56 protein-coding genes and 1 tRNA gene (1 of these 57 only partly in view) are annotated in these 56,516 nt (G+C 72.2%); 33 read left to right on the plus strand and 24 right to left on the minus strand.

Going from position 1 to position 56,516, the window contains the following annotated elements; all coding sequences use genetic code 11:
* Positions 1-9 precede the first annotated feature (9 nt).
* The gene (locus AB0K00_RS10645; RefSeq protein WP_363518442.1) at positions 10-939 is read right to left on the minus strand and encodes a trypsin-like peptidase domain-containing protein; all 930 of its coding nucleotides are present in this window, start codon (positions 937-939) and stop codon (positions 10-12) included.
* A gap of 38 nt (positions 940-977) precedes the next feature.
* Positions 978-2,651, minus strand: coding sequence for an aminotransferase class V-fold PLP-dependent enzyme (locus tag AB0K00_RS10650; RefSeq protein ID WP_363518444.1), 1,674 nt, complete (start codon positions 2,649-2,651; stop codon positions 978-980).
* Between the two features lie 152 nt (positions 2,652-2,803).
* On the opposite strand from AB0K00_RS10650, the gene AB0K00_RS10655 reads away from it, so the two are divergent.
* Entirely contained in the window at positions 2,804-3,127 is a 324-nt protein-coding gene (locus AB0K00_RS10655) for a hypothetical protein (RefSeq protein WP_363518446.1), read from the plus strand.
* 307 nt (positions 3,128-3,434) lie between these two features.
* Complete coding sequence (locus AB0K00_RS10660; protein ID WP_363518448.1) at positions 3,435-5,222, plus strand: substrate-binding domain-containing protein; 1,788 nt, start codon at positions 3,435-3,437, stop codon at positions 5,220-5,222.
* A gap of 481 nt (positions 5,223-5,703) precedes the next feature.
* Here the strand turns inward: AB0K00_RS10660 and msrA are convergent, their stop codons facing one another.
* Together msrA and AB0K00_RS10670 are read right to left on the minus strand one after the other, a co-directional pair.
* Complete coding sequence (gene msrA / locus AB0K00_RS10665; protein ID WP_363518972.1) at positions 5,704-6,306, minus strand: peptide-methionine (S)-S-oxide reductase MsrA; 603 nt, start codon at positions 6,304-6,306, stop codon at positions 5,704-5,706.
* Between the two features lie 136 nt (positions 6,307-6,442).
* Positions 6,443-6,859: an HIT family protein gene (locus AB0K00_RS10670; RefSeq protein WP_363518450.1), complete on the minus strand. Its 417-nt coding sequence runs from the start codon at positions 6,857-6,859 to the stop codon at positions 6,443-6,445.
* A 33-nt stretch (positions 6,860-6,892) separates the two neighbouring features.
* Here AB0K00_RS10670 and AB0K00_RS10675 point away from each other — a divergent pair, with 33 nt between their 5' ends.
* From AB0K00_RS10675 to AB0K00_RS10695, 5 genes are read left to right on the plus strand one after another with little or no spacing between them, the layout of a single operon-like run.
* Entirely contained in the window at positions 6,893-8,035 is a 1,143-nt protein-coding gene (locus AB0K00_RS10675; protein WP_363518452.1) for a cystathionine gamma-synthase, read from the plus strand.
* Between the two features lie 35 nt (positions 8,036-8,070).
* Positions 8,071-9,456, plus strand: coding sequence for an amidase family protein (locus AB0K00_RS10680; RefSeq protein WP_363518454.1), 1,386 nt, complete (start codon positions 8,071-8,073; stop codon positions 9,454-9,456).
* 2 nt (positions 9,457-9,458) lie between these two features.
* Entirely contained in the window at positions 9,459-10,172 is a 714-nt protein-coding gene (locus AB0K00_RS10685) for a hypothetical protein (protein ID WP_363518456.1), read from the plus strand.
* On the plus strand, positions 10,169-11,395 hold the full coding sequence (gene ilvA / locus AB0K00_RS10690) for a threonine ammonia-lyase (RefSeq protein ID WP_363518458.1): 1,227 nt from the start codon (positions 10,169-10,171) through the stop codon (positions 11,393-11,395). The genes AB0K00_RS10685 and ilvA overlap by 4 nt, the downstream gene beginning before the upstream one ends.
* A gap of 9 nt (positions 11,396-11,404) precedes the next feature.
* The gene (locus AB0K00_RS10695; protein ID WP_363518460.1) at positions 11,405-12,544 is read left to right on the plus strand and encodes a M48 family metallopeptidase; all 1,140 of its coding nucleotides are present in this window, start codon (positions 11,405-11,407) and stop codon (positions 12,542-12,544) included.
* 3 nt (positions 12,545-12,547) lie between these two features.
* Here the strand turns inward: AB0K00_RS10695 and greA are convergent, their stop codons facing one another.
* On the minus strand, positions 12,548-13,048 hold the full coding sequence (gene greA / locus AB0K00_RS10700; RefSeq protein WP_363518462.1) for a transcription elongation factor GreA: 501 nt from the start codon (positions 13,046-13,048) through the stop codon (positions 12,548-12,550).
* 86 nt (positions 13,049-13,134) lie between these two features.
* Positions 13,135-13,551: a DUF4307 domain-containing protein gene (locus AB0K00_RS10705; RefSeq protein ID WP_363518464.1), complete on the minus strand. Its 417-nt coding sequence runs from the start codon at positions 13,549-13,551 to the stop codon at positions 13,135-13,137.
* A gap of 102 nt (positions 13,552-13,653) precedes the next feature.
* Here AB0K00_RS10705 and mca point away from each other — a divergent pair, with 102 nt between their 5' ends.
* From mca to AB0K00_RS10745, 8 genes are all read left to right on the plus strand, one after another.
* Complete coding sequence (gene mca, locus AB0K00_RS10710; protein WP_363518465.1) at positions 13,654-14,517, plus strand: mycothiol conjugate amidase Mca; 864 nt, start codon at positions 13,654-13,656, stop codon at positions 14,515-14,517.
* Between the two features lie 4 nt (positions 14,518-14,521).
* Positions 14,522-14,761, plus strand: coding sequence for a hypothetical protein (locus AB0K00_RS10715; protein WP_363518467.1), 240 nt, complete (start codon positions 14,522-14,524; stop codon positions 14,759-14,761).
* A gap of 186 nt (positions 14,762-14,947) precedes the next feature.
* Positions 14,948-17,380 carry a bifunctional diguanylate cyclase/phosphodiesterase gene (locus tag AB0K00_RS10720; RefSeq protein WP_363518469.1) on the plus strand — a complete coding sequence of 811 codons (2,433 nt, stop codon included), beginning with the start codon at positions 14,948-14,950 and terminating at the stop codon, positions 17,378-17,380.
* Between the two features lie 74 nt (positions 17,381-17,454).
* Positions 17,455-18,420 carry an ABC transporter ATP-binding protein gene (locus AB0K00_RS10725; protein WP_363518471.1) on the plus strand — a complete coding sequence of 322 codons (966 nt, stop codon included), beginning with the start codon at positions 17,455-17,457 and terminating at the stop codon, positions 18,418-18,420.
* Complete coding sequence (locus AB0K00_RS10730) at positions 18,417-19,190, plus strand: ABC transporter permease (RefSeq protein ID WP_363518473.1); 774 nt, start codon at positions 18,417-18,419, stop codon at positions 19,188-19,190. The genes AB0K00_RS10725 and AB0K00_RS10730 overlap by 4 nt, the downstream gene beginning before the upstream one ends.
* Positions 19,187-19,972: an ABC transporter permease gene (locus AB0K00_RS10735; RefSeq protein WP_363518475.1), complete on the plus strand. Its 786-nt coding sequence runs from the start codon at positions 19,187-19,189 to the stop codon at positions 19,970-19,972. The genes AB0K00_RS10730 and AB0K00_RS10735 overlap by 4 nt, the downstream gene beginning before the upstream one ends.
* Positions 19,973-20,179: 207 nt before the next feature.
* Complete coding sequence (locus tag AB0K00_RS10740; protein WP_363518477.1) at positions 20,180-20,659, plus strand: TIGR03086 family protein; 480 nt, start codon at positions 20,180-20,182, stop codon at positions 20,657-20,659.
* A 52-nt stretch (positions 20,660-20,711) separates the two neighbouring features.
* On the plus strand, positions 20,712-21,374 hold the full coding sequence (locus AB0K00_RS10745) for a hypothetical protein (protein ID WP_363518478.1): 663 nt from the start codon (positions 20,712-20,714) through the stop codon (positions 21,372-21,374).
* 125 nt (positions 21,375-21,499) lie between these two features.
* On the opposite strand, the gene AB0K00_RS10750 is transcribed toward AB0K00_RS10745, so the two are convergent.
* Genes AB0K00_RS10750 through trpB form a run of 3 tightly spaced genes read right to left on the minus strand, consistent with a single transcriptional unit; the run spans position 21,500 to position 24,130 of the window.
* Positions 21,500-22,234: a GntR family transcriptional regulator gene (locus tag AB0K00_RS10750; RefSeq protein ID WP_363518975.1), complete on the minus strand. Its 735-nt coding sequence runs from the start codon at positions 22,232-22,234 to the stop codon at positions 21,500-21,502.
* Between the two features lie 4 nt (positions 22,235-22,238).
* Positions 22,239-22,976, minus strand: a complete 738-nt coding sequence (gene trpA, locus AB0K00_RS10755) for a tryptophan synthase subunit alpha (RefSeq protein WP_363518480.1) — start codon at positions 22,974-22,976, stop codon at positions 22,239-22,241.
* Positions 22,973-24,130: a tryptophan synthase subunit beta gene (gene trpB / locus AB0K00_RS10760; RefSeq protein ID WP_363518482.1), complete on the minus strand. Its 1,158-nt coding sequence runs from the start codon at positions 24,128-24,130 to the stop codon at positions 22,973-22,975. Before trpB ends, trpA begins: the two co-directional genes overlap by 4 nt.
* Positions 24,131-24,362: 232 nt before the next feature.
* Here trpB and AB0K00_RS10765 point away from each other — a divergent pair, with 232 nt between their 5' ends.
* The 8 genes from AB0K00_RS10765 to AB0K00_RS10800 all read left to right on the plus strand — a co-directional run bounded on the left by AB0K00_RS10765 (position 24,363) and on the right by AB0K00_RS10800 (position 32,983).
* Positions 24,363-25,745: a hypothetical protein gene (locus tag AB0K00_RS10765; protein WP_363518484.1), complete on the plus strand. Its 1,383-nt coding sequence runs from the start codon at positions 24,363-24,365 to the stop codon at positions 25,743-25,745.
* Positions 25,746-25,838: 93 nt separating this feature from the next.
* Positions 25,839-27,806 carry a thioredoxin domain-containing protein gene (locus AB0K00_RS10770; protein WP_363518486.1) on the plus strand — a complete coding sequence of 656 codons (1,968 nt, stop codon included), beginning with the start codon at positions 25,839-25,841 and terminating at the stop codon, positions 27,804-27,806.
* 127 nt (positions 27,807-27,933) lie between these two features.
* Entirely contained in the window at positions 27,934-28,482 is a 549-nt protein-coding gene (locus AB0K00_RS10775) for a hypothetical protein (RefSeq protein WP_327008285.1), read from the plus strand.
* A gap of 65 nt (positions 28,483-28,547) precedes the next feature.
* Positions 28,548-29,678: a 5-(carboxyamino)imidazole ribonucleotide synthase gene (locus AB0K00_RS10780; protein WP_363518488.1), complete on the plus strand. Its 1,131-nt coding sequence runs from the start codon at positions 28,548-28,550 to the stop codon at positions 29,676-29,678.
* On the plus strand, positions 29,675-30,169 hold the full coding sequence (gene purE / locus AB0K00_RS10785; protein ID WP_363518490.1) for a 5-(carboxyamino)imidazole ribonucleotide mutase: 495 nt from the start codon (positions 29,675-29,677) through the stop codon (positions 30,167-30,169). The genes AB0K00_RS10780 and purE overlap by 4 nt, the downstream gene beginning before the upstream one ends.
* 301 nt (positions 30,170-30,470) lie before the next feature.
* Positions 30,471-31,619 (plus strand): glycosyltransferase, encoded by a 1,149-nt coding sequence (locus tag AB0K00_RS10790; RefSeq protein ID WP_363518492.1) that lies wholly within the window; start codon positions 30,471-30,473, stop codon positions 31,617-31,619.
* Positions 31,620-31,754: 135 nt separating this feature from the next.
* On the plus strand, positions 31,755-32,561 hold the full coding sequence (locus AB0K00_RS10795) for a sigma-70 family RNA polymerase sigma factor (RefSeq protein WP_363518493.1): 807 nt from the start codon (positions 31,755-31,757) through the stop codon (positions 32,559-32,561).
* A gap of 32 nt (positions 32,562-32,593) precedes the next feature.
* Positions 32,594-32,983, plus strand: a complete 390-nt coding sequence (locus tag AB0K00_RS10800; protein WP_363518495.1) for an SRPBCC family protein — start codon at positions 32,594-32,596, stop codon at positions 32,981-32,983.
* On the opposite strand, the gene AB0K00_RS10805 is transcribed toward AB0K00_RS10800, so the two are convergent.
* The 4 genes from AB0K00_RS10805 to AB0K00_RS10820 are packed head-to-tail and all read right to left on the minus strand — an operon-like array spanning position 32,980 to position 37,065.
* On the minus strand, positions 32,980-33,996 hold the full coding sequence (locus AB0K00_RS10805; protein ID WP_363518497.1) for a LacI family DNA-binding transcriptional regulator: 1,017 nt from the start codon (positions 33,994-33,996) through the stop codon (positions 32,980-32,982). The two genes, AB0K00_RS10800 and AB0K00_RS10805, sit on opposite strands and share 4 nt — an antisense overlap.
* Before the next feature lie 20 nt (positions 33,997-34,016).
* Positions 34,017-34,853, minus strand: a complete 837-nt coding sequence (locus tag AB0K00_RS10810; protein WP_363518499.1) for a carbohydrate ABC transporter permease — start codon at positions 34,851-34,853, stop codon at positions 34,017-34,019.
* Positions 34,850-35,767, minus strand: coding sequence for a sugar ABC transporter permease (locus tag AB0K00_RS10815; RefSeq protein WP_363518501.1), 918 nt, complete (start codon positions 35,765-35,767; stop codon positions 34,850-34,852). Before AB0K00_RS10815 ends, AB0K00_RS10810 begins: the two co-directional genes overlap by 4 nt.
* On the minus strand, positions 35,764-37,065 hold the full coding sequence (locus AB0K00_RS10820; protein ID WP_363518503.1) for an extracellular solute-binding protein: 1,302 nt from the start codon (positions 37,063-37,065) through the stop codon (positions 35,764-35,766). Before AB0K00_RS10820 ends, AB0K00_RS10815 begins: the two co-directional genes overlap by 4 nt.
* Before the next feature lie 177 nt (positions 37,066-37,242).
* On the opposite strand from AB0K00_RS10820, the gene AB0K00_RS10825 reads away from it, so the two are divergent.
* Positions 37,243-39,210, plus strand: coding sequence for a beta-galactosidase (locus AB0K00_RS10825; protein ID WP_363518505.1), 1,968 nt, complete (start codon positions 37,243-37,245; stop codon positions 39,208-39,210).
* Between the two features lies 1 nt (position 39,211).
* A complete protein-coding gene (locus tag AB0K00_RS10830; protein ID WP_363518506.1) occupies positions 39,212-39,940 on the plus strand; it encodes a DeoR family transcriptional regulator in 729 nt (242 codons plus the stop codon).
* On the opposite strand, the gene AB0K00_RS10835 is transcribed toward AB0K00_RS10830, so the two are convergent.
* Together AB0K00_RS10835 and AB0K00_RS10840 are read right to left on the minus strand one after the other, a co-directional pair.
* Positions 39,912-40,997, minus strand: coding sequence for a glycosyl hydrolase 53 family protein (locus tag AB0K00_RS10835; protein WP_363518977.1), 1,086 nt, complete (start codon positions 40,995-40,997; stop codon positions 39,912-39,914). The two genes, AB0K00_RS10830 and AB0K00_RS10835, sit on opposite strands and share 29 nt — an antisense overlap.
* A gap of 194 nt (positions 40,998-41,191) precedes the next feature.
* On the minus strand, positions 41,192-42,319 hold the full coding sequence (locus tag AB0K00_RS10840; protein ID WP_363518508.1) for a glycosyltransferase: 1,128 nt from the start codon (positions 42,317-42,319) through the stop codon (positions 41,192-41,194).
* Between the two features lie 310 nt (positions 42,320-42,629).
* Between AB0K00_RS10840 and AB0K00_RS10845 the strand changes: the two genes are divergently transcribed.
* Complete coding sequence (locus tag AB0K00_RS10845; RefSeq protein ID WP_327008300.1) at positions 42,630-42,833, plus strand: cold-shock protein; 204 nt, start codon at positions 42,630-42,632, stop codon at positions 42,831-42,833.
* Positions 42,834-42,985: 152 nt separating this feature from the next.
* On the opposite strand, the gene AB0K00_RS10850 is transcribed toward AB0K00_RS10845, so the two are convergent.
* Positions 42,986-43,059, minus strand: a tRNA-Met gene (locus tag AB0K00_RS10850).
* A gap of 101 nt (positions 43,060-43,160) precedes the next feature.
* Here AB0K00_RS10850 and AB0K00_RS10855 point away from each other — a divergent pair.
* Entirely contained in the window at positions 43,161-43,685 is a 525-nt protein-coding gene (locus tag AB0K00_RS10855; protein ID WP_363518510.1) for a SigE family RNA polymerase sigma factor, read from the plus strand.
* Positions 43,682-44,560: a hypothetical protein gene (locus AB0K00_RS10860; RefSeq protein WP_363518512.1), complete on the plus strand. Its 879-nt coding sequence runs from the start codon at positions 43,682-43,684 to the stop codon at positions 44,558-44,560. The genes AB0K00_RS10855 and AB0K00_RS10860 overlap by 4 nt, the downstream gene beginning before the upstream one ends.
* 100 nt (positions 44,561-44,660) lie before the next feature.
* Here AB0K00_RS10860 and AB0K00_RS10865 read toward each other — a convergent pair whose 3' ends face one another.
* The gene (locus AB0K00_RS10865) at positions 44,661-45,035 is read right to left on the minus strand and encodes a helix-turn-helix domain-containing protein (RefSeq protein ID WP_363518980.1); all 375 of its coding nucleotides are present in this window, start codon (positions 45,033-45,035) and stop codon (positions 44,661-44,663) included.
* A gap of 105 nt (positions 45,036-45,140) precedes the next feature.
* Between AB0K00_RS10865 and AB0K00_RS10870 the strand changes: the two genes are divergently transcribed.
* Together AB0K00_RS10870 and AB0K00_RS10875 are read left to right on the plus strand one after the other, a co-directional pair.
* On the plus strand, positions 45,141-45,959 hold the full coding sequence (locus tag AB0K00_RS10870) for an SDR family NAD(P)-dependent oxidoreductase (protein WP_363518514.1): 819 nt from the start codon (positions 45,141-45,143) through the stop codon (positions 45,957-45,959).
* 43 nt (positions 45,960-46,002) lie between these two features.
* On the plus strand, positions 46,003-46,776 hold the full coding sequence (locus AB0K00_RS10875; protein ID WP_363518516.1) for a hypothetical protein: 774 nt from the start codon (positions 46,003-46,005) through the stop codon (positions 46,774-46,776).
* Between the two features lie 60 nt (positions 46,777-46,836).
* Here AB0K00_RS10875 and AB0K00_RS10880 read toward each other — a convergent pair whose 3' ends face one another.
* Both AB0K00_RS10880 and AB0K00_RS10885 read right to left on the minus strand, forming a co-directional pair.
* Positions 46,837-47,490 (minus strand): response regulator transcription factor, encoded by a 654-nt coding sequence (locus AB0K00_RS10880; protein ID WP_363518518.1) that lies wholly within the window; start codon positions 47,488-47,490, stop codon positions 46,837-46,839.
* Complete coding sequence (locus tag AB0K00_RS10885) at positions 47,487-48,623, minus strand: histidine kinase (RefSeq protein WP_363518520.1); 1,137 nt, start codon at positions 48,621-48,623, stop codon at positions 47,487-47,489. Before AB0K00_RS10885 ends, AB0K00_RS10880 begins: the two co-directional genes overlap by 4 nt.
* Before the next feature lie 144 nt (positions 48,624-48,767).
* Here AB0K00_RS10885 and AB0K00_RS10890 point away from each other — a divergent pair, with 144 nt between their 5' ends.
* Positions 48,768-49,472, plus strand: a complete 705-nt coding sequence (locus AB0K00_RS10890) for a hypothetical protein (RefSeq protein WP_363518522.1) — start codon at positions 48,768-48,770, stop codon at positions 49,470-49,472.
* A gap of 93 nt (positions 49,473-49,565) precedes the next feature.
* On the opposite strand, the gene AB0K00_RS10895 is transcribed toward AB0K00_RS10890, so the two are convergent.
* The 5 genes from AB0K00_RS10895 to AB0K00_RS10915 all read right to left on the minus strand — a co-directional run bounded on the left by AB0K00_RS10895 (position 49,566) and on the right by AB0K00_RS10915 (position 53,515).
* Positions 49,566-50,318 carry a hypothetical protein gene (locus AB0K00_RS10895; protein WP_363518524.1) on the minus strand — a complete coding sequence of 251 codons (753 nt, stop codon included), beginning with the start codon at positions 50,316-50,318 and terminating at the stop codon, positions 49,566-49,568.
* A gap of 2 nt (positions 50,319-50,320) precedes the next feature.
* Positions 50,321-50,809: a SigE family RNA polymerase sigma factor gene (locus AB0K00_RS10900; RefSeq protein ID WP_363518526.1), complete on the minus strand. Its 489-nt coding sequence runs from the start codon at positions 50,807-50,809 to the stop codon at positions 50,321-50,323.
* A 128-nt stretch (positions 50,810-50,937) separates the two neighbouring features.
* Entirely contained in the window at positions 50,938-51,351 is a 414-nt protein-coding gene (locus AB0K00_RS10905; protein WP_363518528.1) for a hypothetical protein, read from the minus strand.
* A 247-nt stretch (positions 51,352-51,598) separates the two neighbouring features.
* The gene (locus tag AB0K00_RS10910; protein ID WP_363518530.1) at positions 51,599-52,159 is read right to left on the minus strand and encodes a Uma2 family endonuclease; all 561 of its coding nucleotides are present in this window, start codon (positions 52,157-52,159) and stop codon (positions 51,599-51,601) included.
* Positions 52,160-52,366: 207 nt separating this feature from the next.
* The gene (locus AB0K00_RS10915; RefSeq protein ID WP_363518532.1) at positions 52,367-53,515 is read right to left on the minus strand and encodes an acyl-CoA dehydrogenase family protein; all 1,149 of its coding nucleotides are present in this window, start codon (positions 53,513-53,515) and stop codon (positions 52,367-52,369) included.
* 205 nt (positions 53,516-53,720) lie between these two features.
* On the opposite strand from AB0K00_RS10915, the gene AB0K00_RS10920 reads away from it, so the two are divergent.
* A complete protein-coding gene (locus AB0K00_RS10920) occupies positions 53,721-55,142 on the plus strand; it encodes a UDP-glucose/GDP-mannose dehydrogenase family protein (RefSeq protein WP_363518534.1) in 1,422 nt (473 codons plus the stop codon).
* 135 nt (positions 55,143-55,277) lie between these two features.
* On the plus strand, positions 55,278-56,516 hold the 5' portion of the coding sequence (locus tag AB0K00_RS10925) for a hypothetical protein (protein WP_363518536.1). Its footprint extends 4,035 nt past the window's final position; 1,239 of the gene's 5,274 nt are visible here — the first part of the coding sequence; its start codon is at positions 55,278-55,280; its stop codon lies off the right edge, out of view.

Raw genomic sequence — 56,516 nt, forward strand, 5'->3', positions numbered from 1 at the left:
CGGGACCCCTTACGACAGGGGTTCCGGCACGGCCACGACGTCCACCAGGGCCGCCTTGCGCAGCACCGTGATCGGCAGGCGCCGACCGATGGCCGGGCCGAGCATGAGGCGCTGGACGTCCTGCACGCCGACCGTCGGGCGGCCGCCCGCGGTGAGCATCACGTCGCCGACGTAGAGGCCGGCCTGCCCGGCGGGGCTGCCCGGCACGACCTCGACCAGCCGCAGGCCCTTGCGCTGCCCGACCCGGTCCGCGACGGGCGGGGGGAGCGTGACCGGGGTGCCGGCGACACCGAGCCAAGCGCGGCGGACCTTCCCGGTCGACATGAGCTCCGACATGATCAGCCGGGTCGTGCTGTTGATCGGGACGGCGAGCCCGAGCCCGATGCCGGCGACCGCGGTGTTGATCCCGACGACCCTGCCGGTCGAGTCCGCGAGGGCGCCGCCGGAGTTGCCGGGGTTGAGCGCGGCGTCGGTCTGTACCACGTCGTCGATCAGCCGCACGTGCCGGCCGTCGCGGACCGGCAGTGACCGGCCGAGGGCGCTGACGACGCCGGCGGTGACGGAGCCGGCCAGGCCGAGCGGGTTGCCGACGGCCACGACCAGCTGGCCGATGCGCAGGTCGTCGGCGTTGCCGAGGGTCGCCGGCGGTACCCCCGTCTCGTGGATGCGCAGCACCGCCAGGTCCGCCAGGGGGTCGGCGCCGACGACGTCGAAGCGGCTGGAGGTGCCGTTGGTGAATTCGGCCACACCGCCGCCGGCGCCCGCCACCACGTGGGCGCTGGTGAGCACGAAGCCGTCCGGGGTGTAGACGACGGCCGAGCCGGCGCCCTCGCCGCGGGGGCCGCGCACGGTCAGGCTGGCGACGCTGGGCAGCAGGGTCGCCGCCACGCTGGTGACGACCCGGCTGTACGCGTCGAGCGCGTCAATTTCGGGGTCCATGTCGCTGCCAACGCCGCCCCCGCGACATTCATACCCGATTATGCCGACAGCGATATCGCCGGCAGGTCGAACCAACGCAGGGCCTCGAAGTTCACGGAGACCACGCCGTCGGGCTGTTCGTGCTGCTCGATCGCCTCGACGATGGCGACCGCCTCGCGCAGGTACTCCGCCAGGGCCGACTCCGGTGCCCGCTCGTGGCGCGACGGCCACCGCAGCTCGCCGTCGGCGTCGTAGTGCAGCTCCGACAGCCGCAGCGGCGGTTCGACCAGGCCGTCGCGGTGCTTCCAGAGCCCGGTGTACGGGTCGAAGCGGTACTGCGGCAGCAACGACCAGCCGTGGGTGGCCACGAAGTGCACGGCGTCGACGATGTAGCGCAGCACCGCGTCGGAGATGAAGTAGTTGAAGCTCACCCGCACCCAGCCGGGCTTGATCCCCTCGCAGCCGGCGACGATCTCCCGCTCGAACTGCTGCGAGCGTTCGATGTCGATGCCGAGCAGCCGGTGCCCGTACGGCCCGGCGCACGAGCAGCCGCCCCGCGACTGGATCCCGAACAGGTCGTTGAGCAGCGACACCACGAAGTTGTGATGCAGGTACCGGCCGCCGGGCTTCTTGATTACGAACGACACGATGGACAGGCGGGGCGCGTCCAGGTTGCCGAGGATCTCGATGTTGGGGTTCGTCTTCCACGAGGTGATCGCCTCGCGCAGGAACCACTCCTCGAGCTTCCGGATCGTCTCGGTGCCGACCGCCTGCTTGAGCTGGAACACCAGGCCGGCCCGGATCGACTCGACGATCGCCGGCGTGCCGCCCTCCTCGCGGTGCGCGGCGTCGGCGATGTAATGGTGGTCGGTCGGGTTGACGTAGTCGACGGTGCCGCCGCCGGGCACGGTGGGGACGCGGTTGCGCAGCACCTCGCGCCGCACGACCAGGACCCCCGGCGTCCCCGGCCCGCCGACGAACTTGTGCGGCGAGATGAAGACCGCGTCCTTGTGCTGGCCCGGCCCCGGCCCGTACATCGCCACGTCCACATACGGCGCGGCGGCGGCGAAGTCCCAGAACGACAGCGCGCCGTGCTCGTGCAGCAGCGCCGAGATCGCGTGCGTGTCGCTGACGATCCCGGTCACGTTGGAGGCCGCGGAGAACGACCCGATCTTCAGCGGCCGGTCGGCGTGCCGCGCGAGCTCCGCCCGCAGGCGCGACAGGTCGATGTGACCGTTGTGATCCTCCGGGATGACGACGACATCCGCGATGGACTCCCGCCACGGCAACTCGTTGGAGTGATGCTCGAACGGCCCGATGAACACGACCGGGCGGTCGGCGGGCGGGATGTGCGCCGACAGGCCGTACCGGTCGTCGAGCTCGGCGGGCACCCGCAGCCCCAGGATGTGCACCATCTTGTCGATCGCCGCGGTCGAGCCCGACCCGGTGAAGATGACCACCGTCTCCGCGTCGCCGCCGACCGCGTCGTTGACGATCTGGCGGGCGTCCTCCCGCAGCCGGGTCGTCTGCAGCCCCGTGCCGGAGGACTCGGTGTGGGTGTTGGCGTACCGCGGCAGCACCTCGTCACGGATGAACCGTTCGATGAAGTCCAACGCCCGTCCTGACGCCGTGTAGTCGGCGTATGTCACGCGACGCGCGCCGTACGGCCCCCACATCACCTGGTCGTCACCGATGACGGCGTCGCGGATCCGCTGCAGCAGGGGGCTCTCCATGGCGCCATTATCCGCGCCGCCACTTTCGGGTGGTCAAACCGGAATCGCACAGGCTGTCCGCCCACGCGTACACCCCAATTGTTTAACGTTTCGTCCGAAGGTTCTCAGCGGGCCTTCTCAGCAGACCATGCAGAGTTTGGGGGTAGGGGAAGTTGGTCAGTATTGACCAGTCCGAGCCAACAGACGTCGTCGATCGTCTGCTGTGGCGTGACGCCACCCAGATCCTGAGCCGGCACAACGAGTCGGACGGTGACGGCCAGTGCATCTGGTGTGGGCGGGAGTGGCCGTGCGCGCCGCGCCGCCTCGCTGAGAACGCCGAAGCCGCCTCCCGGCGGCCGTGGAACGAGGCCTGGACCGCCCGGCACGACCTCTACAGCCTGAGGACGATGCCCGACTGGCGGATCGACCTCGGCGCCGCGCAGCGGTCCAGGGGCGGCTGGCATCGCGCCGGCGGCAACCGGGGAACCTTTCTCTAGCACGATCGTTGATCTCAGCGGTGACCCCGGCGCGCCCGCCACGCTCCCCGGTCACCGCGACACAAAGACCCGCCCGGGCACGGTTGTCGGCATGCCTCCGCCGACTCCGAACGCCTCCGGCCAGGCGTCCTCCCCAGGGATCGGGCGGGTCTACACGGCAGGCGAGGGCACACGTTCGTGGTTCCCCCGCATATCGCGATGGTGTGCCCTCGCCTGCCAAAACCCCGGGACCTGATCTCCCACCTCGTGTCCGTCGGACGCCGGCGGTTTCCGCCCGGTTCACCCGGCCACGATCGGATCGTTCCTCATGCGGGGGAAGAGCATCATCGCGTCATGCCTGGCGGCCGCACTGATCGCGGCGGCCGTCCCGGGCACCGCCCGGGCAGCCGTGCCGCACCAGCGCATCGCCGGCACTGGATCGTCGTACGCGGCCAACGCCATCAATGCCTGGGTCGCCCAGGGGCAGCTGCGGGGCCTGCAGGCCGACTACACGCCGACCGGCTCGGCCTCCGGACGCAAGGACTTCGCCGTACAGGTGACCGACTTCGGCGTCTCCGACCTGCCGTTCCGCGGCGTCGACCCGATGACGGGCCAGCGTGACGACGCGCAGGGCCGGCCGTACGCTTACGCGCCGCTGGTCGCGGGTGCGGTCACCTTCCCGTACCAGCTGCGGGTGGGCGGCCAGCTGGTGCGCGACGTGCGGCTGTCGGGCCTGACCCTGGCGAAGATCTTCCTCGGTCAGATCACGAACTGGAACGATCCGCTGATCACCGCCGACAACGGGCGGCAGCTGCCGTGGCTGCCCATCATCGTCGTCGTGCACGCGGAGGCCTCCGGCGTGACGGCCCAGCTCACCGCGTACATCGCGAAGCAGTTCCCGAGCCTGTGGCAGGAGTACAGCGGCACGTCGGTGTACACCGAGTACTTCCCGACCACGCCGAGGACCGGTACCCGCCCGCGGCCCCTCGCCGTCAGCGGCTCCGACGGCGTGATGAACACGGTCAGGGCCGGCTCCAGCAACGGCGCCATCGGCTACGACGAGTACACCTACGCGCTCGCCGCCGGCTCCCCGGTCGCGAAGGTCGGCAACGCGGCCGGCTACTTCATCGCGCCGGACCCGCTGAACGTCAGCCTCTCGCTGACCCGGGCGACCCTGAACCCGGACCTGACTGCGAACCTCGACGCCGTCTACGCCTTCGACGACCCCCGGGTGTACCCGTTGTCCGGGTACACGTACCTGATCCTGCCCACCGGCGCCGACGACGCGCGGATGACCACCGCCAAGCGGCAGACGCTCGTCGACTTCTTCGCCTACACGGCGTGCGCCGGGCAGGCCGGCATCAGCCCGCTGGGCTACGCGCCGCTGCCGCTGAACCTGGTCCGGGCCCAGTTCGACCAGCTCAGAAAGCTGCACGACGCCGACCCGGCGGTCGACGTGAGCACCCTGGACCCGGCGAACTGCGCCAACCCGACCTTCATCCCGGGCGACCTCACCCGTGACCTGCTCGGCGAGATCGTCCCGATGCCGCAGGGCGGCCCGGCCCTGCCGCCCGGCACGGTGCCGGTGGAGGCACAGAACGACACCGCGCCCTACGCGGGCAGCGTCGGCATCAGCGTGGCACTCGGCACGCGGGTGTCGCTGACCCAGGTCGACCCGGCGGCCCCGGGCGGGCACCCGGCGCAGGCCACCGACCCGACCGGCCACCGCCACGCGTGGGTCTTCGAGGGCGCCCTCGACGGCGTCGCGGTCCTCGACACCCGCCCGCCGCAGCCCGGCTGGACGGTGACCGGCCAGGCCACCGACATGGTCAACGGCGCCACGACGGTGGCCGCCCGCAACGTCGGCTGGTCGCCCACCCTGGTCACGACCGGCAGTGACGCGGAGGGCACAGTCGCCCCCGGTGCGACGGTGCCCCCGGCCCTGCAGGACGCGACGAGCCCGGGCCTGTCGGAGGCGGGCGTCCTGGCCAGGGCCGCCCCGGGCACGGGCCTCGGCGTCCAGCAGGTCGGCGCCACAATGCGCCTGTGGATGCCCGACACCTCCCCGAAGGGCCACTACACCGGCATGCTGACCCTGACCCTCATCAGCGCCTGACCCGGAGTGTTCAGTCGGTGGGGCGGGACACGTACGCGGTCCAGGCGTCGACGGCCTCCTGGAGGTCCACCGTGCCAGCTCGGATGCGACAGCGGCGTTTGTGCAGGCCGGGTACCGTCGCGGCCGTGCCGGATCACGCAGACCTTCCTGAGTTGCCGCAAAACGCAGCCCTCCTTGAGCATCTGCGTCCCAACGCGAGCCCCGCAAAGGGTCCATGGGCGCTCGGGGCGTGGAACTTGCGTGCGCACCCTGACCTGCTGGAGCGGTTGGAGAACCTGGCGCCAGGCCAAACGGTGCACTCGGCATATGTCCGGACCCGAGAGGGCGCGCCGTCTGTCGGAACTCATCCGAGTCGCGCTCGACCACGTCAGCTCGCTCGCGCCGTAGTCGATGATCGCCAAGAGCATCCCGCACGGCCCGCTCAATGAACTGGCCCCGGCAGCAGGAAGCCCTGCGGTCGAGGCCAGATCGTTGTCGGAGGCTACTGGGCGGTCGAGGGCATGGAGCCGACGCCGATGGGGCAGGTCATGCCGTTGGGGCCGTGGTTGCAGTAGCCGTACGGGTTCTTGACGTCCGACAGGTACTGCTGGTGGTAGTCCTCGGCGTAGTAGAACGGGCCCGCCGGGGCGATCTCGGTGGTGATCTCGCCCTTGCCGGCGGCGCGGACGACCGGGGCGAACGCCTCCCTGGACGCGGCGGCCGTGGTCGCCTGGGCCGGGGTGGTCGTGTAGATCGCCGAGCGGTACTGGGTGCCGACGTCGTTGCCCTGGGCCATGCCCTGGGTCGGGTCGTGGTTCTCCCAGAACGCCTTGAGCAGGGTCTCGTAGGAGACCTTCAGCGGGTCGTAGACGACCTGGACGGCCTCGGTGTGGCCGGTCCTGCCGGAGCAGGTCTCCTCATACGTCGGGTTGGTGGTGAAGCCGCCCTGGTAGCCGACGGCGGTGGAGTGGACGCCGGGGATGCGCCAGAAGATGCGCTCCGCGCCCCAGAAACAGCCCATCCCGAAATACGCGACCTCCAGGCCGGCCGGCCAGGGTCCGCGCAGCGGGGTGCCGAGGACGGTGTGGGTCGCGGCGACCGGCATCTCGATGTCGCGGCCGGCCAGGGCGGTCTCGGCGGTGGGCAGGTCGAGCGGCTTGCGGGACCACGGGAACACGATCAGCTCCTATACAACTTGAGGTGCTTGGGCTCAAGTCTGCCTCGGAAAATGCCCGGCGGCCTTATGAAGACATTACGGCCGCGATCCGGGTCGCGAAGTCCTTCGCCTCGTCGTCGGAGTCGTACTTCGTGCGGGGCCAGAAGAAGCCGCGCAGGCCGTCGCCCTTGGTCCGGGGCACGACGTGCGTGTGCAGGTGCGGCACGCTCTGCGACACCTTGTTGTTGATCGCCACGAAGGTCCCGCCGGCGCCCAGCCCGGTCTCGACCGCGCCGGCGAGGAGGCGGACAAAGGAGAAATATCCGGCAACGTCGTCGACGGGCAGATCGGTCAGCGTCACCACGTGGGTGCGCGGCACCACCAGCACGTGACCCTTGAAGACCGGACGGATGTCCAGGAAGGCAACCGTCGAGGGTGTGGACGCGACCACGAACCCCGGCGCCTCACCCGACGCGATCGTGCAGAAAAGACAGCCCGCCACCCGGCTCACGATATCCCCCACTATGGTCGGTCCATGACGCACGGCTTCGAGACCCTCGCCATCCACGCCGGCCAGGAGCCGGACCCCGCCACCGGCGCGGTGGTCCCGCCGATCTTCCAGACCAGCACGTACGCGCAGGACGCGGTGGGCCACCCCCGCCGCGGCTACGAGTACAGCAGGACCACCAACCCGACCCGCGACGCGCTGCAGGAGTGCCTCGCCGCGATCGAGGGCGGCCGCAAGGCCCTGGCCTTCGCCTCCGGGCTCGCCGCCGAGGACACGCTGCTGCGCACGGTGTGCCAGCCGGGCGACCACGTGGTCATCCCCGACGACGCCTACGGCGGCACCTACCGGCTGTTCTCGAAGGTCGCCCAGCGCTGGGGCCTGGAGTTCACGCCGGCGTCGATCCACAGCGTCGACGCGGTCCGGGACGCGATGACGGACCGCACGAAGATCGTGTGGCTGGAGACGCCGACCAACCCGCTGCTCGGCATCGCCGACATCGCCGCGCTCGCGCAGGTCGCCCACGACCGGGGCGCGCTGCTGGTGGTCGACAACACGTTCGCCTCGCCCTACCTGCAGCAGCCGCTGCACCTGGGCGCCGACGTGGTGGTGCACTCGACCACGAAGTACATCGGCGGGCACTCCGACGTCGTCGGCGGCGCGCTGGTCGGCATCGACGACGAGCTGCTGGGGCGGCTCGCGTTCCACCAGAACGCGATGGGCGCGATCTGCGGCCCGTTCGACGCGTGGCTGACGATGCGCGGCATCAAGACCCTCGGCGTGCGCATGGACCGGCACTGCGACAACGCCGAGAAGGTCGTGGAGTTCCTGTCCAGGAACAAGGCCGTGCGCCAGGTGCTGTACCCGGGCCTGCCCGAACACCACGGGCACGAGATCGCGGCGAAGCAGATGAAGCGCTTCGGCGGCATGGTGAGCTTCCGGGCCGCCGGCGGCGAGGAGGCGGCCGTGGACATCTGCAACCGGGCGAAGCTGTTCGTCCTCGGCGAGTCCCTCGGCGGCGTCGAGTCGCTGATCGAGCACCCGGGCCGGATGACCCACGCGAGCGCCGCCGGCTCGCCGCTGGAGGTCCCCGGCGACCTCGTCCGGTTGTCCGTCGGTATCGAGACGATCGACGATCTTCTCGCCGATCTGGAGCAGGCCCTCGCTCGTTGAGACACTGAACGCCCATCGGCCGGAAGGTGTTTCAGATGCTGCACCGCTCCACCACCTGGGTCGGCACCACCGCGCGGGAGATCGCCCGCGCGGTGCGCCGCGGTGACACGTCCGCCACTGAGGTCGTCGCCGACCACCTCGACTCGATCCGCGCGTATGACCGGGTCGTCGGCGCGTTCCGGCAGGTGCGCGCCGGTGAGGCGATCGCCGAGGCGGAGATCGTCGACGACCAGCCGGAGCTGCGCAACCTGCCCCTGGCCGGGGTGCCGATCGCGGTCAAGGAGAACATCGCGGTCACCGGCCTGCCGACCTGGAACGGCTCGGCGGCCGCCCGCGGGCCCGTGGCCGAGCACGACCACGAGGTCGTGCGGCGGCTGCGCGGCGCGGGCGCGATCGTCGTCGGCGTGACGAAGATGCCGGAGCTGGGCATCTGGGCGCTCACCGACGACGCCGACGGGATCACCCGCAACCCGTGGCGCACGGACCGGACCCCCGGCGGCTCGTCGGGCGGTTCCGCCGCCGCGGTCGCCGCCGGGCTGGTGCCGATCGCGCACGGCAACGACGGGCTCGGCTCGATCCGGATCCCCGCCGCCTGCTGCGGGCTCGTCGGGCTGAAGCCGGGCCGGGGCGTGGTCCCCGCCGGGATCGGCGCCAACGACTGGCACGGCCTGGCCGAGAACGGCATCCTCGCCACCACCGTCGGCGACGCGTCGCTGGGCTTCTCGGTGCTCGCCGGCCGTACCCCGGAAGCCCTGAAAACCCCGGGCAGGCTGCGGATCGCGGTGTCCTCGCGCAGCCCGGCCGCCGGCGTGTTCCCCGACGCGGGCGCACGCAAGGGACTCAGCGACGCCGGCCGCCTGCTGCTCGGCCTCGGCCACGACGCGGTGCGGGCCGACCCGGCCTATCCGCCGGTGCTCGCCGCGAAGGTCCTCGCCACCTGGTTCGCCGGCGCCCACGTCGACGCCGCCGACCTCGACGTGTCCCGGCTGCAGCCGCGCACCCGCCGCCACGCGCAGCTCGGCGAGCGGGCCCTCCGGCGCGGCCTGGTCAAGGCCGCCGACCGCGACGAGTGGCGGGAACGCTGCCACAACTGGTTCCTCGGCCGCGGCTTCGACGTGCTCGTCACCCCGGCCCTCGCCACCGCGCCGCCGCGTGCCGGGCGCTGGTCGGAGCGCTCCTGGTCGGCCAACATGCTGGTCAACGCCCGATACGCGCCCTACAGCGCGCCGTGGAACTTCGCCGGCTTCCCCGCGATCGTGGTCCCGGTCGGGGTCCGCGCCGACGGCCTGCCGGTCGCGGTCCAGTTCGTCGGGCCGCCCGGCACCGAGCTGCTGCTGCTCGCGCTCGCCGGGCAGGTCGAGCAGGCCGCGCCGTGGCGCCGGCACGCGCCCGGCTGGCCGCGCATGGCCGCCCGGCGGTAGCGGTGCGGCAGATCAGGGCGATCTCGAGCTGGGCGACCGCGGCGATGCTGACCGTCGCCGCGGCGGCCCTCACCCACCTGTGCACGGCGTTCCTGCCCCTGGTGGACATCTGGGCCGCGCACCGCCCGGGCAGTGACGTGGGTGCCGTGCGGCTCACCGGGTGGGTCGTGCTCGCCACCACGGTGCTCATCGCGTGGGCGGTGTTCACCGGCTGGGCCCGCCGGGCACGGTCGAACCTGGTCGCGTTCGGCATCCGTACCACATCCGCAATGCCGCTCATGGACGTCGCGGTCGGCAGCGTCGGCCGCGCACCGGCCCTGCGTCGCAGCATGCGGGTGCTCACGTGGCTGTGGTGGCTGAGCCTGCTGGCCGCGCTGGCCGCCGTGGCGCTCGGCGTGCTCGCCGGCCTGGACAACCTGCGCGAGATCGCCGACGTGCGCGACCGGGTCGCCGCCGGGGGGACCGTCGACGGGGCGCTGGTGTCGCACCTGTTCGGCCGGCAGCTGCTGCTGCGCCTGCCGGGGGCGGCGCTGAGCGTCGTCGCGGCCGTGTTCGCGCTGGTGCTGATCGCCAGGGTGACCAGCGCGCAGTACGGCCGCGTCGCCCGCATCCGGGGCGCCGCCGTGACCCGGGCGACCCTGCCGGCATTGCGCGCAGGCGATGAGGACTGGACGGTGGTGCTGCCGGTCGCGGTGGGTGGCACGATCAGGGAATGACTGAACTCGCGTCTGGGCTCGTGACGCTCGCTGACATCGAAGCGGCACGTGACCTGCTCTCCGGCGTGATCCGCCGGACGCCGGTCGAGCCCAACCGGCCCCTCACCGCGAAGCTCGGCGGCCCAGCCTGGCTCAAGTGCGAAAACCTGCAGCGTGCCGGGTCGTTCAAGGTCCGCGGCGCCTACGTGCGGATCTCCCGCCTCAGCGACGACGAACGGCGCCGGGGCGTGGTCGCGGCCAGCGCCGGCAACCACGCGCAGGGTGTCGCCCTCGCCGCCGGCCTGCTCGGCACCACCAGCACCGTCTTCATGCCGGTCGGCGCGCCACTGCCCAAGATCGCCGCCACGAAGGGCTACGGCGCCACGGTCCAGTTCGCCGGATCGTCGGTCGACGAGGCCCTCGTCGCCGCGCACCAGTTCGCGGAGCAGACCGGGGCGGTGCTGATCCACCCCTTCGACCACCTCGACATCATCGCCGGCCAGGGCACCCTCGGCCTGGAGCTGATCGAGCAGCTGCCCGACGTGCGGACCATCGTCACCGGCATGGGCGGCGGCGGCCTCATCTCCGGGCTGGCCGTCGCGGTCAAGGCGCTGCGTCCCGACGTGCGGATCATCGGGGTGCAGGCGGCCGGCGCCGCCGCCTTCCCGGAGTCGCTGCGCGCCGGGCGCCCGGTCCGGCTCGCCGCGCTGGGCACGATCGCCGACGGCATCGCGGTCGGCCGCCCCGGCGACCTGACGTTCGCGCACGTCAGCAAGCTCGTCGACGAGGTCGTCACGGTCACCGACGAGGACATCTCCCGGGCGCTGCTGATGCTGCTCGAGCGCGGCAAGACCGTCGTCGAGCCGGCCGGCAGCGTCGGCGTCGCGGCACTGCTCGCCGGTGTCGTCCAGGTCGAGACGCCGGTCGCGGCGGTGCTGTCCGGCGGCAACATCGACCCGATGCTCATGCTGCGGGTGATCGAGCACGGCCTCGCCGCCGCCGGCCGCTACCTGGCCTTCACCGTCCGCTGCGGCGACCGCCCCGGGCACCTGGCGAAGATCCTCGCGCAGATCGCCGAGCACGGCGCCAACGTCGTCGACGTCGCGCACCGCCGGCAGGACCCGCGGCTGCAGCTCGGCGAGGTCGAGATCCACCTGTCGGTGGAGACACGCGGCTCCGAACACTCCGACCGTCTCGTCAACGCGCTCCGTTCGGCTGGATACACGGTGACGTTCGGCGCGTAGAAGATCAATGTGACCTTCGGCCTCGGTTGGCTCGACCGCATCGCGCACCGCTCCGCCCGCCGCCACACCCTCGCCACCTTCGAGGCTTTCAGCGGCGGCGCCCATCGCACCGGGACGGCCGGCGCCGGCGTGCTGTTGGTCTCGTCGCTCCTGTTGTACGGCCTGATGCTGGCCCTGCTCGCCACCGGGATCTGGCTGTGCACGATCTCGGTCCCCGGCGTCGTTGCCGGCCTGCTGGTGATCGGTATCGCGGTCCTGCTGCGCCCCCGGTTCGGCCGGGTGCCGAAGTACGCGACCGAGGTCACCGCGTCGGCGGCGCCGCAGTTGCACGCGCTGGTCCGGGAGGCGGCCACGGCGGTCGGCGCGCCGGTGCCGCGGATCTACGTGGAAGGCGACGCGTTCGACGCGGCGGCCGGCATGGTCGGCCTGCGCCGGCGTCCGGTCCTGGTGCTGGGCCTGCCGTTGTGGAACGCGCTGCCGCGGCAGTCGCGGATGGCGTTGCTGGGCCACGAGCTCGGCCACTTCGTCAACGGCGACCCGCGCCGCCGCCTGCTGACCCAGCCGTCGCTGACCAGCCTGGCCGAGCTCGACGCCCTGCTGGAGCCCGAGTCCGCCCGGGAGACCGCCGGCTGGACGGAGGGGTTCCTCGTCATGTGGGTCGTCCGGCCGCTGCTGAACCTGGTCAAGCTGCTGCTGCGGGCCCTGCTCTGGGCGCCCAGGACCGCGCTTGCCGTGCTGGTGCTGCGGGAAGGGCAGCGGGCGGAATACCGGGCCGACCTGGTCGCGGCGCGGATGGCCGGTCGCGCGGCGGCCGTCGATCTGTTCGACACGCTCGTGGTCATGGACAGCCTGGCGATGCTGATCATGCGGGACGCCAGGGCCGGTCGGCCGGTCGCCGAATGGCCGCAGACCACCCTGCAGCTGCTCGCGGAGGTCCGTCCGCAGCTGGCCGTGCGGCGCGAGGCCGCGACGCTCCGCGAGACCACGCTGTTCGCCAGCCACCCGCCGTCGGGGCTGCGGGCGCGGCTGATCGAGGCGACCGCCGGCGAGTCGGCGGCGGTGGTGCTCGACCCGGCGCGCAACGAACGGATCGACGCCGAGCTGGCGAAGTACAGTGCCAGCTCGGCGCGGACCCTCAGGGCGTTGTGAGCCTCAGCCGCCGAACGGCTCGAACTTGATGATCTTCACCTTGATCTGAGCGCCGTTCGGGGCGGTGTACTTCACCTGGTCACCCTTTTTCGCGCCGAGGATCGCCTTGCCCAACGCGGACTCGGGGCTGTAGACGGTGAGATCCGTCGTCGCCGCGATCTCCCGGGAACCCAGCAGGAACGTCTCGCTGTCGTCCTCGTCGTCGTCGAACTGGATCGTCACGACGGTGCCGGGCGCGACCTTGTTGCTCGTCGGCGCCTCGCCGACGACCGCCTTGCGCAGGAACTCCTTCAGGTACAGGATGCGGCCCTCGGCCTTGCCCTGCTCCTCGCGGGCGGCGTGGTAGCCGCCGTTCTCGCGCAGGTCGCCCTCTTCGCGGCGTGCGTTGATCTCCGCGGCGATCGCCGGCCGGTTGGCGATGTGCTCGTCCAGCTCGGCCTGCAGCCGGTCATATGCTTCCTGCGACAGCCAGGTTGTCCCCTGGTCGCCGTCGGTCGTCGACACTGAAGATCTCCTTAACGGGCACGCTCGGTCAAACCACCAACGTACCAGTGAGCCGCATCACCACCGGTATGGAAAATGCCGGGTGCTCAGCGGCTTCGGTGCGGGCCGCACGCCGGGACCTCCACGGTGACCGGCCGGTCGCTGGTCGCCAGGCGGTAGGTGACCAGCGCCTCGGGGCCTTTCGGGACGTCGACCTCGGCCAGCCCGACCTCCTCGCCGCTGGCCGAGCGGGCCCGGACCCGGCAGGTGGCCTCCTTGTCGGCGTCCTTGCGGACCACGAAGTCGACGGTGATGCCGTCGTCGCTGATCGCGTAGAAGCGCTGGACCTGAGGCTCGTACTCCTGCGGCCCGTACTGCTGGAACAGCTTGACCGCGATGAGGAGCCCGGCGACCGCTGCGACGGCGGCGACGAGGGCGACCAGCCAGGTGCGGCGCGGCCGGGGCTCCCGGCGGCGGCCGTAGCGGCCCGGCGGGTACTTGGCTGTGGCGTGCGTCTCGGTCACGGGAAGGTGGTCCTCGTCGTTTCGTCGGAGGTACCGACCACAATAGGGTCGTAACCCGGGGCGCCCCGGCAGCGGGGTTGACGGACACCTTGAGGAGAGCTCGTGAGCGAGCAACTGCGATTGATGGCGGTGCACGCGCATCCCGACGACGAGTCGAGCAAGGGCGCGGCCGCGACGGCGCGCTATGCCGCGGAGGGCGTCGAGGTGCTGGTCGTCACGTGCACCGGCGGCGAGCGCGGCAGCGTGCTCAACCCGAAGCTGGACCGGCCCGATGTCTGGGAGAACATCGCGACCATCCGCCGCGCCGAGATGGACCGGGCGCGCGAGATCCTCGGGGTCGACCAGGCGTGGCTGGGCTTCGTCGACTCCGGATATCCGGAGGGTGACCCGCTGCCGCCGTTGCCCGAGGGCTGCTTCGGGCTGATGGATCCCGAGGAGGCGGCGGCGCCGCTGGTCGAGCTGATCCGCTCGTTCCGCCCGCACGTGATCACCACGTATGACGAGGAGGGCGGCTATCCGCACCCCGACCACGTCATGACCCACAAGGTGAGCATGGTGGCGTTCGAGGCGGCCGGCGACGCGACCCGCTATCCGGACAAGGGCGAGCCGTGGCAGCCGCTGAAGCTCTACTACAACATGGGCTGGTCCCGGGTCCGCATGCTCGCCCTGCACGAGGCGATGATCGAGGCCACCGGCGAGTCGCCGTATACGGAATGGATGAAGCAGTGGGAGGACCGGCCCGACAAGGCCGACCGGGTCACCACCCGCGTGCCGTGCGGCGAGTTCTTCGAGGCCCGTGACGACGCGCTGCGGGCGCACGCCACCCAGGTCGACCCGGACGGCTTCTGGTTCGCGGTCCCGCTCAACATCCAGCAGAAGGTGTGGCCCACCGAGGACTATGAGCTGGTGAAGTCGCACGTGGACACCCGCACCCCGGAAGACGATCTTTTCGCGGGCGTAAGGTAGCGGTATGCACGCCCTGCAGATTCTCGCCGAGAACAACTTCGGGGACACCCGCTCGGGCGGTTTGGCCGGTCCGATGGGGCTGCTCATCATCGTGCTGCTCGCGATCGCGACGGTGTTGTTGATCCGCAACATGAGCGCCCGGATCCGCCGCCTTCCCGCGGAGTTCCCGGATCCCGACAAACCCGCCACCTCGGCCGACGAGCCTGACCTCGGCGACCGGTCGGAGCCAGAATCGCGGCGCTGACCACTGTTGTGCCTTTCTTCCGTGCTTTAGCCTTCACGGGGTGCGCGTTCCTTTCGCCGGACGCGTCTCCCTGTGCGGCAGGGAAGGGGGGCAAATGGTGGACACCCCGTTTGTCCGCATATCTGCTCACGCTACGCAGGCGGGCCACCGCTTAGCGTCATTGTCGGCCATCGATTCGGCGTATCGATGAGACCCGTTCCGGCGCGGCTCGCCGCCGCCGTCGCGTCCGCCGCTGCCGCCAGCGCGGTCCTCGCCGCGTTCCTGACCGCCGGGTTCCCGGCGACGCCGTATGCCGCTTCCACCTCCGCCGGTGTGCTCGCCGCCGTCGCGGCGGGCTTCGGCGTCGTGGTCCTCGCGCAGCTCGCCCGCCTGAAGGTGCGCGCCGGTGCCGGGCATGCCACCCTCGCCTGGGGCGAGGCGGCGATGGTCGTGCTGTGCGTCAACCTGCCGGCCGCGACGATCCCGCTGGTCGTCCTCGCCGGCGTCGCCGTGTCGCACGCCATCCTGCGCGGCGTCGACGCCCGGGCCGGCCGCGTCCGCACCCTCCGCGACCTGCTCTACAGCGTCTCCGCGCTGACCGTCGCCGGCACCCTCGCCGCCGCGACCACCGTCCTCGTCCAGCCGGTCCACGACGTCCCCCTGTCCCCGCGGGGCATCGTCGCCCTGTGCGCCGGCGCGCTGGTGTACTGCGTCGTCGCGATCGGCCTGGTCGCCGCGCACGTCGCGACCACCCGCGGCGGCCGGCCCGCCACCGTCGCCGTCGAGCTGCTGCGCGGCAAGCTCCTCATGGTCGTCGGCAACATCGCGGTCGGCCTGGTCGTCGTCTGGACCTGCTTCACCGATGCCCTCCTGCTGCTGCTCCTGCCGCCCGTGCTGTGGCTGCTCCAGCAGCTCTACGCCAGCCGCCTCGGCGAACGCGAGGAGCGCCACACCTGGCACGAGTTCGCCGAGGCGACCCGCGACCTCAACGGGCTCGACGTGCGCGGCACCGCCGACGCCGGCATCGAGGGCGCCCGGCGCCTCTTCGGCGTCACCGGCGCGCGGGTGATCCTGGCCGACGGCACCGTCTTCGGCGAGACACCGGCCGGCGCCGCGGTCGTGCATGCCCTGGCCGTCGGCACGGTTGCCGTCGGTGACCTCCACCTGACCGGCCTCGGCCGGCTGCGGTCCCGCAACCAGCGGATGCTCGACGCCTTCGGCGACGCCCTCGCCGCCGCGCTGCACGACGCGATCACCCAGGACGAGCTGCGCACGATGAGCGAGCGCACCACGTACGACGCGGTCCACGACCCGCTCACCGGCCTGTTCAACCGGGCGGCGCTGCTGTCGCGGGGCAACGCCATGCTGCGCCGCCGCGGTCCCGACGACCCCGTCGCGATGCTGCTGCTGGACATCAACGACTTCAAAGAGGTCAACAACGCCCTCGGCCACGCCGCCGGCGACGAGGTGCTGCGCGTCATCGCCGGCCGGGTCGCCGAGGCCGGCAACGCCGGCGACCTGCTCGCCCGGCTCGGCGGCGACGAGTTCGCGCTGCTCATCACCGACCTCGACACCGGCGGCGCCGACCTCGCCCTCGCCGCGGCGGTGGAGCGGGCCCGCAAGCTGGGCGCGCAGATCGCCGTGCCGATGCGGATCGACGGGGTGCTGCTGTCGAAGGAACCGTCGATCGGCGTGGTCGTCGCCGCGGCCGGTGAGGTCGACCTCACCGAGCTCCTGCGCCGCGCCGACATCGCCATGTACCAGGCGAAGCGCGCCGTCCAGCCGGTCGCCTGGTACGACGCCGGCCGCGACGACGCCAGCACCGACCGCCTCGCACTGCTCGCCGAACTGCGCGAGGCGCTGCAGGCCGAGGGGCAGCTCACCGTCGAGCTGCAGCCCGCCGTGTCCCTCGCCGCCGGCGCCCAGCAGATCACCGGCGTCGAGGCCCTCATCCGGTGGAAGCATCCGCGCCGCGGCCGGCTCGCCCCCGACCAGTTCCTGCCGGTCGTGGAGGCCAGTGAGCTGATGGGCCCGCTGACCAGGTGGGTCCTGGACCGGGCCATCGGCCTGGCGTCCGGCTGGCGCCGCGCCGGGCTGGCCGTGCCGGTGTCGGTCAACATCTCCGCCCGCAGCCTGCTGGAGCGGCAGCTGCCCGAGACGATCAGCGACCTGCTGACCCGGCACCGGCTGCCCGCCGAGCTGCTCGTCCTGGAGATCACCGAGACGGTGATGCTGTCGAAGTCGCCGGTCATCGACGACGTCCTCGCCCGGGTCCGGCGCCTCGGCGTCCAGCTCGCCGTCGACGACTTCGGCACCGGGTTCTCGTCGTTCACGGTGCTCACGCGGCTGCCCGTGCAGGAGGTGAAGATCGACCGGGAGTTCGTCGCCCAGATGATCGACTCCTCGAAGGCCGAGGCGATCGTCCGGGCCACCGTCGAGCTCGCGCTCCGGCTCAACCTGCGCATCGTCGCCGAGGGCGTGGAGAACCCGGACCAGCGCGCCGCCCTGGCCGCGCTGGGCTGCACGTCCGCGCAGGGATTCCTGTTCCATCCGCCCATGTCCGCCGACCGGCTGGCCGCCGTGCTGCGCGAACGCCGCCAGGTGCAGCGCCGTCACCTGCGCGCCGAGGGAGCCGGCTAGCCGTCCGTTGCCGCCCCCCGGCGCCGTGGTGTCGATGCTAGGGTCGCCGCAACATTCCTTGAGCGGGGGCTGGGATGAGCGTCATCGATGTGTCCACCCTGGGGCGGACGTTCCGTACCCGCAGCGGCCTGCGCCGCACCGAGAAGGTCGTCGAGGCCGTGCGGGGCATCTCGTTCCAGGTCGAGCGGGGCGAGCTGTTCGGCCTGCTCGGGCCCAACGGCGCCGGCAAGACCACGACGATCAAGATGCTCATCACGCTGCTCCTGCCCACCAGCGGGCGGATCGAGGTCCTCGGCCACGACGTGGTCGCCAGGCCCCGCGAGGTGCGCGGCCGGGTCGGCTATGTCTTCGGCGGCGACCGCGGGCTGTATGAGCGCCTCTCCGGCCTGGACAACCTGCGGTATTTCGCCGAGCTGTATGCGGTGCCGGCCCGCGAGCAGCGCGCCCGCATCGGCGAGCTGCTCGAGCTCGTCGGCCTGACCGGTCGTGAGGGGGAGCGGGTCGAGGGCTATTCGCGCGGCATGCGCCAGCGCCTGCACATCGCCCGCGGCCTGCTGCACCGCCCCGAGATCCTGTTCCTCGACGAGCCGAGCATCGGCATCGACCCCGTCGGCGCCCGCGAGCTGCGGCAGACCGTCAAGGCCCTCATCGAGCAGGGCACCACGGTCCTGCTCACCACGCACTACATGTTCGAGGCCGACGAGCTCTGCGACCGCATCGCCGTGCTCGCCGGCGGCCGCATCGTCGCCGAGGGCACCCCCGATCAGCTGAAGCAGAAGGTCAGCGTCGGCAACGTCGTCGAGGTCGAGGTCTTCGGCCTGTCCGACGGCGCCGACCAGCGGATCCGCGCGCTGCCCGGGGTCCGCTCGCTGGTCGTCGAGGAGCGCGGCCCGGCCCAGGTCCTGCTGGTCCACGCCGAGCCCGGCTCGGAGCTGACCCAGTCCGTGCTCGGCACCCTCGACGGCGCCCGGGTCGGCCGGGTCGCGACCCGCCAGCCGACCCTCGAGGACGCCTATGTCGAGCTGGTCGGTGGCGCGTGAGGGTCCTGCGCGTGATCGGCGTGTCGTGGTGGCTGCAGCTGAAGCTGCGCAGCCGCTCCGCCTTCGACGGCCTGCTCGGCGTCCTGTATCCGCTGTTCTTCTCCACCGTCGTCTTCATGATGTTCACCCACGGCGGCGCGCAGGGCCCGGCGCTGCTCAGCGCCGCCGTCGGCGCCAGCGTCATGGGCGTATGGTCCTCGACCAGCACCACCGCCTCGGCCGCCCTGCAGCAGGAGCGCCGCCAGGGCACCCTCGAGCTGCTGGTCGCGGCGCCGACCCCGCTGCCGGTGGTCATCCTGCCGGTCACGCTGTCGATGGCCACGGTCGGCGCATACAGCCTGGGCGTCACCCTGCTGTGGGGCCGCTTCGTGTTCGGCGTCGACCTCGCCGTGCAGCGCCCGGCCCAGTTCGTGCTGGCCGTGCTCGTCACCGTCGTGTCGATCGGCGTCCTGGGCTTCCTGCTCGCGGTCTCCTCGGTGCGGTATCGCACCGCGTGGGCGCTCGGCACCGCCCTGGAGATGCCGGTCTGGCTCATCAGCGGCTTCCTGGTGCCCCTCGACCTGTTGCCCGGCTGGATCCGGCCGATCTCCTGGCTCCTCGCGCCGACCTGGGGCATCGACGCCATCCGCGCCGCCGCCGAGGGCCGCACCGCCGTGCCGGCCCTGGCCGCGTGCCTGGGCCTCGCCGCCGGGTATGGCGTGATCGGCTCCCTCCTGGCGGTCCGCCTCGTCGACGCCGCCCGCCGCCACGCCACCCTGGCCCTGACATGAGTAGCCTTCGGCTGTTCGTGCTGGGCGGGCTGACCAGCTACCGGGCGCTGTTCTCGTGGTTGAGCCCGTGGATCCTGATCCCCACGTTCATCGTCAGCCCGGTCGCGCAGATCCTCTTCTTCGCCTACGTCGGCCGCGCCGCCGGCGTCGGCGACGACGCGTTCTTCGTCATCGGCAACGCGGTGCAGAACGCGGCGATCCCGTGCATCTTCGCCATGGGCTTCACCGTCGGCGACGAACGCCGCCAGGGCACCCTCGGCCTGCTGCTCGTCTCGCCGGCGCGCCGCATCCCGCTGTTCCTCGGCCGCGCGCTGCCCGTCGTCGTCAACGGCCTCGCCGTCGCCCTCGTCGCCCTCGTCGCCGGGGCGGCGCTGCTGGACGTGCCGATCAGAGCCTCGTCGCTGCTGTCCCTCACCGGCGTGGTGGCCGTGTCGGCCTTCGCCTGCACCGGTCTCGGCCTCGCCAACGCGGCCGTGTCGCTGCGGGTCCGCGACGTCGCCGTCCTGTCCAACCTGGTCGTCTGCGTCCTGCTGGTCTTCGCCGGCGTCAACGTGCCGCTGTCCGAGCTGCCCGGCTGGATGGCCGCCGTCGCGCGCTGGCTCCCGCTGACCCACGGCATTGCCGCGGCCCGCGAGGTCGCGGCCGGCGCCGACCTGTCCTCCGTCCGTGACGACGTGCTCGCCGAGGCCGGCCTCGGCACCCTGTACGTGGTGATCGGCCTCGCCCTCCTCGCCTGGTTCGAGCGCGAAAGCCGCCGCAAGGCATCCCTCGACGTCGCTTGATCGCCGGTACGCCGGGCGCGGATTTCGTCAGCTCAAACTGTGGAATGGAGTATTCCGTTCTGATAGACTGGACGCAGTCACCGAGTTGAGGGAGTGCGCGATGAGCTCGAACACCTGGACCGTCCTGGACGAGTCGCACGCGGCGTTGCGGGCGGTGCTCGCCGGACTGCGGCCGTCGGACCTGCGGCTGGCCACGCCGTGCGAGTCGTGGACCCCGTCACCCAGGTCCTGCAGCACGCGGCGGGCGACCAGCTCGGCTTCGCCGCGGCGGTCACCGGGGAGGGCTGGCCGGCGTTCGACCCGTTCGCGCCGTCGGGGGAGCTCGACGGGGACCTCGCCGCGTTCGTGGCGTTCGTCGAGGAGACGATGCGGGCGTCCGCCGCGGCCTGGGCGACCGTCGCTGCCGACGCCACCGAGGCGCCCACGCCGCTGCCGCAGGGCAAGATGGCCGGTTGGCTCGGCGCCGGGGCGTGCGGGCTGGACGCCGCCGTCCACGCCTGGGACGTCGCCGTCGCGACCGGGCAGCCCTCGCCGCTGTCGGACGCCCTCGCGGAGCGGCTGCTGCCGGTCGCGCGGGAGCTGGTCGAGCCGCTGCGGGCGTACGGTGCTTACGCGCCCGCGCTGCCGGCCACCGCCGAGGACGGCCCGGCGGTCACGCTCCTGCGATACCTGGGCCGCGCCGCCTGACCACCTGCGTGGCGCCCCGACAGTGGGTGACGGGTCCGGTACCGTCTGCGGCATGCGCGGGGAGCGAACGGTCGTCGCCGTCTTCGTGGTCGGGGCACTCGCGGTCGCGGCGTTCGTGGTCCTCGACCGTTACGGAAGCTCGGCCCAGTTCGCGGACCTGCCCGGCGACGCCGACGTGCGGCTCGTCGGCAGGTTCACCCCGCGGCAGGTGGACCGGCTCGCGTCGCTGCCGCAGGCGGCCGCCGTGGAGTGCGGCACCACCCTGTACGGCGTCACCGTCGTCACCTCCCGCGGCGTGCTCAACGGCTCGACCGTCCTGACCGCCGCGAACCGGCCGGGCCTGCGCTGGTCGGAGCTGCGGTCGGGGGCGTACCCGACGTCGGACGCGCAACTGCTCATCGACGAGCGGACCGCGGACGCCCACGACATCCGCGTCGGCGAGCGGGCGACCCTCTCGCGCGGGCAGGTCGTGGTCAACGCCGCCGTCGTCGGCATCGCGGTCCGCCCCGCCGACAAGGCCGTCGGCGCCCGCGAGGCGGTGTTCCTGCTCCCGGCGGGCGCGGTCTCGGCGCTGGAAGGCGGCGCGTCCTGCGACGCAGTGACGGTCGAGCTGCGCCGGCGCCGGGACGCGAGCACGTTCAGCCGCGCGGCCCACGACCTGCTCGACACCCCGCCCGCCGTCATCTACGACGAGTCGCTCCGCGGTCACGTCTGACCCAGGCGCTCAGGCTCGCGTCGTCACGCGGCCTCGATCTGAGCGCACGCAAGGGAACCGGACGCGACGCCGCCGACCGCGAACACCGGCCTCGGCACGGCTTACGGCTGGGAGCCCGACCGGGCTTACGGCTGGGAGCCCGACCAGGTGAGCGACAGCCCGGTCGCCGCGCGGGCGGCCCGGATCTCCATCGTGTCGCCCAGGATCACGGCCCGGTCGATGACGATGGTGGTGTCGTCCAGGGAATACGTGGTCCGGTCGCTGACGAAGACCGGCGTGCCCACCGGTGCCCGCAGGTGCCCGGCGAGGGTCTCGTCCAGCACGTCGGGGCGGATCGTCTCGGCCGCCCTGGCGACCGCGACCCCGGCGTCGGCGAGCGCCGCATACAGGGACTTGTTGGCGAAGTCGACCGAACGCAGCCGGTTTCCGAACGGCTTGCGGACCCACGACACCTGATGCACGGCGGGCCGGCCGGCGAACTCCCGGACCCGCTCGAGCCGCAGCGCCGGCGCCCCCAGCTGGACGGCGACCGTCGACGGCGGGCGGCGCAAGGTGTTGTCCAGGACCCTGGTGTGCACCTCGTGCCCCTGGTCGCGCAGGTCATCGGCGAGGCTGCGGAGCGACCCGAGCCGATACGCGAGGTGCGGCGGCGACACATAGGTGCCCTTGCCCGCCTGCTGGACGATCAGCCCTTCGTCGCTGAGGTGCCGCAGCGCCTGCCGCAGCGTCATCAGGGTCACGCCATAGCTGTGGCTGAGGTCCCGTTGCGCGGGCAGGGCGTCGCCCGGCGCGTAGTGGCCGGCGCGGATCTTCTCGGCCAGGTCGGCGGCGATGCTGCGATACCGCGGCTCGGGGCTGATCGGCTCACCCTTCGTCTATGGCCTCCCGGATCGACCGGAGATATGCCCCGAGCTCGGCCGGTGTGGCACCGTCGAGCACCCGGCGCATGATCGCGGCGCCGATGACGACACCGTCGGCGAGCTGGGCGGCCTGCGCGGCCTGCGCCGGAGTGGAGATGCCGAATCCTAGCAACACCGGCAGGTCGCAGCGGTCGGTGAGCCGCCGAGCCAGATCCGCCGCGGACGCGGCGAGGGTGTCGCGCTCCCCGGTCGTGCCCATGACCGTGACCGCGTAGACAAAGCCGCGGCTACGGCGGGCGATCTCGTCGAGGCGCTCGTCCGGGGTGGCCGGCGACGCCAGCAGCACCAGATCAAGATCCAGATTCTCGGCCTCGGCGCACTCCTCCAGGGGCAGGTCGGGCACGATCAGCCCGTCGAAGCCCGCGTCCCGCAGGGTCGCGCAGAAGGCGGCCGCGCCGTCGCGGACGACGAGGTTGGCATACGTGCTGGCAATGAGCGGCACGGTGCCCGCGACCTCCGAGACGCGGGTCAGGATGCCGCGCAGCGTCGCACCCCGGGTCAGCGCCGCGTGGGTGGCCTCCTGGATCGTGGCGCCGTCGAGCGTCGGGTCGGAGAACGGCAGGCCGATCTCGATCGCGTCGGCACCGGCGTCGACCAGCGCCCGCAGGTGGTCGGTCCAGCCGGCGACCGCGCCACCGGTGAGATAGGGCATCAGGACCTTGTGGTCGCCCGGCAGTTTCACAGCAGCTCCTTCAGCGCGGAGATGTCCTTGTCGCCGCGGCCGGACAGGGTCAGCATCACGGTCGAGCCGGCGGGCAGCGTGCCGTCGGTGGCGGCGCGGATCACCCACGCGACCGCGTGCGCGGACTCGAGCGCCGCCACGATGCCTTCGGTGCGGGCGAGCCGGACGACCGCGTCGACCACCTCGGTGTCGCCGACCGTCACATACCGGGCCCGGCCGAGGTCGCGCAGGTGCACGTGCTCGGGGCCGATGCCGGGGTAGTCGAGCCCGGCCGCGATCGAGTGGGCCTCCAGGACCTGGCCGTCGTCGTCCTGCAGGAACATCGAACGCACCCCGTGCAGCACGCCGAGGGTGCCCCGGGTGGCGCCCGCGCCGCCCTCGGCCTCGACCCCGACCAGCTTCGCGGTCGTGTCGACGAACCCGGCGAACGTCCCGGCCGCGTTGGACCCGCCGCCGACGCACGCGACGACATAGTCGGGCACGGCGGCCGGCAGGGCGGTGGCGCACTGGCGGCGGGCCTCGTCACCGATGACCCGCTGGAACTCGCGCACCATCCACGGATAGGGCATCGGACCGAGCACTGATCCCATGCAGTAGTAGCTGTCCTCGGTGGCGCCGACCCAGTGGCGCATCGCTTCGCTGGTGGCGTCCTTCAACGTCCTTGCCCCGGTGCGCACCGGCACGACCTCCGCGCCGAGCATCCGCATCCGGAACACGTTGAGCGCCTGCCGCTCGATGTCCCGCTCGCCCATGAACACGATCGCCGACAGCCCGAACATCGCCGCCGCGGTCGCGGTCGCCACCCCGTGCTGCCCCGCCCCGGTCTCGGCGATCAGCCGCTTGTGCCCCATCCGGGTCGCCAGCAGCGCCTGGCCGATCACGTTGTTGATTTTGTGCGAGCCGGTGTGGGTGAGGTCCTCGCGCTTGAGCAGCAGCGTCACGCCGAGCTCGGCGGACAACCGCACCGCCGGCGTCAGCGGCGTCGGCCGGCCGACGTGGGTGGCGAGCAGGCCGGCCAGCTGGTTGCGGAACGCGGGGTCGGCCCACGCCGCCCGGAACGCCTCCTCGACCTGCCGGCAGGCGCCGATCAGCGACTCGGGCACATAGCGCCCGCCATATTCGCCGAACCTGCCCAGCGGTCCCGGATCGTCCATCAGCTGCACGCGATCGGGCGTGCGATGCGGCCGGATCAGCAGATCACCCATGGTGTCGTGGCTCCAAGAGTTCTAGAACTGTCGTGACTGTTCTAGAACAGTGACAGACTCGGGCGGGGAAGTCAAAGCCGGTTCGGGGGCGACGCCACGACGGGGCAGCGCGCGGGCACCGCGGTGGCGTAGTCTCCTGCGTCGATCGGACTTCATCGTTCGAGCAGCCTCGGGGGAGTCAATGGACACATCGACGTATCGCGTGCCGCCACGGGTCGCGGCGCTCGCCCAGCGCCAGCAGCTCGGCGCCCTCGTCGCCGTGCACAAGGGCGACCACCCACTGGTGGAGTGCGCCACCGGCCTCGTCATCGCGGCCGTCCTTTTCGGCGCCGCCGCGGGCGTCGGCTGGGTCGTCTCGCTCGTCGAGTTCCTCCAGATCAAGGTGCTCGCCCTGCTCGTCCTGCTGCTGGCGATCGGCGGCCTGGCCGCGGCCGGCTACGCCTTCTTCCGGCTCTTCGGCGCCCACGTCGTCGTCCACCACTACGCGCACGGCCTGGTGTGGACCCGCAACCGCAGCGTCGACGCCGTCCCGTTCTCGTGGATCGACGAGATGTACGTGACACGCAAGGACGCCAAGGCCACCGCCGCGGGCCTGGTCACGCTCGACGGTCGCACGGTCGATGTCACCGGCGCCGAGAAGCCGGACTACACGGCCTTCGTCGACCGCCTCGAAGCCGAACTGACCGCCCGCCGCCGCCGGATCCTGCCCGCCCGCCGCGAGGTCGGCCGCGAACCGGCCGGCGTCGGCATCAGCGACCGCGTCATCGCGGTCCTCGCGGTCATCGTCGGCGGTGCCCTCGTCGCCGCCATCGGCGTCGGGCTGTCCCGCACCGGCCTGCCGGGCCCGGTCGCGGCCGTCATCGGCTTCCTGATCATCGGCGTCACCGTCGGCCTGCTCGGCGCCCGCTTCGACAGCCGGATCGCGGTCGTCGGCGGGATCTTCGCCGCCGTCGGCGGCCTCGTCATGATGGTCGCCGTCGGCCGGCTGATCCCGCAGGTCAACAAGTACGTGACGGCAACGGTGGTCCTCGCCGTCGAGATGGGCATCCTGTCCGTCGTTCTCAACGCCTACCGGCGCCTGCCCGCCCTGCCGCCCACCCGCACCCGCAAGCGGCTGGCCGCCCGCCAGGGCTGGGAGTTCCTGCCGTCGCTCACCGTGGCGATCCCCGGCCCGCAGTCCGCGCGGCAGCTGATCGGCGTCCAGGAGGGCGCCCAGTCGGTCGAGCTCTTCGACGTCGTCCGGGGTGCCGTGAACGGCGTGCCGGTGCTGGCCGGCGACCGGTACCGCCGCAAACCCCGCCGCTCAGATCCGGTGCAGACCGTGTGGATGGTGCCGCTCGCGTCGCCGGTGCCCTACGTCTCCCACACGTCCCTGGACACCACCGGCCAGTCGGGCATCTTCACCGTCACCCCGCCGTGGTGGATGGAGGGCTCGTTCCTGCTGTGCGAGGGCCCGGGCGACCCCGAGACGATCGTTGCTTGGGCGTCCTCCCTCACCCGCATCGCCACCACCATGCCCTGGGAGACGATCCGCGCCAGAACCCCTGGGTCCCACAGCGCATAGGTGACGCCGCTGGGCTGCGAAGCATGCGCCGCGGCGGGGAACCTCCTGTGGCACTGGTACGGCCGGCGGAACGGTCCGGCATAGGCTGACGGTATGGCCAACCGTCTTGCCGGCGCCACTTCGCCGTATCTGCAGCAGCACAAGGACAATCCCGTCGACTGGTGGCAGTGGTCGCCGGAGGCGTTCGAGGAGGCGCGGCGGCGGGATGTGCCGGTGCTCATCTCGGTCGGGTACGCGGCGTGTCACTGGTGTCATGTGATGGCGCACGAGTCGTTCGAGCATGAGGACGTCGCAGCGCTCGTCAACGAGCTGACGGTGCCGATCAAGGTGGACCGGGAGGAGCGGCCCGACGTCGACGCGGTGTACATGACGGCGACGCAGGCGATGACCGGGCAGGGTGGCTGGCCGATGACGGTGTTCGCCACGCCCGACGGCGAGCCGTTCTACTGCGGCACCTACTTCCCGCGCGACGCGTTCCAGCGCCTCGTCACGGCGGTGTCCGACGCCTGGAAGAACCAGCGGGAGGCGGTGCACCAGCAGAGCGCGAAGGTGGTCGACGCGATCCGGCAGGTCGCCGCGAGACCGCCGGCCAATCCGATGCACGAGGGGGTCCTCGACGCCGCCGCGCAGAGCCTGGTCAAGGTGTACGACAAGGAGCACGGCGGGTTCGGTGGGGCGCCCAAGTTCCCGCCGCACATGAACCTGCTGTTCCTGCTGCGGCACTACCAGCGCACCCACGACGACGGGGTGCTCGACATCGTGCGGTTCACCTGCGAGCGGATGGCCCGCGGCGGCATGTACGACCAGCTCGCCGGCGGGTTCGCGCGGTACGCGGTGGACGGCACGTGGACGGTGCCGCACTTCGAGAAGATGCTCTACGACAACGCGCTGCTGCTGCGGGTGTACGTGCAGCTGGACCGGATCGCCGGTGGTGGCACCGCGCGGCGGGTGGCAGGGGAGATCGCCGACTTCCTGCGGCAGGACCTGCACGACGGGCACGGGTTCATCTCGGCGCTGGACGCGGACACCGACGGCGTCGAGGGCCTCACCTACGTGTGGACGCCGGCGCAGATCGACGATGTCCTCGGCGAGATCGACGGCGCCTGGGCCCGCTACCTGCTCGAGGTCACCGCGGACGGCACGTTCGAGGACGGCGCCTCGGTGCTGCAGCTGCCCGAGGACCCGCTCAACCTGGAGCGCTGGCTGGACATCAAGCGGCGCCTTCGAACCGCCCGGGACGCCAGGCCGCAGCCCAGCCGCGACGGCAAGATCGTCGCGGCGTGGAACGGGTTGGCGATCACCGCTCTGATCGAGTTCGGCCAGGTGTACGGCGACCCGCAGGCCGTCCAGCTCGCCGTCGGCACCGCCAGGTACCTGGCCGACACCCACATCGTCGACGGGCGGCTGCGGCGGGTGTCCCGCGACGGCGTCGTCGGTGCCCCCGCCGGCGTGCTGGAGGACTACGGCGCGGTCGCGGAGGCGTTCTGCGCGGTGCACCAGGCGACCGGCGACGGCGAGTGGCTGCGCCTCGCGAAGCTGCTCCTGGACGTGGCCCTGGAACGGTTCGCGGACCCGGACGGCGGGTTCTTCGACACCGCCGACGACGCGGAGCAGCTGGTCAGCCGGCCGCGCGACGTGACCGACAACGCGACCCCGTCCGGCCTGTCCGCGATCGCGGCGGCCCTCGTCACGTATTCGGCGCTGACGGCGGACGTCACCCGGAGGGAGGCGGCGGAGCGGGCCCTCGCCACGGTCGCGATGGTCGCGGCGACCCACGGCCGCTTCACCGGCTACGCCTGCTCGGTCGGCGAGGCGCTGCTGTCCGGCCCGTACGAGATCGCGGTCGCCACCAGCGACCGCACCGACCCTCTCGTCGCCGCCGCCTGGTGGCACGCGCCGCCCGGCGCCGTGGTCGTCGCCGGCCCGCCGGACACGCCGGGGGTGCCGCTGCTGGAGAGCCGGGTCCAGCGCGACGGAAGGCCCACCGCGTACATCTGCCGCAACTTCGTGTGCGACGCGCCCGTGACCGAGCTGGAGGACCTGGTCGCCGGTCTGGGCTGACCGCCCCCGGTCTGGGTCGAGCGTCGCCGGTCTGGGTTTCAGCGCCAGGCGAACACGCCTTCCCTTGGCATGTCCTTGTAACGGTGTAATCGTGTAATCAGCGATACGCGAGCAAGGGAGTAAGCACATGCGACGAGGAGAATGGCGTCCGCGGGCCGAGCAGCCGCCGCCCGCCACCGACGCGCCCGCCTGGATCGGCGGCGCGCTGCCCGAGGGCTGGTTCACCGGGCCCGCCGAGATCACCATCGACCGTGACGAGATCACCATCGTCGGGCGGCTCAGCGAGCCCACCCTGGCCGACGACGCGAGCGACGCCGACCGGTCCGCCGCCGAGCAGGGCCGCATCGCCGGGTTCCGGGAGACCACCCGCGACCAGCGCATCGGCATCGCGCAGCAGCTGGAGCGGCGCTACCAGCGCAAGGTCGCGTGGGGCGTGCGGGTCGGCGAGACCCGGGAGCTGTTCACCACGTTCTCCGCGCCGGTGATGACCCGGCTGCGGCAGGCGGAGCGGCAGGTCCTGGACACCCTCGTCGACTCCGGCGTGGCCCGGTCCCGCTCCGAGGCCCTGGCCTGGTGCGTCGCCCTGGTCGGGCAGCACGCCGAGTCGTGGCTGGCCGAGCTCCGCCAGGCCATGACCCAGGTGGACGAACTGCGCAAGCAGGGCCCCACGGTGTGATCCGCATCGGCCGCGGCGCCCCGCACAGGGTGCGCCGCGGCCGGAAAAGCTACGCTCACCAGCCTATGGACTCGCGAACCGGACTCCCCGTCGTGGGCATGGTGGGCGGCGGCCAGCTGGCCCGCATGACCCACCAGGCCGCCATCGCCCTCGGCCAGTCGCTGCGGGTGCTCGCCGTCTCCGCCGACGACGGCGCCGCGCTCGTCGCCGCCGACGTCACGATCGGCCGGCACGACGACCTCGACGCGGTCCGGCAGTTCGCGAAGGGCTGCGACGTGGTCACCTTCGACCACGAGCACGTGCCCGGCGACCTCATCCGCACCCTGGCCGCGGAGGGCATCACCCTGCTGCCCGGCGCCGACGCCCTGCGGTACGCCCAGAACAAGCGCGACATGCGCACGCACCTGGCCGAGCTGGGCATCCCCGTACCCAGATGGACCGCCGGCGACATCAAGGCCTTCGGCGACGAGGTCGGCTGGCCGATCATCGTGAAGACCGCCACCGGCGGCTACGACGGCCGGGGCGTGTTCGTCGCCCACTCGATCGCCGACATCCCCGCACACGACGACCTGATCGGCGAGGAGAAGGTCGAGCTCAAGCGGGAGCTCGCCGCCGTCGTCGCCAGGTCGCCGCTCGGCCAGGTCGCCGCGTACCCGATCGTGGAGACCGTCCAGAAGGACGGCATTTGCGTCGAGGTGCTCGCGCCCGCCCCCGGCCTCGACGAGGACCTCGCCGTCGAAGCGCAGCGGCTCGCCATCGACATCGCCACCCGCCTCGGCGTGGTCGGCGTGCTCGCCGTCGAGCTGTTCGAGACGACCGACGGCCGGATCCTCGTCAACGAGCTGGCGATGCGCCCCCACAACTCCGCGCACTGGACCATCGAGGGCGCCAGGACCTCGCAGTTCGAGCAGCACCTGCGGGCCGTGCTGGACTACCCGATGGGCGACACCCGGCTCACCGCCCCCGCCGTCGTGATGGCCAACGTGCTCGGCGGCGCACCCGGCGGCATGTCGATCGACGAGCGGCTGCACCACCTCTTCGCCGAGGAGCCGGGCGCCAAGGTCCACCTCTACGGCAAGCAGGTCCGCCCCGGCCGCAAGATCGGCCACGTGACGGTCCTCGGCGACGACCTGGAAGACTGCCGCCGGCGCGCCGCCAGGGCCGCCCGCATCCTCGAAGAAGGGTATGAGCATTGACCGACGTCGGCATCATCATGGGCAGCGACTCGGACTGGCCGGTCATGCGCCTGGCCGCCGAGGCCCTGGACGAGTTCGGCATCGCCTATGAGGTGCGGGTCGTGTCCGCGCACCGCACGCCACGGCTCATGCTCGACTACGCCGGCGAGGCGGACGCCCGCGGGCTGAAGGTCATCATCGCCGGGGCGGGCGGGGCGGCGCACCTGCCGGGCATGGTCGCCTCCGTCACCCCGCTGCCGGTCATCGGGGTTCCCGTACCGCTGAAATACCTCGACGGCATGGACTCGCTGATGTCCATCGTGCAGATGCCGGCCGGCATTCCCGTCGCCACGATGGCGATCGGTGGCGCCCGCAACGCCGGGCTGATGGCCGCCCGCATCCTCGCCGTCGCCGACCCCGCCCTGCTGGCCAAGGTCCGCGACTTCCAGGACGCCCTGCGGAAGATGGTGGCGGAGAAGGACGCCGCCCTCTCCGCCACCATCAATCAGTAGGTCACGGCGCCCAGGGGGGCGCGAGGTTCCAGCGCCGTCACATCGCGTTTCCGCTGTCCGGGCGCGTACCGCGTAGAGTGAGGGTGCCGCCCAACCTTGGTGGTCGACAGTCCGTCGTCGACGGATGCGATCCCACCGATCGAGGCCCCGCCCAGACCGTGCGCCGGGACCGCCATCGCGACGCGCACGACGGCACGCACTTCCCGTCGACGGCGGATCAGCAGCCGAACGGTCCCCGCGCGGAACCAGCGACCGCCGCCGCCGGCGGCGCGCCCGGCCGCGGCATCGGAAGGCTCGGCAGATGGCCATCAGCTACGGATTCCTCAGCGCGCACCCGCCCACCCGCAGCGGTTCGGCGGCGCTCAACGCGGCCCTCGCCGCCGCGCTCAGCGAGAGCGGGCGCCCCGGCGGCATCGTGCGGGTGACCACCGCCGGCGACGACCAGCGCGCGGTGCCGGGCGTCGTGCACACCTGGCCGGCGGGGCCGGGCGCCGGGTGGCGGGGCGCCGCCGAGGCGCTCAACGCGTTCGACGTGGCCGTCGTCCAGCACGAGCCCGGCCTGTACCCGGGCACCGACGGCGGCGACGTCCTGCCGTTGCTGCGCCGCCTGACCGTCCCCTCGATCGTGGTCCTGCACGCGGTCCCGACCCGGCCGACCCCGGGGCAGCGGTCGCTGCTGGAGGCGGTCGTGGCCGCCGCCGGCGCGGTCGTCACGATGGGCGCCGCCGCCGAGGACCGGCTCCTGCAGGGGTACACGGTCGACCCGGCGAAGGTCGTGGTGATCCCGCACGGCACCACCGACCACGTCACCGGGCAACCGCCCGCGCCGCGGCGCGACCGGCCGCACCTGCTGACCTGGGGGCTGCTCGACCCGGGCAAGGGTGTCGAGTGGACGCTGCGGGCGCTGGCCCAGCTCCAGGACCTCGACCCGGCGCCGACGCTCACCGTTGCCGGGCAGACCCATCCGAGGGTCGTGGAGCGGCACGGCGAGGCGTACCGGGCGGGCCTGCACCGTCTCGGCGCGCAGCTCGGCGTCGCGCACGCCGTGGACTACCAGGCGTTCCACCACGACGAGGCGGCGCTCGGCCGGCTCATCCGGTCCGCGGACGTCGTGGTGCTGCCCTACGACGATGCGGACCAGGTCACGTCCGGGGTGCTCGCCGAGGCGGTGGCGGCCGGTGTACCGGTCGTCGCCACCACGTTCCCGCACGCCATCGAGCTGCTCGGCGGCGGCCGCGGCCTGCTCGTGGCGCACCGGAACCCGGTGGCCCTCGCCAAGGCCCTCCGGCGGGTCCTCACCGACCCCTCGGTCGCCGCCCGGATGGCCCGCTCCGCCCGGCCGCCGGTGCACTGGCCCGCGGTCGCCGAGCGGTACGAGGCGCTCGCCGGCCGTCTCATCGACGCGGCGCGCACCGCCCGCCGCGTCCCGGCGCCCGCGAACGCCGGCTGACCCGCGCACCCCCGACCCCGCCCGCCCGTGCGCCTCGACCCTTGCCCGCCCGCGCACCTCAAGCCCGGCACGCCCGCGCACCTCGAGCCTTGCACGCCCGCGACACCTGAGCCCCCGAAGGGGGCGGTGAACCTCATGACCCTGCTCACGACACCCACCATCCGTTCCACCGCCACGCCACTGGCCGTGGAGGACCTGCTGCGCGCCCGCGACCGGCTGCCTGCCGGGCACCCCGACCGGGCGGAGCTGCGCGACCGCGCCGTCGAGGCGATGCTGCCCCTGGCCCACCGGCTGGCCAGGCGGTACGCGGGCCGCGGCGAGCAGCTCGACGACCTCACCCAGGTCGCCGCCCTGGCCCTGGTGCGGGCGGTCGACGGCTTCGACACGGCCCGGCTCGTGCCGTTCGTGGGCTACGCGGTGCCCTCGATCGTCGGCGCGCTCAAGCGGCACTTCCGCGACAGCGTCTGGGACCTGCGGGTGCCGCGCGGCGCGCAGCAGCTCGGCGCCGACCTGCGGGTGGCGACCTGCCACCTGGAGCAGCTGCGCGGCCGGACCCCGACCCGGGTCGAGCTCGCCACCCACCTCCGGGTGGACGCCGGCACGCTCGCGGACGCGGTCAACGCCTCGCGGGTCTTCCGGCTCGGTTCGCTCAACGCGCCCCGCTCCGCCGCCGAGGACACCGAGCTGCTGGACCGGGTCGGCTTCCTCGACGCCCGCCTCGACCGGGTCGACGACCGGCTGTCCAACGGCGTCCTCGGGCGGCTCGTGGCCGCGCTGCCACCGAAATCGCGGCAGATCCTGGTACGGCGGTTCGCGGACGAGATGACCCAGGAGCGCATCGCGGCCGAGCTCGGCATGTCGCAGATGCACGTCTCGCGGCTGCTGCGGCGGGCGATCGAGCAGCTCCGCGCCGGGATGGCCGCCGAGCCCGCGCGGGTCTGACAACCGGCACCCGCGTGCGCGACGATGGGGTCATGGAGTCGCGGCATGTCAGTACCCACATCGACCGCTTGGCCGAGGACGTCTACGCCTACGCGTCGAACCCGGTGAACCTGCCCACGTGGGCGCCCGGCCTGCTCAAGTCCGTCGAGCTGGTCGACGGGCAGTGGGTCGCCGACTCGGACATGGGACGGATCCTGCTCGACTGGGCGCCCGACAACCCGTTCGGCGTCCTGGACCACCACGTGACGGTGCCGTCGGGGCAGACGTTCTACAACCCGATGCGGGTGACGGTCGACGGCGACGGCAGCGAGGTCGTCTTCAGCGTGCGCCGCCGGCCGGAGATGACCGACGAGGAGTTCGACCGGGACTGCGCCGCCGTCCAGGCCGACCTCGTCGCGCTGAAGCGGATCCTGGAGAGCTAAGCGGACTCACGCACGACGAGCTCGGTGGGGACGATCACGGCGGCGGGGCTCTCGCCGTCGATGAGGCTCAGCAGGAGCCGGACCATCTCGGCGCTGATGCGGGGGTAGGACTGGCGCACCGTGGTCAGCGGCGGCTGGGTCGTCAGGGCGACCTGGCTGTCGTCGAAGCCGCCCACGGCGACGTCGTCGGGGATCCGCTTGCCCGCCAGTTGCAGCGACGTGATCGCGCCGGCGGCCATGAGGTCGGAGGCGACGAAGACCGCGTCGAGGTCGGGGGCCTGCTCCAGGAGGCGGCGCATCGCCGCCTCACCGCCGGCGCGGGTGTAGTCGCCGTGCGCGATCAGGGCCGGGTCGGACTCGCCGAGCGCCTCGCGGTAGCCGGCGAGCCGTTCGATGCCGCCGGGGGTGTCGAGGGGCCCGGTGATCGTGGCGATCCGGCGGCGGCCGACGGAGCGCAGGTAGGTGACCATCTGGTTCGCGCCGTCGCGGTCGTCGGCGGCCACGTAGGCCGCCTGCCGCTCGTAACCGAGGGGCTTGCCGCAGGCGACGACGGGCAGGCCGCGGCTGAGCAGCTCGGGGATGAGCGGGTTGCCGCTGTGCGTGGAGACGAGCAGGGCGCCGTCGACGTGCCCGCCGGTCAGGTACCGCCCGAGGCGCTTGCGGTCCTCGAGGCTGCTGGCGAGGGTCAGCAGCAGCGTGATGTCGTGCTTGGCGAGCGCCTGGGTGCAGCCGTGCAGCAGGACGTTGAAGTTCGGGTCCTCGAAGAGCCGGTCCTGCGGCTCGGACAGGATGAACGCGACGGACTGCGAGCGCTGCGTGACGAGGCTGCGGGCATGCTGGTTGACCACGTAGCCGGTCTTGCGCATCGCCTTCTCGACCGCCTCCTGGGCGGCGTCGCTGACGTCGTGGCCGCCGTTGAGGACCCGGGACACGGTGCCCCGGGACACCCCGGCCGCCGCCGCCACATCGTTGATGGTGGGACGGCGGGCGGGGCGGCGACGTGGTTCGGGCACGTCGACATTCTGCACCAGCGTCAGCCTTTTACTGCTCCGGACAGCAGGTCCACCCGCCAGTACCGCTGCAGGGTCAGGAAGAGCACGACCAGCGGCAGGATCGACAGCAGCGCCCCGGTGACGACCAGGGTGTAGAGCGCGGGCGTGGTGTTGCCCTGGTTGAGCATCGTGTAGAGCCCGACGGTGACGGGGAACCGATCGTCGGACGTGAGCATGATGAACGGCAGCAGGAAGTTGTTCCAGATCGCCACGAACTGGAACAGGAACACCGTGACCAGGCCGGGGACCATCGACGGCACCGCGATGCTGGCGAAGATCCGCAGGTCGCCGGCGCCGTCGGTGCGGGCCGCCTGGATGAGCGAGTCGGGCACCGCCGCGGCGGCGTAGATCCGGGCGAGGTAGATGCCGTAGGGGCTCAGCACGCTGGGCAGCAGCACCGACAGGTAGCTGTCGGTGAGCTGGAACTTCGCCAGCAGCAGGTACTGCGGGATGGCGAGGACCACGGCCGGCACCAGCACCCCGGCGAGCAGGACGTTGAAGACCGTCGAGCGGCCCGGGAACCGGTACTTCGCCAGGGTATACCCGGTGAGCCCGGACACCGCGGTCGACAGCAGCGCGCCCACGCCGGCGTACAACGCCGTGTTCAGCATCCACCGCCAGTACATGCCGGACTGGTAGTTCGACAGCTCGCCGATGTTGTCCAGCAGCGCGGTGCCGGGGGCGAGGGTGAAGCTGTGGAACAGTTCCGCGTTGGTCTTCGACGCGGCGGTGATCACCCACACGATCGGCAGCAGGCAGTAGAGCGCCCCGATCAGCAGCACGGCCGTGGACAGCCACGCAGGACGGCGGGGGTTCATTGCTCGGCCCCGAACGCGCGGCGCTGGACCAGTTGCAGGAAGCCGAACGAGAACAGCAGCGTGACCAGGGCGAGTACGACCGAGGCGGCGGCCGCCGAGTGGATGTCGTCGCGGGCGAACGCGTCCTGGTAGATCTTCATCAGCGGGGTCCAGTTCGACGGGAGGGCGTTCGTCAGCGGGCGCAGGGTCGTCGGCTCGCTGAACACCTGGAGGGTGGCGATGAGGGAGAAGACGAAGGTCATGATGAGCGCCGGGGTGAGCATCGGGATCTTGATCCGCCAGGCGATCTGCGCCTCGGTCGCGCCGTCGATGCGGGCCGCCTCGTACATCTCGGTGGGGACCGCCCGCAGCGCGGTGTAGAGCACGATCATGTTGAACCCGGTGCCGCCCCACACGGCGATGTTCGCGACCGAGAAGTAGATCGTGGTGGGGCCGAGCAGGTTCACCGGGTTGCCGCCGGCCTGGACCAGCAGCCACTGGCCGGGGCCGACGGACGGCAGGTAGATGAACCCCCACATGAGGCTGGCGATCACGGCCGGCACCGCGTAGGGCAGGAAGATCGCGATCCGGGAGAAGCGCCGCGCCCGGGCCCTGGGCAGGTCCAGCAGCAGCGCGAAGAGCAGCGCGAGGCCGAGCATCGTCGGCACCAGCAGCCCGCCGTAGATCAGCACCCGCAGCGCGCTGCGCCAGAACTCGTCGTCGTCCAGCACGGCCCGGTAGTTGGCCAGGCCGGCGAAGGACTCCTTGCGGGCCGCCGCGCCGAGCCCCAGCCCGGACACCTTCACCCGGCGCAGCGACAGGTAGACGGTGTACCCGATGGGCACGACCATGAAGACGGCGAAGAGCACGATGGCCGGGCTGAGGAAGGCGTACGGCACCCGGGCGGGCGCCGTACGCACCGAGCGTCGTGTCATCCCGAGACCTTGAAGCCGTTCTTCTTCAGGTCGTCGACGGTGGCCTTCTGCATCTGGTCCACGGCCGGACCGAAGGCGGTCTTGCCCGTGATGGCCTTGGCGAAGGCGTCCTTGTACGTGGCGTAGGTGACATTGACGTTCGGGCCCCACGTCACGCCGGCGGCGGTGCCCGCGAACTGCTGGGCGAGGGTGTAGAACTCGGGCTGGTTGCTGAAGAACGCCGGCGGCTTGGCCAGGGCGCCGCCGGACTGCGCGGCGGTCGCGGCCGGGTAGATGCCGCCCTCGGTGATCAGGCCGGTGACGGCGGCGGGGTCGGTGTTGAGCCACACGGCGAACTGGGTGGCCTGCGCGATGTGCTTGCTCTTGGCCGCGACGGCCGTGGACGAGCCGCCCCAGCTGCCGGTCTTGTGCTCGCCGGCGGCCCACTGCGGCAGTTCGGCGATGGCCCACTTGCCCGCCGTGTCGGGTGCGTTGCCGGACAGGACGCCGGGTCCCCAGACCGCGCTCGGCCAGGCGATCAGGGTGCCGTCGTTGAGGGCCTTGTTCCATTCGGGGGTGTACATCGGCTGGCTGTCCACGTCACCGGAGGCGACCAGGCCGCTCCAGTAGTCGGCGAGCTTCTTCGTCGCCGGGTCGTCGACGTGCACCGACCAGGTGTCGCCGCTGACGCCGAACCACTGGGCGCCGGCCTGCTGGGCGAGGCCCGCGAACCAGCCGGGGTCGCCCGCGGAGAACGTGGTGAGACGGCGCTTCGGGTCCTTCTGCCTCACCTGCTTGGCGACCTGCCCGAACTCCTCCCAGGTCTTGGGCACCTGCAGGCCCAGGTCCTTGAACAGGTCGGCGCGGTAGTACAGCATCATCGGCCCGGAGTCCTGCGGGATGGCGTAGACCGCGTCGGTGCCGAGCGTGATCGTGCTCCACACGCCGGGCGCGAACTTCGACTTGGCGTCGCCGGCGTACTTGGTGAGGTCGGCCGCGGCGCCGTTGCTGACCAGGGTCGGCAGCGCCTGGTACTCGGCCTGGAAGAGGTCCGGCGGGTTGCCGGCCTTGTTGGCGGTGAGGACCTTCGTGACCTCCTCGTCGCCCTGGGCCTGCTTGCTGACCGTGACGTGGATGTCGGGGTGGGCGGTGTTCCACTGCGCCACGACCTTGTCGATGCCGGGCACCCAGGACCAGAAGGTCAGCTCGACCTTGCCGCCGGCCTCGGTGGCGTCGTCGCCACCGGAGCCGCAGGCGGAGGAGAGCAGGAGCGTGCCGGCCGTGGCCGCGAGCAGGAATGCGCGGATCTTCGGCTTCATGAGGGTCTCCAACTGCGATCGTCGTCGAAATGACGGGGGTGAACGACCGTGAGCGCTCACAGTTTTGGCCGTGCTATGCACGGTGTCAAGACATTGCGCCTACCTGAATTCGACCGGTAGAACATGCGATACTTGACCACAACGGGGCCTGGGAACGTTCACGGTAGGGAGCAGCAGATGGCGCAAGCGGAGCAGCCGCGGCCATTAGGGTGGCCGTATCCACGCGGGCTGGACGCGATCGCCTACGGCGGTGACTACGCCCCGGAGCAGTGGCCCGAGGAGATCTGGGCGCAGGACGTCGAGCTCATGCGGGTCGCCGGGGTCAACCTCGTCAGCATCGGGATCTTCAGCTGGGCGCTGATCGAGCCGGACGAGGGCCGTTACACGTTCGAGTGGCTCGACCGCGCCCTCGACCTGCTGCACGGCGCCGGGATCCGGGTCGACCTGGCCACCCCGACCGCGGCGCCGCCGCCCTGGTTCGCGCACCTGCACCCCGGCGCCCGGCTCGTCGACCGCGCCGGGCACGTCCTCGGCCAGGGCGGCCGGCAGAGCTTCTGCCCCAGCTCACCCGACTACGCCCGGGCATCCACCGCGGTCGCCGAGCAGCTCGGCCGGCGCTACGGCGCACACCCGGCCGTCGCGCTGTGGCACGTGCACAACGAGTTCGCCGGGGTCAACGCGCACTGCTACTGCGACACGTGCGCGGCCGCCTTCCGCGACTGGCTGCGCGACCGGCACGGCGACCTGGCGACGCTCAACACCGCCTGGGGCACCACGTTCTGGGGCCAGCGCTACGGCGACTGGGCGCAGATCGAGCCGCCGCGGGTCGCGCCGACCGCGGTCAACCCCGCCCAGCAGCTGGATTACCTGCGCTTCTGCTCCGACACGCACCTGGCCAACTACCGGCGCGAGCGCGACGTGCTGCGGGCGCACTCGCCCGGCGTGCCGATCACCACCAACTTCCAGATCGCCAACTGCAAATGGCTGGACTACTGGAAGTGGGCGGGCGAGGTCGACATCGTCGCCAACGACCACTACCTGTCCTCGGAGCGCGACGACCGGCACGTGGAGCTGGCGATGTGCGCGGACCTCACCCGCAGCCTCGCCGGCGGCGCGCCGTGGCTGCTGATGGAGCACTCGACCAGCGCGGTCAACTGGCAGCCCCGCAACATCGCCAAGCGCCCCGGCGAACTGGCCCGCAATAGCCTGTCGCACGTGGCCCGCGGCGCCGACGGGGTGCTGTTCTTCCAGTGGCGGGCCTCGCGCTTCGGCGCCGAGAAGTTCCACTCCGCGATGCTGCCGCAGGGCGGCACCGGCACCCGGATCTGGCGCGAGGTCACCGAGCTCGGCGGGCGCCTGGCCGGCCTCGGCGCGCTGCGCGGCACCAGGGTCGCGGCCGACGTCGCCGTCGTCTGGGACTGGGAGTCGTGGTGGGCTCTCGAGCTGGAGTGGCGCCCGTCGGTCGACCTGCGGTTCCGGGAGCGGGTCGAGGCCTACTACGGGCAGTTGTGGCGCGACCACCTGACCGTCGACTTCGTGCACCCCGAGGCCGATCTCAACCGCTACCGCCTCGTCGTGGTGCCGACGCTGTACCTGACGACCGAGGCCGCGGCGAAGAACCTCGACGCCTACGTGTCCGACGGCGGGACGCTGCTCGTGTCGTACTTCTCCGGCGTCGTCGACGCCAACGACACCGTGCCCGACGGGCCCTATCCGGGTGCGCTGCGGGACCTGCTCGGCCTCACCGTCGAGGAGTTCCTGCCGCTGCGCGCGGGCGAGCGGGTCGCGCTCAGCGACGGCTCGACCTGCGACGTCTGGGCGGAGGACGTGGTCCTCACCGGCGCGACGCCGGTGCTGTCCTATGTGGATGGTCCGGCACCCGGCCGCCCCGCCGTCACGCGACACGCCCACGGGCGCGGCACCGCCTGGTATGTCTCCACCCGCCTCGCCGGAAGCGATCTCGGGCGTCTGCTGCGGCAGGTGTACGACGGAGCCGGGCTGGACGCCCGTCCCGACCTTCCGGACACCGTCGAGGTGGTGCGCCGGCCGCCGTTCCTCTTCGCGATAAACCACGGCGATGCCCCGGTCGAGGTGCACGGCGTCACCGTCGAGGCCGGTGCCGTCGCCGTGATCGAGGAGGGGTGACGTGCTCAGCGACCTGCGCCGTGCCCAGATCCTCGCCGATGCCCGCGAGCAGGGCGGCGTCAGCCTCCGCGAGCTGAGCCACCGCTTCGAGGTGTCCATCCCCACCATCCGCCGCGACCTGTCGGCCCTCGCCGACCAGGGCCTGGTGCGCCGGGTGCACGGAGGTGCGGTCGCCGTCCGGGCGGACGTCCGCACGGCGGTGCGCACCGAGGTGCGCACGGCGCTGCGGGCGGTGGCGCCGCACCAGGTGCGTGGAAGCTCCCGTACCGCGATCCTCGTGGCCGAGCCGGTGATCACGCCGCCGACGGACGGGGACGTCTACGTGGCGCGGCGGGTGGCCGGGCTGAGCGAGGCGGCAGCGCTGGTCACGCCCGGCATGGCGATCGGCGTCTCGGGCGGTGCGGCGGCGATCGGCCTGGCCGGCCTGCTCGACGACGTGCGCGGGCTGACCGTGGTCACGCCTGTGCCCGCCGTCGCGGCTGCGGTCGTCAACCGGGCGACGGTGGTCGTGCTCGTCGGCGGGGTCCGCACGCCCAGCGGCAGCCACGCCGGCCCGCTGACCCAGGCGACCCTGGCGCAGCTCAACCTCGACCTGGCGTTCGTGGAGCTGCGGGACCCGGCGACAACCGGTGACGCGCTGGCCGCCCAGACCGACCTGGCCCTGATCCAGCGCGCCACCGCCGCCGTGTTCCTGCAGCCCGCTACGGGGTCCAGACCACGTTCGGGTTGACCTGCCCGGTCCAGTTGAAGACCGCCATGTTGTCCCACTGGTTGCCGGTGCCGTTGATGTTCGCCGGGTCCCAGCCGTTGCCGGGGATGGCGTACCAGGTGGGCTCCCAGTAGAAGACCCCGACCGCGCCGGCGCTGCGGGCGGTGTTCTGCACGGCGGTGAAGTTGGCCGCCTGCCCGCTCCAGGTCGCCGGGTAGCCGGAGCACGTGCTGTTCACCGAGTTGGCCTGGCTGTCGGCGTTGGCGGTGGTGAACGGGTACGCCGTCTCCGCCAGGACCACCGGCTTGCCGTAGCGGGTCCGCACGTCGGTGATGACCGTGCCCAGGTTCGACAGCGTGCCGTGCCACATGCAGTAGTACGACAGCCCGGTGATGTCCCAGACGACGCCCTTGGCGGTGATGCCGTCGTAGAACCAGCGGGCGTTGGCCTGGCTGTCGGCGTCGGCCGTGTGGATGATGACCTTCGTGCCGCTGTTGCACGCCTTGGTCGCGTTGTAGCCGGCCTTGAGCAGCAGGCTGAGGTTGGTGAAGTTGTTGCTCACCACCTTGCCGTCGTTCCACAGCATGCCGACGTTGATCTCGTTGCCGATCTGCACGCTGTCCGGCGTGGTGCCCTGGTTCTTGAGGGCGGTGCAGACCTGGTACGTGTAGTTGTAGACGTCGGTCTGCAGCGCGGCGATGCCGTGGCTCGCCCACGCCGCCGGCTTGTACTGCTTGCCCGGGTCGGCCCACGTGTCGGAGTAGTGGAAGTCGACCATCAGCGCGAGACCCTTGGCCTTGACCCGCTTGGCGTCGATCAGCACCTTCGCGAGGTTGTTGTAGCCGCTGGCGGGGTTGTTCCAGATGCGGAGCCGGGCGTAGTTGACGCCCGCGCCCTTGAGCACGTCGAGCGGGTCGGCGGCGGTGCCGGCCGCGTTGTAGTACTTGGCGCCCAGGTCGAGGCTGCGCTGCAGGGACGAGACGTCCGCGCCGCGCATGGTGAGGGTGGTGGCCGCGACGGCGGGCGCGGCCGGGATCAGCGCTGGGGCGGCGGTGCCCAGCAGGAGCGTGCCCAACAGGGCGGCAAGGCGGGGACTTCGGCGCACAGGAACTCCTTTGGGGTGTTGTTCCGTGAACGCTCCCAGTCTCAGATCGTCCATAGACCCATGTCAAGGATCCAGATGCGCCGCTAGCTCCGTAGCATTTCCGGGAGCGTTCACGGAAGAAACACCCACGGCACCGCCCCGGAGGGCGGTGCCGTGGGTGCGGGCCGTCAGGCCTTGGAGGTGGCGTCCTGCAGGGCCGCCGCCAGGGCAAGGTAGCGCGTGGCGATGGTGTCCCAGTCGGCGCCGGCGGTGCGCCGCAGCGCCTCGGCGCGCATGCCCGCCACCAGGTCCGGGTCGGTGAGCAGCCGCTTGAGCGCGGCGCCGATCGCGGCGCCGTCGCGGTGCGGCACGAGCAGGCCCGCGCCGGTGCCGAGCAGCTCCACCGCGTGCGGGAACGGGGTCGCGATGACGGGCTTGCCCGCCGCGACCGCCTCGTGCAGCACGCCGGAGGACACCTGCTCGGTCGTGTCATACGGCAGGAGCACCACGTCGGCGCGGTCGACCAGGCGGGCCAGCGCCGACGGGTCCGCGTAGGAGCGCTCGAACCTGACGAGGTCCGCCACGCCGAACGCCCGGACCTTCTTGTACAGGCCCAGCCGGTAGGACTCGCCCTCCTCGGCGAGCACCTTCGGGTGCGTCTGGCCGGAGATCACATACCGCGGGCGCGGTGCCAGGTGCCTGACCTCGCGCATCCCGACGATCGCCCACTCGACGCCCTTGCCGGGGCCGAGCAGGCCCCAGGTGAGGACCATGGGCTCACCGGAGGAGCTGACCGTGCGGATCGCCGGCTGCACCAGGGCGCCGTGCGGGATGACGTGCACCTTGGCCGGGTCGACCGTGTACGTCTCGTGCAGGCGCGTCCTGGCCGACTCGGTCGTGATGACCACGGCACCGGCGAGCGACGCCACGGTCTCCAAGATCCACTGCTGGTGCGGGGTCGGCCGGCGCTTCACGGTGTGCAGCACGATGATGCTGGGCGAACGCAGGCGGTGCAGCAGCTCGAGCACGCCGTCGCCGTCGTTGCCGTCGTAGATGCCGTACTCATGATTGACGATCACGACGTCGTGCCGGTCCAGCGCGGCGGCCGCGACCTCGGCCGAACCGGCCGCGTTGGCCTGGAGGTGTGCGATCACCTCGGGCCGGTCCGTGAACGTCGGCGAGTCGACGACCCGCACGACACCGACCCGGTCGACGCCGGACGCGGCGGACAGCGCAGTGCCGAGCGCCCCCGCGAACGCGGCAACGCCACACTGGGTCGGCGGGTATGTGCTCAACAGGCCAAAGGACGTGTTCACCGCGCCCACCTTTCGTCGGCGGGCTCGGCGCCAGGGATGGAAAACGGCCGGACCTTCCTGGGCCACGGTACACCCGCCGGGCGGATGAGTCCTCGTCCGGTTCCCTCGTTCTGGCCGGTAGGCGGCTTTTGCCGTGGTAGAGTCAAAGCGTTGCAGTTTTGGTTTCCGCATACTTTGCCAGCGCCTGGGTGGGTATCAGATACCCTGGGCGCTTTTTTGCGTTCCAGCCCTGTCTTGGGATGAGGGTAATCAGCCGCAGCGACACGGGGCCCACACGGTGTGGGCGCCATCAACCTGCGAGGAGCAGCACATGACTGTCGGTACCGTGAAGTGGTTCAACGCTGAAAAGGGCTTCGGATTCATCACCCCGGACGGCGGCGGCGCGGACCTGTTCGCGCACTACTCCGCCATCGCCACGGGCGGCTTCCGCAGCCTCGAGGAGAACCAGCGGGTCGAGTTCGAGGTGACCCAGGGCGCCAAGGGCCCCCAGGCCGCCAACATCCGGCCCGTCTGATCCACCGGCTGAACCACGGCTGAAAGCTCACGCATCCGCACCGCGGGTGACGTGAGCTTTTTCGCGCCCAGGCCCGGGCAGTCCTTCGAGAACCCGGCCGGAAACTGAAAACGCGGCCCCTCGTGATCGAGGGGCCGCGCGCCGTGCTGTCGTAGCGGGGACAGGATTTGAACCTGCGACCTCTGGGTTATGAGCCCAGCGAGCTACCGAGCTGCTCCACCCCGCGTCGGTAACTCAACCCTACCTGACGGGCGCTAGGGGTTTCTCGGCGGGGCACTCAACCTTCCTGGCGCGGGCGTCGTCTTGACCGCGACGAAAGGAGAGCCCGTGTTCTGGAAACGCAGCTTCGATGGGCTGGACGCCCTCGTCGCCGAGCGTGGCAGTGCGCTGCTCGCCACGGCGGTGCTGCTCACCGGCAGCCGAGCGGCGGGTGAGGACCTGTTGCAGGGCGCCCTCGAACGGCTGATGCGCTCGTGGGGCCGAGTCCGCGAGGACCGCGAACGGTACCTGCGGCGGACCATGTATCACCTCGCCGTCGACCAGTGGCGGCTGCGCCGGCGGCGGCCCGAGGTGTTCACGCACGCGGAGCCGCAGGGCCAGCCCGACGCCGCCGACACCGTCGCGCTGCGGCAGGCACTGATGCAGGCCCTCGCGCAGTTGCCGCCGCGGCAGCGTGCCGTGCTGGTGCTGCGGTACTGGGAGCAGCTCAGCGAGGCCGAGGCCGCCGACGTGCTCGGCTGCTCCGTCGGCACCGTCAAGTCCACCGCCTCGCGGGGCCTGTCCCGCCTCCGCGAGCTCACGGCCACCTGGGACCTCCAGCCTTTTCCCCTCTCCAGTGGAGCGCAGCGATGAGCATCGACCTTGAACAGCAGCTCGCCGCCGGCATGCGCGAGCACGTCGCGGACCTCGCCGTCGACAGCGCCGCCGTGGTCGGTCGGGCGACCCGCCGGCACCGCCGCCGCACCGCGGTGATCCGCACCGGGTACGCCCTGGGCGTCGCCGGCCTCGCCGGGGTCCTCGCCGTGGGCCTCACCGCCGGCGGCGGTCGCGCCACCCGGGACCAGCCCGCCGTGCAGGCCGAGGCGCCGGCCTCGCTGCGGCTGTCGAAGGCCGCCGCGGCCAGCGACAACATCAGCTACCGGATGAAGCTGGTCACGGGCACCGCGACGGGGGCGGCGGCCCGCACGTGCGAAGGTGCCTTCGACCCGCTGGCCGCGACCGGCTACGTCCGCTGCCCGCAGGACGACTCGGTCATGGTCGAACTGCTGATCGACGGCGTCCGGTACATGGGCGGCGAACCACCGCTCACGCCCCTGCCCCCGGACAAAGGACCCGGCGAGACCTACGGCCGCTACGGCCAGTACCCGGGCACGCACGAGCACCTGTCCCTCTACGGCGAGGCCGACACCGTGCTCGGCGCGGCGGCCCCGGACCCGGCGGCGCTGTTCAAGGCCCTTCAGCAGGCGAACGCGACCGTCACGCAGAATCCCGACGGCACCCTGCACTTCGAGTACGCGACCCAGGCGAACCTGGGCTCGTCGACCACCGCCGGCGACGTCGTCGTCAACGGTGACGGCCGGATCGCGAAGGTGACCCTCGCCGGCACCTGGCAGTCGACGGCGAAGGGCCGCCTCGACACCGGCACCTTCCGCGCCACCCTCGAGCTGTCCGACTACGGCGTCCCGGTCCACGTCGACCGCCCGACGGACGTCGTCCCGGCGAACTGACCTGCCCGCCCACGATGCTCTGGACGGTCCCGGCGCACGCTCTACCGCGAGAGTCCTTCGCCATGGGGCAGCGCCGGGCCGTCCAAGAGCGGTCGCGCGGTCAGGGCTGAACTGACCGCCGGGCCGCGGCGATCTGCGGCTGGTGCACCACGGCCCAGTCGGCGAGGGCCGACAGCGGGCGGAGCAGGCTCTCGCCCAGCGGCGTCAGCCGGTACTCCACGCTCGGCGGCACCGTCGGATGCACCGTGCGCAGGACCAGCCCGTCGGTCTCCAGACCGCGCAACGTCCTGGTCAGCATGCGCTGGCTGATCCCCTCGATGCCGCGGTGCAGCTCGTTGAACCGGAACGGCCGCTGCCCGAGCAGGACCACCACGAGCACTGTCCACTTGTCGCCGACCCGGCGCAGGACGTCGGTGACCGGGCACTGCTCGTATTCGGCCGCCGGGACCGGGTCGGGCAGGCGGTGGCTGAGCATGGAGGGCACACCGGTGTTCGCTGCCGACATGCAACTGCCTTCTTCCGCGTTTCGCGACGGTTACCGACGATGGGGGTACGCACCGATCGTAACCAGGAGGACAGCGTGGGCGTGACGGTTGTCAGTGGTGGTACCAACGGCATGGGCCGGGCCCTCGTGCTCGCCCGCCTCGCCCGCGGTGACCAGGTCGTCGCGATCGGCAGCGACCCGGCGAAGGGGCGGGCGCTGGGCGACGCGGTCACGTTCCTGCGGGCCGACCTCACCTCGATCGCCGAGACCAGGCGCGTGATCGCGGAGATCCTCGACCGCTGGCCGGTCGTCGACGCCCTGGCCCTGTTCGCCAACCGGCAGGCCCCGCACCGGGTGTCCACGGTGGACGACCTGGAGGCGACGTTCGCGCTGTACTACCTCAGCCGCCACCTGCTCAGCCACGGCCTGCGACCCGCGCTGGACCGGTCACCCAACCCGGTCATCGTCAACGTGGCCGGCGTCGGCACCACCAAGGGTTCGATCCACTGGGACGATCTGCAGCTGCGCCACCGGTACCGGATGATCACCGCCCAACTGCAGGCCGGCCGGGCCAACGACCTGCTGGGTGTGGACTTCGCCGCGACCTCGGGCTCCCGGGCGCGCTACGTGCTCTACCACCCGGGCTTCACCCGCAGCGGCGACCTGGGCCCGCTGCCCGCCCCGCTGCGCCTGACGATCCGCGCGCTGGCGGCGGTCGCGGCCCGCCCTGTCAGCGAGTCCGTGCGGCCGGTCGTCGACTGGATCGACACGCCACCGGCGGCCCCGCTCACCGCGATCGACCGCGGCCGGCCGGTACCTCTCGACCTGCCGACCCTGGACCCGGCCGCCGCCACCCGCCTCGCCGCCGCCACCGCCGACCTGCTCAGGGGCGCCGCGCCGATCGACGTACCTTGATCCGAGGGCCGGCCCGCAGGCGGCGGTGGTCCATCATGGTGCGATGACGCACACCGCGCCGCTGACGGTCGACGTCGCCGACGGGCTCGGCGTGGTCGAGGTGCTCGGCAACGCGATGGCCAGCGTGCTGTACCTGTCCGGGGCGCCGGTCTGGGTGCACGCCTACGACTGCCACGGCAGCGTGGGTGAGCTGGCGGCGCGGGCCGGGAACGCCGGATGGGACGCGCCGCGACCGGCGGAGCTGAGCGCCCTGCGCGACTGGCTTTCGGAGCCCGGGCTACGGGTGGAGCGGGCCCGGCGCGGCCCGGCGCCGGCGGACAGGGTGCACGGGCTGCGGGCCGAGCCGCTGCTGCCGTTGCTGCGGTTGTTCTGCAACGGGCGGTACCTGGTGTCGGCCCGGACGATGTCGCCGAAGGTCACGGTGTTCGACCGGGTCGAAGCGGACTGGTTCGGCTGGTACCCCGGCTACCGCGACGAGGACGACTCCATCCTCGCCACCGACCGCTGGCCGCCCCCGGGCATGGGCACCATCGAGGAGCACTGGGCCAGGATCGCCAAGGGGATCCGGCCGGCACTGGTCGCGGTCGGCCCACCCGGCGGCGCCGGCCGTTACCTGCTCGACGGGCATCACAAGCTCGCCGCGTACCGCAAGGCCCGGGTCCGGCCGCTCGTCATCGACATCGTCCCGGCCGAGCCGCGCCCGCTGCCCAAGGCCCTCTTCGCCGACCTGCTGCCCGAGCGCGCCCGCGGCGAGTTCAGCCAGGCGCTGGACGGATGGCACTGGGACGGCCCGCCACCCGACGGCCCCGCCACCTGACCGCGGTGCGCCGGCTCTGCCCCGGTCGCACCCGATGCGACAGCAGCGGCCGGCCCGGTGTCAGGCGGCGTCGTGCACGAGGATGGCGAGCTGGGTGCGGTTGTTCAGGTCGAGCTTGGTGAGGATGCGCGACACGTGCATCTTCACCGTGGCGACGCCCATGAACAGTTCGGCGCCGATCTCCGCGTTGGAGCTGCCCCGGCCGACGGCGTCGGCGACCTCGCGTTCCCGCGGGCTGAGCCGGTCGAGCACGGCCCGCGCGTGGTGCCGGCGGGCGCCGCCGCCGGGGTCGTCGAGGTGGGCGATGAGGCGCCGGGTGACGGAGGGGGAGAGGATCGGCTCGCCGGCCGCGACCCGGGTCACCGCCCGCAGGATCTCCGCCGGCGGGGTGTCCTTGAGCAGGAAGCCGCTCGCCCCGGCGCGCAGCGCGCGCAGCACGTACTCGTCGGCGTCGAACGTGGTGAGCACGATGATCTCGGGTGGGGCGGGCCGGGCGCGGAGCCGTTCGGTGGCGGCGAGGCCGTCGACCCTCGGCATCCGGATGTCCATGAGCACCACGTCGGGGGCGCACGCGTCGACGGCGGCGGGCACCTCGGCGCCGTCGGCCGCCTCGCCGACCACGTCGATGCCGGGTGCGCGGCCGAGGATCATGCGCAGGCCGGCCCTGACGAGGGCGTCGTCGTCGACGACGAGGACCCGGACCGGGCGGGTCACGCCGGCCACGGCAGCCACGCGGTCAGGTGGAACCGGCCGGTCGCGGTGCGGCCGTGTTCGAGGCGGCCGCCGACGAGACCGGCGCGTTCGGTGAGCCCGATGAGGCCGGCACCGGCGCCCGGGACGGCGGTCGCGGCGCCGGGCGGGCAAGGGTTGCTGACCTCGACGGTGAGGCCGTCGGCGGTGGTGCCCCGCACGGCGACGCTGACCTCCGCGTCGCGGGCGTGCTTGCGGGCGTTGGTCAGCCCCTCCTGCACCACCCGGTACGCGGTCCGCCCGATCGCCTCCGGCACGGCGCCGAGGTCCTCGACCCGGCAGTCGAGGACCACCCGGGTCCCGGCCTGCCGCGACTCGTCGACCAGCAGCGGCAGGTCGGCGAGGGTCGGCTGCGGGCGCTCCGGTACGTCGTCACCGTGACCGGCACGCAGCACGCCGAGCACCTCGCGCAGGTCTTCCAGCGCGCGGTGGGCACTCTCGCGGATCACCCCGGCGGCCCGCGCGACCTCGTCCGGCGGCGCGTCCGGCCACAGCTCCAGGGCGCCGGCGTGCAGGCTGACGAGGGAGATGCGGTGCGCGAGGACGTCGTGCATCTCCCGGGCGATGCGGTCCCGCTCCAGCTGCCGGGCCTGCGTGACCCGCAGCTCCTGCGCGGCGGCGTCCCGGGCGCGGCGGGACGCGGCCAGCTGCCGCTGCGACCGCACGTACATGCCCCAGGCGAGCACCGCGGCGACGCACGCGACGCCGAGGACGCCCTGCGCCACGCTCGGTCCCGGCAGGTCCGGCCGGATCAGCGGGGTGAGGAAGGACACCACACCGCAGCCGGCGGCCACGAGGCACGCGACGGCGAAGCGCCGGTGCACCGCGACGACGAACAGCCCGAGGAGCGTGATCGCGGCGGCGCTCACCGAGTAGACACCGAGCAGCCCGGCGGCGACCGCGAACCCGACCGGCCACCGCCGGCGCAGCCACCACCCGAGGACGGCCAGCCCGCCGAGGGCGGCCTCCACGAAGACCGGTGCCGCCGCGAGCTGCCGGTCGAGACCGTCGAGCAGGGTCACGGCGGTGAACCCGGCGCACAGCAGGAATCCCAGCACGTCGACGGCCCAGTCGCGCCTGGTGCGCGGCTCAACCACGCTCGCACCGTACGGCAGCGCCGCTCAGCCCCGCCACCGACCAAAGTATGTCCGCGATCGCCGACCTTCGGCACCAGCGCCGCCCGCCGCCGCCACCGCATCCTGGTCGCCGGATCGACTCGGACCAGCAGGTGGGAGAGCGTCATGGTGGAAGTACGGGATCAGCGCACGGACCGGTGGGGCGGCCTGGCGGGGATCGCCGGTGGGGTGCTGCTCGTGGTGGTCTTCGCGATCGTGGGGATCCTCGTCGGGCCCGAGCCGGACGGGCCGGCCGGCGCGATCGCCCGGTTCCCCGAGGTCAGGGTGGCCCGCACGGTCGAGAACGGGCTGTACCTGCTGGCGTTGCTGCTGTGGGTGCCGCTCGCCCTGGCCCTCGCGGACCGGTTGCGCCGCACCGCCGCTGCGGCGGCGCTGTTCGGCGCCGGGCTGCACCTCGTCGGCCTGACGATCGTTGCGGCCGGGGCGATCCCGCACGCCGTCACCAGCGGGCTCTCCGACCGGTACCACGCCGCCGGCGTGACCACGGCGGACCAGGCGACGCTGGTCCAGCTGTGGCACGCGACGCAGGGGCTGTTCGAGGCGCTGCTGCTGACCGGCCTGCTCGTGATGCCGGCCGGGGTCGTCCTGTTCGGCGTGGCCATGCGCCGGGATCCTGCGTTCGGCCGGGTCACCGGTACCGCGTGCGTGCTGCTCGGCGGCATCGGCCTTGGCGCCGCCGTCGTCATGCTGGCCGACCCGGGCTCCCCGGCCGCCGCGGCGGGGGTCTTCGCGCTGCTCGGCTTCCACGCCGTCGCCGGCTGGCGGCTGCTGCGCACCACGGCCCCGGCCGGGCTGTTGTCGCCGGCGTGACGTGCCGTGCGGCGGGGCGTTGTCGCCGGCGTGACGTGCGGTGCGGCCGGCCCGCGGCCGGGGCTGTTGTCGCCGGCGTGACGTGCCGTGCGGTCAGCCCGCGGCCGCGCGCCGGACGGTGTCCAGGGCGACGGCGGTGAAGCCGGTCCGGGCCGCGCGGGCGTAGGACTCGGAGCCGGGCACCTCCGCAAGGCTGCCGGTGAAGGGCGTGCCCTCGGTGCCCCAGCAGCCGGCGTTGCTGAGGATGACCTGCCGGTCGACGACCGGCGCGACCCGCAGCGTCGTGCCGGTCGGCCAGTTGGTGGCCGACTGCGGCCAGACGATGCCGAACAGCGCCCCGTCCGGTGCCCACAGCGAGCCGGCGTCGGCCCCCGGGATCGGACCGGCCGGCCCCCTGGCGGTGGACACCCACACCGCGGTGCGCTCGGCCACCGGCGGCCCCGCGAGCGTCTCCACGGTGTCGAGCACCATCTCGGCCTGGACCTCCGGGTCGGCGGTGCCGCGCCCGGTCAGCGTGCCGTGCGCGAGGACGATCGACGCACCGGCCTGCCGGGCCTGCGCGAACGTCTCGGCCAGGGACATGACGACGCAGCCGTCGGCGGCCGCCGCGGCGCTCGCCGCGGGCGTGGCGGACCCGGCGGCCCGGGTGGCGGGCGCCGGATCGGACCCGCCCGGCCAGGCCAGCACCGCGACGAGCCCGGCGATGGCGATGGCGGCCGCGACCGACCCACCCACGGCGAGCCGCCACCGGCGCCGAACCTGTCGTTTCGCCGCCATCCGCAGCAGGACAGCGTCCGGCCCGGGTGCGTGCTGCAGCAGCGCGCCGCGCAGTTCCTCGACGTCCATGGTCACAGGCTCCGTTCGGCGTTCGCGGCCAGCCGCAGGGTGGACCGGGCCAGCGACAGGTGGGAGCGCACGGTGCCCGTGGAGCACCCCAGCGCCTCGGCGATCTCCTCGTCGGTCTGGTCGAGCAGGTACCGCAGGACGACGGTGGCGCGTTGCCGGGGCGGCAGCCCGGCGAGGAGCCGTTCGACGAGGTCGCGTCGGGCGACGGCATCACCGGGGTCGGGCTCCGCCCGGTCGAGCAGCGCGTGGTCGCCGACGGGGTCCGTGCGCCGCCGGGCGGCCTTGCGCCGCTCGGAGAGGAAGGTGTTGACGACCGCCCGGCGCACATACGCCAGCGGCTGGTCCATCCCGGCGATGCGGCTCCACCGCCCGCCCACCGCGAGCAACGCGTCGGCGAGCACGTCCTCGGCGAGCGCCCGGTCACCGGTGAGCGCTCCCGCAAACCGCGTCAGCCCGGGCAGCTCGGCCGCCAGGAACTCCTCGAACGTCAACCGCGCGCCTCTCGTGTCGATGCTGCCCGTACTGTCAACGCTGCCACGGGCCCGAGATGTTGAACGCCGGATCCGGGACGGCCGGATCGCACCGCACCGCCCCGCGCCGGTTCGTTCGGTTCGCCGGGTCAGTACACCCGCAGGCTCGCACCGGGCTGCGCGTTGACGATGGTGCGCATGGCGGTGAGGAACACCGTGTCGCTGCAGACGAGGCCGACGAGCGCCCGCGCCGCCGCCTCGGTCTGCGCCAGGCTCTGCTTGCGCGCCTCGAACCGGACCGTGATACCGCGCCGGGCGCCCTCGGCCGCGATCTGCTGCCGGAACGCGGAGTCGCCGCCGAACCACAGCACGGTGATCGCCAGGTTCGGCACGTCGAAGACCGACGCGATGTACCCGCTGGACTTCACCGCGGGCTGCTCGGCGATCCAACCGTTGAACTCGTCGAGCCGCAGCTGCCGCAGCTGCGGATCCTGCCGGCTGATCAGGAACGACGCACCGCCGCGCAGTGTAATTGGAACCGGGTCGGCCGGGATGAATGGCAACGGCTGCCCGGCAGTGGGACCTCAACGTCTTGGCGGTCGATCAGTCCCCGTGATCCGTAGATGGATCAGCTCATCGCCGCCGGACTCCCGCACAGAGCGCGCTCGCTGCCTTGCACCAGCCTCTCCAGCTGACGGCGCAGCCAGTTGAAGAGAAAAGTTTGGCTTCATACCTACTTCACACACCGCTGTGCCATGTGCGAAATAGGTATGAGATGGAGGTGGGGCACTGCACAGCGCGGGCTCGTGGTCACACTCGAGAAAGATGATCCCCGGGTTGCGTCTGGAGCAGCCACGCGAGGGGCATCTGTGCCGCTCGTTCGTACTGACTGGTCGGTCCCAGCGTGTACAGGGTCACGGTCTGTGCCGAGTCGCGGGCCACGGTCCAGTACTGCGGGATTCCCGCCGCCGCGTACTCGTCGACCTTAATGACTCGGTCGGTTGCCTCGGAGCCACGCGACATGATCTCGATGACGAGCAGAAGATCGGTCACGGCCAGCCATACGGCATGCTGCTGAGGTCGTGACCACACCGTCAGGTCGGGGATTCGGCCGCCGTCGCCATCTGGACCGGAGATGCGGATACCGGCGGCCTGCATCAGCTGCTCGGCGGGCCAGCCGGCGAGGCCGAGCCACAGCATCAGACGTGTGGCAATAACGGCGTGCTCGCTGTCGGGGGGTGGCACGACGGAGAGCACTCCCTCAGGACTGGTCTCATACCGACGGCCGTGCGTGTCGGCAGAGATCATCGCGGCCAGGTCGTCGAGCGTGATGATGGCAGGCATGTGTCTGCCAACGGCCTCCGCGCTCATACGTCCATGCTACCGACTAGCTCGTCGACTGGCCGTCCGACCGTAACGGTGCGCTACATGCAGTCGAGGTCAACTACGTGTCCATAGTGGAGGATCTACATTGATATACTTGCAATGATGCAGCTGGAGGCCAGGATTTCGCCAGAATGACATCGGATACGTAAAGGTCGCTGGCGAATGCGTCCTGAGCTGCGAAAATGCATAAGGTTATCCGTTGAGCAGCTGCCTGGCCATGACGATGCGCTGGACCTGGTTGGTGCCTTCGTAGATCTGGGTGATCTTCGCGTCGCGCATCATGCGCTCCAGCGGGTAGTCCTTCGTGTAGCCGTAGCCGCCGAGCAGCTGCACCGCGTCGGTGGTGATCTTCATGGCGGCGTCGGAGGCGAAGCACTTCGCGGCCGCGCCGAAGTAGGTGAGGTCCTTGTCGCCACGCTCGGACTTAGCGGCGGCGGCGTAGGTGAGCTGGCGGGCGGCCTCCAGCTGCATGCCCATGTCGGCGAGCATGAACTGGATGCCCTGGAAGTCGGCGATCGCCTTGCCGAACTGCTTGCGCTCCTGCACGTAGCCGAGGGCGAAGTCCAGGGCGCCCTGGGCGATGCCGAGGGCCTGGGCGGCGATCGTCACCCGGGTGTGGTCCAGGGTCTGCATGGCGGTGCCGAACCCGGTACCCGGCTCGCCGATCATGCGGTCGGCGGGGATGCGGACGTTGTCGAGGTACACCTCGCGGGTGGGGGAGCCCTTGATGCCGAGCTTCTTCTCCGGGGCGCCGAAGCTGACCCCCTCGTCGGACTTCTCCACGACGAAGGCGGAGATGCCGCGGGAGCGGGCGGCCGGGTCGGTGACCGCGAACACCGTGTAGTACTCGCTGACGCCGGCGTTGGTGATCCAGCGCTTGACGCCGTTCAGCACCCAGGAGTCGCCGTCGCGCACGGCCCGGGTCTTCATGCCGGCGGCGTCGCTGCCGGCGTCGGGCTCGGACAGGCAGTAGGAGAACATGGCCGCGCCGGTGGCGACCGCGGGCAGGTACTGCTGCCGCAGGGCCGCGGAGCCGGCGATCAGCAGCGGCATCGTGCCGAGCTTGTTGACGGCGGGGATCAGCGACGAGGACGCGCAGGCGCGGGCGACCTCCTCGATGACGATGGCGGTCGCGAGGGCGTCGGCGCCGGCGCCGCCGTACTCCTCGGGGATGTGCGGGGCGTGGAAGTCGGCGGCCCGCAGGGCGTCGTAGGAGGCCTGCGGGAACTCGCTGTTCTCGTCGGCCGCGGCGGCGTTCGGCGCTACTTTGCCGTCACACACCGCGCGCACGGCCTCACGGATCGCGAGATGTTCCTCCGGCAGTTGATAAACCTCGAACACGACGCCCCCTCGAAGAAATGTCCTAAACCGCCGTTCAGGTGCCTTCGAGTGTGAGCATACCGACGAGTAACCACGGAGCCGAAGGCGCGGTCGGCGGCGAGGGACTACTCTCGCCGGAGCAACGTCGGCAACACCCGGCCCTATACGCCACAAATGTCCGCTATGCGGGTGTTTGCGGAAACGGGAACAGAGCGGAGACACAGGCGTGACCATCGCGTACCCGAGCACCCCACCCGTAGCAGCCGCGCCCTCCGGCGCACCCCGCCCGCGGCTGACATTCCTCGGCACCGGCTATCTTGGCGCGACCTACGCCATCTGCTTCGCCGAACTGGGCTACGAGGTGCTCGGCTTCGACGTCGACGAGGCGAAGATCGCCAAGCTGGCCGGCGGCGACGTGCCGATCCACGAGCCCGGCCTCGACGAGCTGCTCCGCAAGAACCTGTCGGCCGGCCGGCTGCGCTTCACCACCTCGTGGGAGGACGTCGCCGAGTTCGGTGACGTCCACTTCATCTGTGTGGGCACCCCGCAGCGCCCCGACGGCATGGCCGCCGACCTCTCCCACGTCGAGAGCGCCGTCACCAACCTCGCGCCGCTGCTCAAGCGCAAGGCGCTGATCGCCGGCAAGTCGACCGTCCCGGTCGGCACCGCCGAGTGGATCGAGCAGCTCGTGCGCCGCCACACCCCCGCCGAGCTCGGCGTCGAGGTCGCGTGGAGCCCCGAGTTCCTGCAGGAGGGCGTCGCCGTCGAGGATGTGCTGCGGCCCAACCGGATCATCTTCGGCGTGAAGAGCGAGTGGGCCACCGGCATGCTCTACGCCGCCCACAAGGGCGTGTTCGACCTGGCGCTCACCGAGGACCGCGAGGTCCCCGTGGTCGTCACCGACTTCGCCACGGCCGAGCTGGTGAAGGTCGCCGCCAACGCCTTCCTCGCCACCAAGATCTCCTTCATCAACGCGATGGCCGAGGTGTGCGAGGCCGCCGGCGCCGATGTGACGCAGCTCGCCCGCTCGATCGGCTACGACGCCCGCATCGGCAACAAGTTCCTCCGCGCCGGCGTCGGCTTCGGCGGCGGCTGCCTGCCCAAGGACATCCGCGCGTTCCAGGCCCGCGCCCAGGAGCTCGGCGTCGGCGAGGCGCTGCGCTTCCTGCACGAGGTCGACCTGATCAACCAGCGCCGCCGGCAGAAGATCGTGCAGCTGTCCGCGGAGCTGCTCGGCCGCGGCTACGGCCCGGCCGGCCCGGACCTGGCCGGCACCCGGATCACCGTGCTCGGCGCCACCTTCAAGCCCAACTCCGACGACGTGCGCGACTCGCCGGCCCTGTCGGTGGTCCGCAAGCTGTCCCGCTCCGGCGCCGACGTCACCGTCTACGACCCGGAGGGCATGGACAACGCCCGCAACGACGTCGACGAGGTGACCTACGCCAAGACCCTCACCGACGCCGTCGCCGGCGCCGACCTGGTCTGCGTGCTGACGGAGTGGGAGGAGTTCCGCAACGCGGACCCCAACACGCTCAGCGACCTCGTCGCGGGCAAGCGGGTCATTGACGGGCGAAACTGTCTCGACCAATCCGTCTGGGTCGCCGCCGGCTGGGAGTACCGCGGCATGGGAAAGCCCGTCGTCGCTTAAGCGACGGAATCTCCCGAACGGGCGCTTCGCTTTCGCGACACGTCGAAACAAGGCATTCTTCCCAGTAGGGCGTGAACAGCCGGGGGTGGCCGCACGCGCGGTCACCCCCGGCTGCGGCCCGTGGGGAGGAGTCGCGTGGAGACGTATCCGTGCCCGGCGTGCGGTGGCCCGGCCAGTGAGGCCACCGGCTGCCGCGATTGCGGCCGCCCGCACGATCCGGACGCCGCCGCGCTCGCCCTGTTCCAGCGCACCGTGGCGTCGCTGGAGCAGAAGAAACGCGACCTGACCGACGACAGCCAGAAGCTGCGCCGCCAGCTCGCCCACGCCTCCGCGCAGCGCGACTCCCTGCGCCGCAAGGTCCGCCAGTCCATCGACCAGGAGCAGTCCGGCCGCACCCGGCGGCCCCGGCTCGGGCGTGGCGCGAAGGTCGAGAGCACCCCGCCGGCCGCGCGACAGACCGAAGAGCGAAGAGCACCACAAGAGCAGCAGGTGTACTCGCCGAGGGCGCCACAGGAGCCGGAAGCGGCGCTGGCCGGGTCGACGGCGCCGGACCGCAGGCAGGTGGCGGCGCCGCTGCGCCCCCGGATCGCGGCGCTGCCGCAGATGCGCCGGCCGTCGGGCGGCGGCCCCGGCCCGCACGCCCCGGTCGACGAGCCCGAGGCGACCACCTCGAGCATGCAGGCGTCGGTCCTCGCCCTCGGCGGCCTGCTCCTCGCCGGCGCCGCGATCGTGCTCACCACCGACGCGTTCGGCGCGATCGGCACCGTCGGGCGGGTCGTCCTGCTCGCGCTGATCACCGCAGGCGCGCTCGCACTGCCGCTGATGCTGGTCCGCCGCGGCCTCACCGCCACCGCGGAGACCGTCGCCTCGGTCGCGCTGCTGCTCGTCCTGCTCGACGGCTACGTCCTGCGCTCCGAAGGGCTGCTCGGCGTCGACCGGCTCGAGACCAGCCTGTACATGGGCATCGTCTGCGCCGCCACGGCCGGCATCGCGGCCGTGTACAGCATGCAGAGCCACCTCATCGCGTCGCGGTACGCCACCCTCATCGCGCTGCAGCCGGTCCTGCCGCTGCTCGCCTTCGACGTCATCCGCGGCCCGGTGGGCTGGTCCCTCGCGCTGTCCGGGGTGGCCCTCATCGACCTCGGCTTCGGCATCGCCCTCGGCCAGTCCGTCCGGCGCCGCCTCGAGCAGCGCGAGCCCGTCGCGGTCACCGGGCCGGACGGGCAGGAGTACCCGGCCGGCGCCGAACCCACCCACACCCTGCAGACCGACCAGCTCGCCGACACCCTCATGCGGGACGCGGCCTGGCTGCTGTTCGCGATCACGTTCGGCGCGGCCCTCGTCTTCGCCACCGGCGCCCTCGCCACCACCGAG

The sequence above is a fragment of the Dactylosporangium sp. NPDC049525 genome (assembly GCF_040676755.1).
Taxonomy (GTDB): Bacteria; Actinomycetota; Actinomycetes; order Mycobacteriales; family Micromonosporaceae; genus Dactylosporangium.

Bases quoted from the DNA above. Each gene is read 5' to 3' on its own strand.
- AB0K00_RS10645 (WP_363518442.1), bottom strand. From the start codon at position 939: ATGGACCCCGAAATTGACGCGCTCGACGCGTACAGCCGGGTCGTCACC.
- AB0K00_RS10650 (WP_363518444.1), bottom strand. From the start codon at position 2,651: ATGGAGAGCCCCCTGCTGCAGCGGATCCGCGACGCCGTCATCGGTGAC.
- AB0K00_RS10660 (WP_363518448.1), top strand. From the start codon at position 3,435: ATGCGGGGGAAGAGCATCATCGCGTCATGCCTGGCGGCCGCACTGATC.
- msrA (WP_363518972.1), bottom strand. From the start codon at position 6,306: ATGCCGGTCGCCGCGACCCACACCGTCCTCGGCACCCCGCTGCGCGGA.
- AB0K00_RS10675 (WP_363518452.1), top strand. From the start codon at position 6,893: ATGACGCACGGCTTCGAGACCCTCGCCATCCACGCCGGCCAGGAGCCG.
- AB0K00_RS10680 (WP_363518454.1), top strand. From the start codon at position 8,071: ATGCTGCACCGCTCCACCACCTGGGTCGGCACCACCGCGCGGGAGATC.
- ilvA (WP_363518458.1), top strand. From the start codon at position 10,169: ATGACTGAACTCGCGTCTGGGCTCGTGACGCTCGCTGACATCGAAGCG.
- AB0K00_RS10715 (WP_363518467.1), top strand. From the start codon at position 14,522: ATGCACGCCCTGCAGATTCTCGCCGAGAACAACTTCGGGGACACCCGC.
- AB0K00_RS10720 (WP_363518469.1), top strand. From the start codon at position 14,948: ATGAGACCCGTTCCGGCGCGGCTCGCCGCCGCCGTCGCGTCCGCCGCT.
- AB0K00_RS10725 (WP_363518471.1), top strand. From the start codon at position 17,455: ATGAGCGTCATCGATGTGTCCACCCTGGGGCGGACGTTCCGTACCCGC.
- AB0K00_RS10735 (WP_363518475.1), top strand. From the start codon at position 19,187: ATGAGTAGCCTTCGGCTGTTCGTGCTGGGCGGGCTGACCAGCTACCGG.
- AB0K00_RS10745 (WP_363518478.1), top strand. From the start codon at position 20,712: ATGCGCGGGGAGCGAACGGTCGTCGCCGTCTTCGTGGTCGGGGCACTC.
- trpB (WP_363518482.1), bottom strand. From the start codon at position 24,130: ATGGACGATCCGGGACCGCTGGGCAGGTTCGGCGAATATGGCGGGCGC.
- AB0K00_RS10765 (WP_363518484.1), top strand. From the start codon at position 24,363: ATGGACACATCGACGTATCGCGTGCCGCCACGGGTCGCGGCGCTCGCC.
- AB0K00_RS10770 (WP_363518486.1), top strand. From the start codon at position 25,839: ATGGCCAACCGTCTTGCCGGCGCCACTTCGCCGTATCTGCAGCAGCAC.
- AB0K00_RS10775 (WP_327008285.1), top strand. From the start codon at position 27,934: ATGCGACGAGGAGAATGGCGTCCGCGGGCCGAGCAGCCGCCGCCCGCC.
- AB0K00_RS10780 (WP_363518488.1), top strand. From the start codon at position 28,548: ATGGACTCGCGAACCGGACTCCCCGTCGTGGGCATGGTGGGCGGCGGC.
- AB0K00_RS10790 (WP_363518492.1), top strand. From the start codon at position 30,471: ATGGCCATCAGCTACGGATTCCTCAGCGCGCACCCGCCCACCCGCAGC.
- AB0K00_RS10795 (WP_363518493.1), top strand. From the start codon at position 31,755: ATGACCCTGCTCACGACACCCACCATCCGTTCCACCGCCACGCCACTG.
- AB0K00_RS10800 (WP_363518495.1), top strand. From the start codon at position 32,594: ATGGAGTCGCGGCATGTCAGTACCCACATCGACCGCTTGGCCGAGGAC.
- AB0K00_RS10810 (WP_363518499.1), bottom strand. From the start codon at position 34,853: ATGAACCCCCGCCGTCCTGCGTGGCTGTCCACGGCCGTGCTGCTGATC.
- AB0K00_RS10815 (WP_363518501.1), bottom strand. From the start codon at position 35,767: ATGACACGACGCTCGGTGCGTACGGCGCCCGCCCGGGTGCCGTACGCC.
- AB0K00_RS10820 (WP_363518503.1), bottom strand. From the start codon at position 37,065: ATGAAGCCGAAGATCCGCGCATTCCTGCTCGCGGCCACGGCCGGCACG.
- AB0K00_RS10825 (WP_363518505.1), top strand. From the start codon at position 37,243: ATGGCGCAAGCGGAGCAGCCGCGGCCATTAGGGTGGCCGTATCCACGC.
- AB0K00_RS10845 (WP_327008300.1), top strand. From the start codon at position 42,630: ATGACTGTCGGTACCGTGAAGTGGTTCAACGCTGAAAAGGGCTTCGGA.
- AB0K00_RS10860 (WP_363518512.1), top strand. From the start codon at position 43,682: ATGAGCATCGACCTTGAACAGCAGCTCGCCGCCGGCATGCGCGAGCAC.
- AB0K00_RS10865 (WP_363518980.1), bottom strand. From the start codon at position 45,035: ATGCTCAGCCACCGCCTGCCCGACCCGGTCCCGGCGGCCGAATACGAG.
- AB0K00_RS10875 (WP_363518516.1), top strand. From the start codon at position 46,003: ATGACGCACACCGCGCCGCTGACGGTCGACGTCGCCGACGGGCTCGGC.
- AB0K00_RS10890 (WP_363518522.1), top strand. From the start codon at position 48,768: ATGGTGGAAGTACGGGATCAGCGCACGGACCGGTGGGGCGGCCTGGCG.
- AB0K00_RS10895 (WP_363518524.1), bottom strand. From the start codon at position 50,318: ATGGACGTCGAGGAACTGCGCGGCGCGCTGCTGCAGCACGCACCCGGG.
- AB0K00_RS10910 (WP_363518530.1), bottom strand. From the start codon at position 52,159: ATGAGCGCGGAGGCCGTTGGCAGACACATGCCTGCCATCATCACGCTC.